23 protein-coding genes (2 of these 23 cut by a window edge) are annotated in these 57,671 nt (G+C 49.9%); 4 read left to right on the top strand and 19 right to left on the bottom strand.

Annotated elements, in window-relative coordinates; translation table 11 throughout:
• The 4 genes in view from ABDW33_RS14675 to ABDW33_RS14660 are tightly spaced (at most 13 nt apart) and all read left to right on the top strand, a layout consistent with a single transcriptional unit that may run on beyond the window.
• Positions 1-878, top strand: partial view of a SusC/RagA family TonB-linked outer membrane protein gene (locus ABDW33_RS14675; RefSeq protein ID WP_343690820.1) — the final stretch only. 2,674 nt of this gene lie to the left of the window's left edge; only the last 878 of its 3,552 coding nucleotides appear in the window; the start codon falls outside the window, past its left edge; its stop codon occupies positions 876-878.
• Between the two features lie 10 nt (positions 879-888).
• Positions 889-2,250 (top strand): RagB/SusD family nutrient uptake outer membrane protein, encoded by a 1,362-nt coding sequence (locus ABDW33_RS14670; protein ID WP_343690819.1) that lies wholly within the window; start codon positions 889-891, stop codon positions 2,248-2,250.
• A 2-nt stretch (positions 2,251-2,252) separates the two neighbouring features.
• Entirely contained in the window at positions 2,253-3,188 is a 936-nt protein-coding gene (locus tag ABDW33_RS14665; protein WP_343690818.1) for a DUF1735 domain-containing protein, read from the top strand.
• Between the two features lie 13 nt (positions 3,189-3,201).
• Positions 3,202-4,335, top strand: a complete 1,134-nt coding sequence (locus ABDW33_RS14660; RefSeq protein WP_343690817.1) for a TlpA disulfide reductase family protein — start codon at positions 3,202-3,204, stop codon at positions 4,333-4,335.
• A 169-nt stretch (positions 4,336-4,504) separates the two neighbouring features.
• Here ABDW33_RS14660 and ABDW33_RS14655 read toward each other — a convergent pair whose 3' ends face one another.
• The 19 genes from ABDW33_RS14655 to ABDW33_RS14565 all read right to left on the bottom strand — a co-directional run.
• Positions 4,505-5,422 (bottom strand): alpha/beta hydrolase, encoded by a 918-nt coding sequence (locus ABDW33_RS14655; protein WP_343690816.1) that lies wholly within the window; start codon positions 5,420-5,422, stop codon positions 4,505-4,507.
• 16 nt (positions 5,423-5,438) lie between these two features.
• Complete coding sequence (locus ABDW33_RS14650) at positions 5,439-6,320, bottom strand: NmrA family NAD(P)-binding protein (RefSeq protein WP_343690815.1); 882 nt, start codon at positions 6,318-6,320, stop codon at positions 5,439-5,441.
• Positions 6,321-6,394: 74 nt separating this feature from the next.
• Complete coding sequence (locus ABDW33_RS14645; protein WP_343690814.1) at positions 6,395-6,955, bottom strand: Crp/Fnr family transcriptional regulator; 561 nt, start codon at positions 6,953-6,955, stop codon at positions 6,395-6,397.
• Between the two features lie 258 nt (positions 6,956-7,213).
• Complete coding sequence (locus tag ABDW33_RS14640; RefSeq protein WP_343690813.1) at positions 7,214-8,050, bottom strand: hypothetical protein; 837 nt, start codon at positions 8,048-8,050, stop codon at positions 7,214-7,216.
• Between the two features lie 28 nt (positions 8,051-8,078).
• Positions 8,079-8,312, bottom strand: coding sequence for a hypothetical protein (locus ABDW33_RS14635; protein ID WP_343690812.1), 234 nt, complete (start codon positions 8,310-8,312; stop codon positions 8,079-8,081).
• Positions 8,313-8,902: 590 nt separating this feature from the next.
• The gene (locus ABDW33_RS14630) at positions 8,903-9,127 is read right to left on the bottom strand and encodes a hypothetical protein (RefSeq protein WP_343690811.1); all 225 of its coding nucleotides are present in this window, start codon (positions 9,125-9,127) and stop codon (positions 8,903-8,905) included.
• Positions 9,128-9,573: 446 nt separating this feature from the next.
• A complete protein-coding gene (locus tag ABDW33_RS14625; RefSeq protein WP_343690810.1) occupies positions 9,574-12,024 on the bottom strand; it encodes a TonB-dependent receptor in 2,451 nt (816 codons plus the stop codon).
• 14 nt (positions 12,025-12,038) lie between these two features.
• The gene (locus ABDW33_RS14620) at positions 12,039-12,743 is read right to left on the bottom strand and encodes a 4'-phosphopantetheinyl transferase superfamily protein (protein ID WP_343690809.1); all 705 of its coding nucleotides are present in this window, start codon (positions 12,741-12,743) and stop codon (positions 12,039-12,041) included.
• Positions 12,740-13,441: an alpha/beta fold hydrolase gene (locus ABDW33_RS14615; RefSeq protein ID WP_343690808.1), complete on the bottom strand. Its 702-nt coding sequence runs from the start codon at positions 13,439-13,441 to the stop codon at positions 12,740-12,742. The genes ABDW33_RS14620 and ABDW33_RS14615 overlap by 4 nt, the downstream gene beginning before the upstream one ends.
• Positions 13,442-13,453: 12 nt before the next feature.
• Positions 13,454-13,885 carry a cobalamin-dependent protein gene (locus ABDW33_RS14610; RefSeq protein ID WP_343690807.1) on the bottom strand — a complete coding sequence of 144 codons (432 nt, stop codon included), beginning with the start codon at positions 13,883-13,885 and terminating at the stop codon, positions 13,454-13,456.
• 40 nt (positions 13,886-13,925) lie between these two features.
• Positions 13,926-15,218 carry a methylaspartate mutase gene (locus ABDW33_RS14605; RefSeq protein WP_343690806.1) on the bottom strand — a complete coding sequence of 431 codons (1,293 nt, stop codon included), beginning with the start codon at positions 15,216-15,218 and terminating at the stop codon, positions 13,926-13,928.
• Between the two features lie 25 nt (positions 15,219-15,243).
• On the bottom strand, positions 15,244-16,881 hold the full coding sequence (locus tag ABDW33_RS14600) for an ATP-binding cassette domain-containing protein (RefSeq protein WP_343690805.1): 1,638 nt from the start codon (positions 16,879-16,881) through the stop codon (positions 15,244-15,246).
• A gap of 36 nt (positions 16,882-16,917) precedes the next feature.
• Complete coding sequence (locus ABDW33_RS14595) at positions 16,918-28,506, bottom strand: amino acid adenylation domain-containing protein (protein ID WP_343690804.1); 11,589 nt, start codon at positions 28,504-28,506, stop codon at positions 16,918-16,920.
• Positions 28,507-28,534: 28 nt separating this feature from the next.
• A complete protein-coding gene (locus tag ABDW33_RS14590; protein ID WP_343690803.1) occupies positions 28,535-36,904 on the bottom strand; it encodes an amino acid adenylation domain-containing protein in 8,370 nt (2,789 codons plus the stop codon).
• Between the two features lie 51 nt (positions 36,905-36,955).
• Positions 36,956-38,362, bottom strand: coding sequence for an aspartate aminotransferase family protein (locus ABDW33_RS14585; protein WP_343690802.1), 1,407 nt, complete (start codon positions 38,360-38,362; stop codon positions 36,956-36,958).
• A gap of 39 nt (positions 38,363-38,401) precedes the next feature.
• Positions 38,402-43,177, bottom strand: coding sequence for an amino acid adenylation domain-containing protein (locus ABDW33_RS14580; RefSeq protein WP_343690801.1), 4,776 nt, complete (start codon positions 43,175-43,177; stop codon positions 38,402-38,404).
• A 15-nt stretch (positions 43,178-43,192) separates the two neighbouring features.
• Positions 43,193-52,672 carry an amino acid adenylation domain-containing protein gene (locus ABDW33_RS14575; RefSeq protein ID WP_343690800.1) on the bottom strand — a complete coding sequence of 3,160 codons (9,480 nt, stop codon included), beginning with the start codon at positions 52,670-52,672 and terminating at the stop codon, positions 43,193-43,195.
• Positions 52,673-52,713: 41 nt separating this feature from the next.
• Positions 52,714-57,657: an aminotransferase class III-fold pyridoxal phosphate-dependent enzyme gene (locus tag ABDW33_RS14570; RefSeq protein ID WP_343690799.1), complete on the bottom strand. Its 4,944-nt coding sequence runs from the start codon at positions 57,655-57,657 to the stop codon at positions 52,714-52,716.
• Positions 57,654-57,671: the 3' portion of an AMP-binding protein gene (locus ABDW33_RS14565; protein ID WP_343690798.1), read on the bottom strand. 2,112 nt of this gene lie beyond the right edge of the window; 18 of the gene's 2,130 nt are visible here — the last part of the coding sequence; its start codon lies off the right edge, out of view; its stop codon occupies positions 57,654-57,656. The genes ABDW33_RS14570 and ABDW33_RS14565 overlap by 4 nt, the downstream gene beginning before the upstream one ends.

The following is a 57,671-nucleotide window of genomic DNA, read 5'->3' as shown; positions in this document are numbered from 1 at the left end:
CGCAGATAGACCCTACGATCGGGGTAAGTCCGACGTTGATCAATACCGCCTCTATCCGGAATAAAGGAATAGAAGTAAGTCTGCATGCCGATTGGATCGCTACCCAAAAAGTAAACTGGAATACGGGACTTGTATTATCCAGAAACATCAGCGAGGTAACAGATGTGTACCAGACAGGAGAATATTCACCGCAACGGCTCAATAGTCTTGGCTATGTGAAGGGCTATCCCGTAGGTGCGATGTTTGCCTACCGATATGCCGGGCTTGACAGCGCAGGGATACCACTGATTAAAAACACAAAAGGGACAGTCTACCATACCAACGATAGCAGGACCGGTTCTGCTACCAGTGTGCTGATGACGAGCGATACTTCCGGTGTGACGCGTTATGCAGGCCCCTCTCTACCCACCATCAATGCTGGGTTAAGCAATCGCGTGGACATTGGCAACTTTTATCTCTACTGTCTGATCAGTTATTATGGAGGATTTAAAACAAGGGTGCCTCGTCCGAATCCGGCCACATTGCGTCCGCAGAAAGGGGCAGGTAGCTATTGGAAACAACCAGGTGATGAGCATAATACGGATGTGATGTCACTGGCAGGATTCAGCAGTTACAATGCGCTGAGTGCTTACAATTATGCAGATGCTTATGTCGTAAACGGAGCTTATATCACCTTATCAGATCTCACGCTATCCTACAGTTTAGACAATTATGCGGTGATCAGGCAGGCAGGCTTCACTCACTTTGAAGTAAAGCTGCAGGCCTCTAACCTCTGGACCAAAGGATTTAATGATTACAATTATAGTGCAGCCACCGGCACTTATCAGAAATCCTATATCACGCCAACATATACCGTTGGCATTTTTACCAACTTCTAAATCGTATACAGTGAAAAGATATCTATATAGCCTGGTGTTATGCTGCGCACTCGGTGCCTGCGACCGGTACCTCGATATAACACCGAAAGGAGCCACTTTATTGACGACAACTACAGATTACGACCAGTGGCTGAATGATCCGTCGCTTGCCGAAGCGGTAGGAGCACCTTACTGTGACCTGAATTTCCTGGGAGACAATATTGATATACAGAACGTTCCCACTCCGGCTATTCAACCGACTCACCTGGTATATACATGGGCACAACAGTATTCGCTGGTGCTGAATGTTTCCCCGACATTCTGGGGCTACCATTATGCCACCATCAATAAATATAATACGGTACTGGCCGGGATAGATCAGGCAACAGGCGGGACTAACAGTCAGCGAAGAAGTCTGAAAGCAGAAGCATTGCTGGGGCGTGCGTATGAATACTTCTACCTTGTCAATGAATATGGAAACGAATATGATTCGGCAACGGCCAATACAGACCTCGCTGTTCCCTTCGTGACATCGAATGATGTGAGTCAGCAGGTACCGGGCAGAAGTACCATCGCCGTCATCTACCAGCACATCATCGAAGATGTGACAACTGCACTCCCCGACTTGCCCACGGATAACAGCACCAACCGTCTTCGCGGCTCTACTGCCGCCGCTTACAGTGTACTGGCAAGGGTATATTTTTATGCCAGGGATTATGTTAATGCAGGTAAATATGCCACACTGGCATTGCAGCACACAAAGGCCGTAATGCTGGACTTCAATGGCACACTGCCTGCCAGTGCTGTATTATCAATTCAGCAGGATGTTATCTATGGCAGACTTGCAGTAGGCTATATTCCTGCTACGTTGGATCTGATGCGTTCCTTTGAACCCGGCGACCTGCGGGTGAAATTACTCTACTACAGCAGCGATGGGTACACCTATACCGTAAGAGGGGCTACTAACCTGGTTCCGGCATTCGTCACCCCCAGCTTACAATACACAAATACCGGCACCTCCGTACAGGAAATGAAACTGATCATAGCCGAAGCTGCCGCACGAAGCAATGACCTGACAACCGCCTTGCAGCAGGTCAATGATATTCGTAAGAACAGGTTTCCAGCGGCCACCTACCAGCCCGTAGCATCAGCAGAACAAGCAGCAGTGCTGGATGCAGTACTGCAGGAAAGAAATCATGAATTGCCATTTTCTGGTTTACGCTGGTTTGATATGCGCCGGCTGGATAAAGAGAACAGGATGCAAACAGTGTATAGGTATGATGCGCAGGGCAACGTGATCGCGACCCTGCCACCACACAGCCCGCGGTATACATTGCAGATTCCCGCACAGGTATTGAGTTTTAATCCGGACATGCCACAAAACCCTTATTGATCATGCGACACTTACTTTATACTATTTCAATTTGCATCGCCTTTACGGCTTGTACCAAAGAAAAAGAAACATCTGCTGCATTGCCGGATGGCAGTGTCAGCTTTCAGTTGAATACAAATGCAGATACGCTGGAGGTACCAGTCTCTATTCTGAAAGATTCTACGATCGTACTGGGTATACAGGCCACGTTGTCCGCAAAGGCTGCTGATGCGGTACACCGGGTAAAATTTGCCATAGATACGACTGCTATCAGCAGTTACCAGGAAGCATATGGAAAGGCCTTGTTGTTACCATCCAATTGCTACTTCTTTTATAAAACGACAACGCAGATCGCTGCCGGCGCTACGCTGTCAGATTCTGCCGAACTCAATATCAACCAGCAGACACAGTTGAAACCATATACAACATATGTACTGCCCGTCATTATACAGTCTGTAGATGGAAATACAGAAGGTGCCGGCACGGATAAGGTTTGCTATTATGTATTCAAAACGGGACCAGCGGGAGCTATCAGCAAAGGAGGCTGGAGTATTACCGCCTATTCTTCTGCCAGTGGGTCCAATCTGCCCACGAAGCTGATAGACGATAACGAACTCACCACCTATTGGACTACCAATATTACGCAGACGATGCCGCAATGGGTGATTATCAACTTCGGTAGCGACCTTACTTTCTCCGCCGTAAATTATTATTTACCTACTGTGCTGAAGTATCCTACGCTGGGCGGCTATCCAACATCTGTAAAAATTGAAACCAGCATGGATGGCACTACCTGGGATGTGAAAGGGACCTATGAAGGGAATATTGCAAACAATATGCAAACATTGCATACGGGCATCACTACAGCGAGGTATCTCCGGTTTACTGTTTTGTCTTCCGTCATCTATAGTTCAACATACAACATTGTGTCTATCAGCGGTATCAAACTACTACCATAAAAATCAATCATACATGAAATTAACATCTTTACTGCTAGCAGCAAGCTGTCTGCCAATGAGCCTGCTGGCGCAAAAAAGTTTTATCATTAAAGGAAAGACAGGTACGCTGAATGCGCCGGCAAAGGCTTACCTGCGTTATTCCGAAGGCGATATCAAAGTAGTGGATTCGGCAACTTTGAGAAAAGGCAACTTTACCTTTAAGGGATCGCTCAAAACTCCTGTTCATGCGGTGATCATCCTTCGTCATGACACGGCCGCGCTGGATCCCGAAAAATACACAGACAATCTTGGTTTTTACCTGGAGAATTCAGTCATTACAATTATCAGCAGCGATTCTATATCTCATGCAATCGTAAAAGGTTCTGCCACAAATGATGATGATGCGGCACTTACAGCCTTACAAAAACCGTACAAAAAGGTAGCGGATTCCATCATGGCAATTTATTGGAAGCGTACGGCGCAGGAGCGGAAAGATAGCGTATGGCTAAGTACGATCAGACCTATCATGGAAAAGACTGAAAACGGGTACAATGCAGATAGCCGTGCATTTATTGCGGGGCATACGAATTCTTACGCAGCCCTGGTAGCTTTCCGGCAGTTTGAACTGGGGTATAATTTCAACCCGGATACCGCCCTTGCAAAGTTTAAAAAATTCTCAGCCAGTCTGCGGGAAAGCGCATTAGGGAAAAAGTGTGCGGATATTATTACAACCGGACAGCATACAAATATAGGCGTCATCGCGCAGGATTTTTCTCAGAACGATACGACGGGAAAGCCGGTTAAGTTATCCGACTTCAGAGGAAAATATGTCCTGGTAGACTTCTGGGCCAGCTGGTGTAAGCCATGCAGGGCAGAGAATCCGAACTTATTGAAGGCGTATAATAAATACAAGGATAAGAACTTTACAATTCTGGGGGTATCGCTGGATGATGAGCAGACAAAAAGGGCATGGACAGGTGCGGTGCAAAAAGATGGTATGCCCTGGACGCAGGTATCGGACCTGAAAGGATTTGAGAGTGCAGCAGCAAAGTTGTATGGAGTGACGGCGATTCCATCTAACTTTTTGATAGACCCGTCAGGAAAGATTGTAGCGAGGAACCTGCGTGGAGCGGACCTGGAGAAGAAGCTGGAGGAGCTGGCGTTGTAGTCATAAAATTTAAGAAGGTGTATCAAAAGTTGGATACACCTTCTTTTTATTCGGGCAATGGTCATTTAAACAGACTTCAGGACGTCCGTTTACTTTTGATACATCCCCGCCAGATTGCGGGATCGCCGGGAATAAGTTCAGCAATGCCTTATCATTGGAATGCCCTATCTTAATTGATGCGCTTTGTCAGGAAATCAACGATGATTGTAGTCACCGCTACCGGGTTTTCTTCGAACATATAATGTCCGGTTGAAGCCAGTTGGACCAACTCATACTTCTCTGCAATTTGCGGTAAAGAATATTGATAATAACCATAGGAGACATTGCTGGCGATACCTAATACCGGCATGTTAAGTGGCTGATAGCTGGCGGCATGCGCTATATCTTCGTTAAACGCCTGGTACCAGGCATTGGACGCGCGTATCCGGTCAGGCTGATCGTACACCGCTGCGTAAATTTCCCTTTCAAATGCTGACATTTTTGAATCATCTGTCATCACATAATGAAAGAGCCAGTCGAGCAGATAGCGGTACCGTCCTGCCAGTAATTTTTCAGGGAGAGCTTTCACCTGGTTAAACCCCATCCACCACGTATATGGACGCTGGTGATCAATTTTCTCCTGAAAGGTTCCCGGAGCAGGCATAAGTGACATTTGCATCATGCCTTTATCCGGATGTAGACCATCTGCAAGGATCAATCGTTCCACTACGTCGGGGTAATTAAATGCCAGGCTGGATGCTACCATACCTCCGATATCATGCCCGATTACGTTTACCTTTCCGGGGCCCAGTTGTCTTATTAACCCGTAGATGTCCGTTGCCATGGTTCTCTTATCATAGCCTGATATTGGCGTGGCGGAACTGCCCATACCGCGTATATCGACGACGATCACCCTGAAATGTTTTGCTAGTTCGGGGGCTACCCGGTGAAAGGAATACCAGGTTTGCGGCCACCCGGGAAGGCAGATTAATATGGGACCATGGCCACCGTCTACATAATGTAACTGCGTTCCGTTAACGTGTGCCTGGTGGTTGGTAAAACCGTCCCAATGTTTAATTAATTGTTCATCTTTATAGATGTCCTGCATAAAAACCTGTTTAACGTTATTTTAAAGCATCTTCAACTGACTGCCAGGAAAGCGGGTAGCGATCGTTATCCAGTGTAGCATGGTGAGCGGAAAACATACTATACAGATACTGCATCTGCTGCCAGGAAGGATATAATTCATGTTCACCTTGCGGCTGTTCTTCACGTACTTTCTTTATATACAATGCGAAATCTTCCACTGTACCTTGTTCGGTAAGCTGAAAGTCTTTTCCAAATAATCTTTTACTGATGGCTACAAGTTCGCGGGGACTCACCTGCCCGCCGGCGATGCGCAGATAGCGTGGGGTAGCATTGTCCAAAGCAGCCGCCGCCGTGTAAGCAGCAGTGTCATCCAATGTAGTGAAATCGATCTTCCAGTCTAATTTACCTGTATAATAGGCAATCTGCTGGTCGTTGGTATTCAGTAGTGGGATGCCATATTTAAGCACGTGGGTAAATGCACCGTTAAAAATGGAGGTTGCCTGAATGTTACGCTCATCTATGATGGATTGAAACGTTTTACGCAGGTCAAAATTCCTGTTTGCACCTACCTGCAACTGAGTATAGTCAGTGCAGAAATCTGATGGGATAAAGCGGGGTACACCGGCGGCTATGGCTGCTTGCAGCAACTGTGATTGTCCGGTAACGATCACATCGTGCAGGCCGGCCAGTGTAGAGACTACACACGATACGCCATCACAGGCAGCAGTAAGAGACCTGAGGTCGGAAAGTTCAGTTTCAATGGTGGTAACGCCGATTTTCCTAAGGTGTGCCTTCGTAGTCTCTTTACTAGCGGCACGAACAATAGCCCGCACCGTTGCACCTCTATTGAGCAGTTCCATGCAGAGCTTCCCGCCTAATTCTCCGGTAGCGCCTGCAACTAAGATCACATGATTCATAAGATGGTTTCATTTTGACTCCAAAACTAGGGGCCAGATGAATACCAGAATCTACCAAATGGTAGTTAATCATATCAGCGCAGGTTTTTGCGGATGCGGCTCAAAGCATTTGGGGTGATGCCTAAATAGGAGGCTAGCTGGCGGACGGAGATAAGTTGCATGAAGCCTGGCTTCTTAAGGAACTCCAGGTAGCGCTCTTCTACCGTGAGGGTTTGAAAACGGATGATTTCATCAATCATGCGGATCGCCATTGCTTCCCATGTTTTGCGGCCGAATTCCTGCCAGATAGGGAACTGTTGATAGAGGTATTCCATGTCTCGTTTGCTGATGCAATAGAGCGTTGCTGCTTCTACGGCTTCGATGTTGAACCGGGTGGGGCGTTCGGGGTTCAGGCTGGAGATCTCGGTAAAGAACTCATTGGGTTGAACGATCCAGGCAGTCAGTTCGTGGTCGTTGTCGTAAAAGAAACGTAAGGCACCGCTTTCGAGGTAATAATAGTGATCGGCAATTTGTCCGCGCTTAAGTAATAGTTGTCCTTTATTGAGGGTGGTGAGGTGGAAATAAGCGGTTATTTCATCGAGTTCATGAGATGAAATGAAGATGGTGGATTGAATAAAGGAGCGGAGAGCCTGCATTGGAATGAATATGAATTTGGGTAAAATGGCTTAAGTATACGTCTTTTTTTGCATTGTAATATACAGTTATCTGTTCTCGTCCACAATGGTTTTTTGAGGTGAAAAATAGAACTCAATTTTTTGGCTCATTACAGTCATCCCCTTCTAGCCGGGGTTCATGCATCATCAGGAATTGCATCCAACGTGGAAAATACAGCCATAACAAAGGCTAAAAAAAGGTCATGCCTGCTTTCTAACAGGCATGACCCTTTACTGTAGTTATTTATTATAGATGGGGCTTCTCTTCAGCATATAGAACAATGCATCATGATACGACCCTTCATTACTAAAAAGGGCAACGCGCCTGTTCGAAAATATTTTCCCGTTCTGGTTATTGAATATACCTACTGTTACCTCATTCTCATATTGGTTTTCCACGGTAGTGTTATTGATGTTACTGTTTTCCTTTTTATTATTATCATACTTGGTGGTACTGCTGTTGTAAGAGTTAACACTTCCCTTTACGCTGCGCGATAAAGTTCCCTGCAATACAAATTCGGCACCTAACACCCGGCAAAGTTCATCGTAAGTATATCCCTTAATAGTATTGCCATCAATACCTTTTCTGTATAACAGTGCGTTGGTGGTATTGGGATCCTGAAATTTATATTGTCCGTTTCGCTTGCTAAGGTACACATAAGTATCGTTCTGCAGCTTCTCTCCTTTTTCAATCACCTGCTGCAGAGGTTCGTTAACGGAAATATATTTAAACGGCAGAATAGCCACTAAACCAGCTTCAATAGGTCGGCCGGTTTCAGCAGGTTCCTTAACCCCGTTGCCGGCAGGCGTGTTCACTACTTCCACTCTTCCACTGGCAAAGGTAATTTTATTGATATCTGCCTTTTTCAGTTCATACACAAGTGTTTCACCGGTATGAATAAACTTAATGGTGTTAGGCTGTATTTCAGTGATCTTACCATGCTTTTCTTCTCCACTCAGCATGAGCACTACATCCTCCTTAGCAGAAGATGGTTTCCCGGTTTGCGCTTTCAAAATAGAAAAGCAGCTCAGTAACATTAACAAAACAGTTCCTGAAAATTTCAATGTTCTAGTCATGATAAAAATATTAGGTTTTCAAATTGTTTTATTTTTTCTCCATTTTAACTCTTTGCTGTTCTGCTGCTGCGCCGATTTCACGTTTATCTGCCACATCTTTCTTATCACTCTTATTAAAGCGGTAAGTAAACACCAGCTTTAATACCTGAGATTGCCATTGCCCCCTTATGTTGATGTCGATGTTCTGATAACGGCTCGTGGCATTATACCTGTTCCACCCGAATATATCGGATGCACTCAGGCGGAATGGTCTCCTGTTCACCCAGAATATCTTTTTGTACGCCGGCATGCAGCGTACCAATGGGCTGTACCAGGAAAGTACCGGTCAATGCTCCGCGACGACCAGATACCCATAAACTGAAAGGCCCAACCGTTTTTCACCTTCACCTGCTGCATAAGCTGACCGGTAAAAACGCCGGCTTTCAACTGAAAGGGTTCATTGTTGATGGAACCGGAAAGGGTTCATACTACGATAATCCGGCCTTTCTATCCTGCGGCTGTAGGACAATAACACTTTACTTTGCTTATCCACATCATTGGCCAGGAAAGCAATGGGGAAAAGCTGCAGGTTTGCGCTGCACGAAGTCCTACCTGAACTCCCATTGGCCGAGCTTATGCCGGAGATTCAAATAGGCGGCATTAATATTTTCTTTATATAGAAAATGGTTACTCCGGGAATCATTCTTTATCCATTTATTATTTACACCATCGTAATACTGTGTATTGTTGTGAGTATTTACATAAGACGTTTTCACCCCTGCTTCCAGGGATGTATTTTAAGAAAACGGATGAGTATAATCCGCTTTCAGGCTATAGATATTAATTTCCCCCGGCAGATCGGCCAGGAATAACTTAGGGGGGTGCTGCTTCAGTACTGTCGGGTTTATAATAATGATTGTCAAATTGCTGCTTGCTGGTACTATTACATGATAAATAATCAGCATTAATCAGCAATTCATGCTTATCTGCACCGAACATACGTTTCAGGCTAACATTCGCTTCCATATTTTCCCATTTACCCTTTGTGGTAGCTGGTGCGTCTACCCTGGTGGTGGTAACGCCTTCACCGGCTTTCAATAGTTTATTTTGATACTAAATGATTCTGAGGGATTATGAAACCCACCAATTGCTACACCTATGGTAGTTTTAGCACTGGCATAATAATCTAATCCTACTTTTGCTGTAACATTTTTTCCTGTCGTTTTGGTGTAAGTATGCTGGTCATAAATACTTGTGATTTCCTTTCCATCCGTATTCCGAAAGTTACGGATAATATAATAATCTTCAAAACGCCTCCGGTAACTGTAACCGGCATTACCATAAAAATTGATATGCTTGTTACTATAATTAAAATTGAGGTTCTGCGTGGTACCAGGGTATCTTCCATGTAAAGCCGTAAGGGTAAGGTTACCATTAAATCCTCCGGTCTTCAGCTTCTTTCTTTTAATATTAATCGCCCCGTTACCCTCCGCATCATAAAATACCGGGGCCTTGTCTTTATACTGAAAAACGAAAAAACAGACTTACTTGCTTTCATTCATCTTCACCCTGTCTTTTTCCGGGGAAGCGGATTTTTCCTGGCTTCGGTCTTCCACCTTAAGACCACTGCGGAATCGATAGGTAACTACAAACCGCAGGGCTTGTGTTTGCCATTTCGTAAGGGCGTAGATATCCACCAACTGATAACGGCTGGTAGCTTCGTACTTGGTCCAGCGGAAAAGATCCACTCCTGTGAGTCGCAGCGTCAGCATTTTCTTCATCAGATCTTTCTGCAGGCCCACTCCCATCACGCCCATCGGCTGCTGAATAAAGGTGCCATCAATAGCCCGGGAAGTGTATTGCCCTGCCAGCTCCACCATCCAGTTGCCGGGGAGCTTGATCTGCTGACGCAGTTGTCCGGAAAAGGTATTGGCCTGGAGTGAAAATGGCTCGTTATTTATACTGCCTTTGTATTTGTTGTTGTTATATTCCAGGTACAAAATAGTAGTGAGATTATCACTTAGCGGAATCTGCGCACTCGTGTTAATGCCGGCCACCCTTCTTGTGCTGATATTCTCGGGGCGGATAAAGGTTTCATTGCTGGAGGCCCGCTGCTGCACCACTTCCTGGATCACGTCTGAGGTTTTGTTATACAGCAGCGTAGTGGTAAGCGCTCCATCCATGAAAATATGGCTCAGCTCAAAGTTATTGCTGTACTGCGGTTTCAGATATGGATTACCTTCTTCGTACGTATACTGATCCAGGTAGAACCGGAATGGGTTCAGGCTTTTATAATCCGGCCGCTCAATGCGCCTGCTGTAGCTGACGCTGAGTTTATTCTGCTTGTCCAGCGAATAGGCTGCTAATGCGGAGGGAAACCACTGCAGTGCATTGCGGGTAAAAGATTTGTCGCCATTGATCTGCGTACCGGAAATATCCATATGCTCTGCACGCACCCCTACCTGCCACTCAAACCTATCACCGGCGCCGTTGAAGTTCAGGTAGCCCGCCAGTACTTTTTCCTTATACAGGAAATGATTGCTGAGGGAATCGCTGCGTACCCATCTACCGCTTTGCTGCAGGTAATACTGCGCATTATTGTCGGTGCTTACATCACTGTATTTTGCGCCGGCTTCCACTTTAACAGTGCGGCTCAAAGGCTGGGTATAATCCGCTTTGAAGGTGTAAATCCGAATGTTGCCGGGCATATCTGCCATAAACAGCGATGGCGATTCTATCGGATTGTTGTTACCATCATAGTAAGTGTTGTTAAAATGCTGCACGCTGGTGGTCGTGTATTTCATGTAGCTTCCATCCAGGGATATAGCATGACCGGAAGAATCGAAATTATGCTTCAGGGAGATGTTTGCCTCTCCATTATTCCACTTGCCATCCATATCAGCGGGTGCAATCACCATGGTTTGCACCTTACCGTCAGGGCTCTTCAACAAAGTTCTGTTATCTGTTTGTGTAGACGACGGATTGCGGAATCCGCTACCTGCTATAGACAGCGTAGTATTTCCGGAGAGATAAAAATCTATGCCCAGCTTAGCATTCAGGCTTTTATTCAGGTTCCTTGTATAAGAGCGCTGGTCGTAAACTGTTTTGATCTCATCAGGTGTGATGCGGAAATTCCGGAGGATGTATACGTCTTCAAATCCTTTCCTGTAAGCATATCCGGCATTACCGAACAGGTTGATATATTTATTGCGGTAGTTAAACGTCAGCTGCTGCGTTGTGCCCGGATATCGCCCCTGCAGGTATGCGAGGGCAATGCTTCCGTTGAAGCCGCTGGCAACGTTCTTCTTCGTGCGGATGTTGATTACACCGTTTCCAGCGGCGTCGTATTTGGCTGAGGGGTTGGAAATTATCTCCACCTGGTCTACCTGGCTGGCCTGCATGTTGCGCAGTATGGCCGATAGGTCGGCACCAGTTACATAGGTATCCCGGCCATCAATAAATACTTTTACACCTTGCTTACCACGGATAGACAGGTTCCCCTGCTTATCCACGGTTACACCGGGCGATTTCTCCAAAACATCCATAGCAGAGCCTCCTGAGGCAGATACCATCGTTTCTACATTCACCACCGTTCTGTCGGCAAACTGTTCGATAATAGGACGCTTAGACGTCACCGTTACAGCAGATAACGATTTTGAAGAAAGAGTGAGTATCGTTGCAGGCAGTGTCTGCGTTGCGCTGTTCAGATTCAGTGAAAGCCACTGCGGCTGGAAGCTGATACTGGTGATGGCCACAAGGTAATTTCCAAAAGGGAGTTGTTCGAAGGAATACAGTCCTGCTGTATCCGACAATGCAGCTTTCACCAGTGTAGAATCCGCGGCCTTGCGCAGCACCACCGTAGCGGCTATGACAGGCTGCCCCGTTACATCTTTTACATAACCGGTAACTTTACCGGTTGCATCCTGCGATCTGACGGAAATAGCAACAACAACGAGCAATAGGGTGAATATTGTTGTGAATAGGGTCTTCATCATTTCTTTTATTGAGATTAAACAAAAAACGGTAAGGTCGTTACATCGATGCCTGCATACCAGATTGCCCGGTCGATGAGGTCTTCCGCAGGCAGGAAAACCGCTTCAGGTAATAACTGCGAAGTACACAGCACAGCCACATACTCGGAAGGTAGCGGTACATGCTGATAATACCAGGTTTCAGAAACACCATCTATGCGCAATGTGGCACGGTTACCATTTCGAAGGCAGATGTCTTTCACATCTATCGCCAGCCCCTGCCCTCTCGCCTTTACCAGGCTTTCTTTCCTGGTCCATAGCGCATATAAGGCTTCCTTACCTTCCCGCTGCAGGCGCTCCAGTTCATCGGGACGCAAAGCTACAGCGATATCTTCCGGGTGTAGGTCAGCCATCAGCTCAACGTCAACACCGATTCGGCCATAACGCGTAATTGCCGCCAGCACCATATTTCCGGAGTGAGACAGGTTGAAATCCACTTCATCATCCAATACCAGTTTACCTCCGGTATCTGGGTGTACCCGTTCCAGTGAGTCCGGTGAATAACCCTCCGTACACAGCAGATCACGAAGCAGCAAGCGGCCAAACAGGCAGTTCTGCCGGTCTTCCCAGCGGCGGTACCTGCATACGTCTGCCCGCATATGCACCGGCAAACAATGCAGCAACACATCAAACAGTGTGTTGCTCAGCTGCTGCCGGTATAAAAAACAGGAAAATGTAATCATACAATAGTTGCCCGGGCCGTTTGTTTGTTGAGAATAGCTGCCAGCTCAGCAAAATGCTGAAGGATAAAGAAATGATCCCCTTCAAGCCGGCGGATGTCGGGAGTAAAATTCGTCTCATCTGCCCATCCTGCAGCCATTTCATCAGATATCGGCTCAGACGTACCATTAATCACCGTTACCGGCACATCATATTTGCCGAGCGGCTTATACTGATACAGCTCTAACGCGCGCATATCTTCCCTTATAATCGGCAGGAAGAATTCCATCAGCGCCTGGTTATTCAATACTTCTTCCGGTAAGCCACCCAGTGCGCGCAACTCCTCGCGCAGGTCGCGGTCTGGTAGTTTATGCCGCACTGTACGCAAATGATTTACCTTCGGCGCTGCACAACCCGTTACCAGGAAATGAAGTGGCAGCCTGCGTCCGCTGGCCTGTAACCGATGTATCAGCAGGTTTCCTAAAGTACCGCCCATAGAGTGGCCAAAAAACATATAGTCACCGCGAATATATGGATTCACCTGCACCAGCAGGTCATCCACCATCTGGTGCAGATCTCCCATCAAAGGAAGATTCATGCGCTGCCCACGGCCAGGCAGTTCCAGTGGCACCAGCGTAATATCTCGGTTCAGCAGCGGTTTCAGCGCATTATAGGCAAACTTATTGCCGCCAGCATATGGTAATGTAATCAGATTGATCATCAGTAATATTTATTAAGCCTGTCTGGCAACCATTGCCTGCTCTTTTATGTGTTGCAGGCGCTGCCCGAAATCCTGAAGGTCCTGATCGTTGCAGTAAGCACGGGTGTAGCCGGCGGACTCCAGCTCAACTGCATAAAGGTACGACATATTCACATCTGTACTCAGCTTGCCACCAATAAACACCGGCTTCTCCTGCATGCTGTCCAGCTCCTTTACTCTTTTTATCAGTTCCTTTCCTTCGATATAACCGTGACCGTTAATAGTAGACACAATCAGCATGTCCGGCTGATGACTGATACAGGCTTCCGTAAGCAGATCATAGGGTACACTGGGGCCCAGGTTGATTACCTCAAAGCCATTCTCCTGTAAAAACAACTGTATAAAAACCAGGTTCCAGTTGTGCGAGTCCGAAGGAATTGTAGTTAACAATGCGATAGGTTTCATATGATGTTCTTTATTTGGGAAATATATTTTTGCTTGTAATTCAGTGAAGCATTGCTGGCTCCTTCGCCACACAACGACCATCGTATTTCTGTTGGTTAAAGGACAGCATCTGCAGCAGTTCTCCTGATGACATTTTCTTCTTCCGTCTTACGGCGTTATTTTTAATATGCCCGGTGAATGGAATCTTACCGGGGTCCGACCAATAAATAAACCCCGCTTCGTCCAGCTGGGCACTGGTTAAGCAATGATTATCCGGATGCAAACAAAACGGCACATCCCAATAGCCACTTTTGAAAGCCTTCTCCATGCCCTCTTCCAGGTTGCGCCCCAGGTTCAGTAGCAGGTTAATCAGGAAATCCGCTTCTTCAAAAATCTGCGTTGTCCACGCCGCTACTTCCGGCGTCACCGGCTGGTTACGTGGTGTAGCGGAAGCCACTGCATCACACCAGATGAGGGAATTGATGTTATCTTCTATCAGTGGAATCTGGTGCGCTTCCTTAACGGTTTTCACAATCAGTCTTTCTGCACCACCTTCTACTGCTATACGTGCGCTTTCTTCTATCAGTGCGCGGGCACCATCAAACGACTGCGGAAACTTTCCCATGAAAGTATAGAATACTATGTGCCACTCGCTTTCCGGGCCGAGGTATTTATTGCCCAGCTGCCGTAATGCATGCAGCGCAGCAGCATCCTGTGCCGGATGTGTGCCTTGCGCCAGACTGAGTGAGTACGACTTTACGCCATTCTCTATCATGAACAAGGCTTCTGCAATAGTGATGGCAATGAGAATGGCGGGTGGGCATAATTGCCCCATCATGCAGCCGCCGAAGCTCTCAATATGCCAGGGATCATCGCTGGCTTCCCCGAAGAGGCGGCAGCAGGTACGCCAAGCGTCCAGGCTGCGTGCCAGCGGAATACGGCCGTAAGGAAAGCAGTAAGATATAGGACCACCTTCAATGGCATCGATGCCTGCACGTATGGTGGCCTTGAAAATTTCTACCGGCAGCGGGCTGCCGTGTCGGATCTGCACAGGAAAATCTATCTCCCTGATGCCGGCAATCAGCGATTCATTCTCTGATTGCGGATAGCTTACAATCGGGTATCCATTCAATGAAAGCCCCTGTTCAATAGCACGGGAAGCGCTGGCAAAATCACCGCTACGGGTAAAACTATCCAGCGTAATAGTACCGATGGTGGGTGCCTGCACACCTTTAACGGCCAGCAAACCATTGCGCATGCGTTCCCTGTCGCTGAAGCCCATGCGGGGCTGCACCACCAGGCGTTGCTGTGCAAACTTCGCTTTTACGAAATTGTGAAAATATGAGGTAGACATAGTATCCTGCGTTGTTTTGGGTCATTCAAATCGTACACGGCAATGGCTGGCGTACATCGCTCTGTACGCGGCCATAGTCGAACCGCAGCACACGTTCCGCATAGTCGAAATAGGCGTCGTCATGTGTAACAGCAATTACCGTTTTACCCATCGCTTTCATTTCAGGCACCAGCACCTTGTAGAAGAATGCGCGGAATACCGGATCCTGTTCTGCCGCCCACTCATCCAGGATGATAATTTCTTTCTCCTCCATCAGTGCATAGATCAGTGCCAACCTTTTCTGCTGGCCTTTGGAAAGGGTTGCCTTGATGACGTTCTTCTGCTCATTGAATGTAACAATGTCAGTTAAACGCATTTTGTTCAGCAATTCCATCAGCCGCGCGTTATTGCGGTTCAGTTCAAAATCGTCATAGTTCTCGGTAAACAGGCAATGGTCTGTATGAATCGCCACCAGTTGATCGCGATACCAGGGATAGGTTCGCGGACTAATGCACTCATCATTGAAATAGATGTGTCCTGATTTGGGCATGTACAGGCCAGTGAGCAGATGAATGAAGGTGCTCTTGCCGCTGCCGTTGCCGCCGGTAATAAATATAGTCTCCCCTTTCCTGATCTCCAGGTTCAGTGGCAGCAGGCGGAAAGTTTCAGCACGTATCTCATCGTAATATTCATAAGTAACATTCTCGAAGCGGATAGACTGAAAGTCCACATCCGCCCGTGGATCATTACCATGGCCCAGCTCAATGGTGCGGGAGGCGCTCACTGCCTTATCAAATTCCTCCAGGCGTATTACCGCAATATGCATCAGGGTAAACTCCCTGATTTCTGTAATAATGATACTCATTGGCCCCATCAGGTACAGCAGGGTTACAATAAAACTGCTGCTCACCACCTGTCCCGCATGCAGCAAAGCAGGCAGCAAGAAAAGGATGATACCGATCATCAGGTACCATACATAACTGCCCATCAGCTCATTGCCCATATGGCGGATCAGGGTTTTCACAGTGAGGTCCTTTGCGCGCCCGCGATTGACAGAGATATGTTCAAAAATATTATCGCTACGATCGCGGCTCATCTTGATTTCCCGGAACCCACGCAAAAAATCGTTCATGTTCTGCTGGTAGATATTTGCGAGGTCTCTTACGGTGGTCATGTCCTGGTGAACCGCCATATTACGGTAGTAATACAGGGTAGCCAGCACGCCCAGGATACCGGTGATAAGGGCTGCGCCAGGAAGGTTGATATAGAAGAGATAAATGACCCCGATGGCAACCATTACCACTGCATTAAATGATTCTATGAACGCCTGTGGAAAGCGCTGCAACGTGGTAACATCAGCTACAGCGGTACGAACTTTTTCATCGCCCAGTTTTTGGTATTCTTCGTAATTGGTGAAGCGCAGTTTATCGAAAATAGACAGCCCCAAGTCATTACCCAGATCATAAGTCAGGCGGATCATGTACGATTGAAAATAGCGGGATGTAACAAACGATAGCACAATCAGCACGGTGTAGATCTGCCAGTCGTATTGATCTACAAAAGGTAAAGGCGTATTGGTCACCTTGTTGTTGATCAGCAGCAGCAGCGTGCTTCCCCATATGCTGTTAATTAACCCCAGCAGGGCCAGCATTACGAAAAATCCTTTCGATTTTTGCTGAAGCATTTTTAGCAGTATCATCATTTCTGTTTTTGGAATAGATTATTTGGATAAGGGTTTTCTTTTTCGTTTGCCTACGCCGGTATTGGCGAATGCATCTTTCAGGTGGGCAGCTGTGGTGAGCCTGATACCGGTTACCGCGCCTTCCGGATGCTGCAGCATGTACTGCACCACCACCTGGAAGTGATGGCTGATAACAGCGATATCTATAGCCTGCAGGAGCTCGCTGTTGTAATTAAAGCGAACAACCAGCTCGTTGCCGACACCCACAAATAAGGACAGCAGATAATTATTGTGCTCATGCATGCAAATATTATCCAGCTGCAATCTCCGGGTTTCGTTCTCCGCCTGCTCTCCCAGTGGATAGTTCTCAAAGAACAGCACACTATCAAACAGGTCTGTGATGCCGGTGATCTCCTGCAGCAATTCCTGGCTGATATACGGCTGGCTGGCCGCCAGACTATGTCCGTTCTGCAAGCCCTGTAGCCATGTTACCAGCGGCACTGCCGGTGAAATGGCTGTCACCAGCGGAATAATATTGATATATGGGCCCACCCTGCGTTCCACCTGATCTATTTCAGCGGGGCGTGTGGTAAGGGTTACTCCATACACGATATTTCTGCTGCGGGTATACTTATATAGCAAGAAAGCCCATACACCCTGAATGAAAGTATTCATGGTGATATGATGTTGCTGGCAGAATTGAGAGATAGCAGTTGTTTGTCGCTCATCCAACAGGAGTTTTTCATCGCGGAAGATACCGGGTGCAAAGTTCCTGTCCACCCGCGCACCCGCAAACGGCAGCCACAGCGGGGCTTTCAGCGCCTTCAGGTGCTGCTGCCAGAAACCGGCTGCAACATTTTGATCCTGCGATGCTGTAAAACGGATGTAGTCCTCATAATTGTCCGCAGTGCCTTTCATAAGCGGCCGGCCGTAGAGCAGGTCTTCACTGGCTTTCATCCATTCATCTACCAGGGTAGACATGGACCAGCCGTCCAGGATAATATGATGCAGGGTCCACACCATTTTCAGCCTGCCACCGGGTAGGTGGATGTAGGCGATGCGCATCAGCGGTGGATGAGACAAGTCAAAATCAGTATGCTTATCCTGCTCCAGGAAGGCATCCACGGCTGATTCCGCCATGTCGGGTTCCAGGTTTTCATAGTGCAGCGTAACCGATGGCATGGATACATTATGATGCACCCACTGTACTGCATGCTCCGCCAGTTCATGATAAATAGCCGTGCGTAGTATACTATGATTGGCTATTACATGATTCCAGGCCTGTTGCAGCAGGCTTTCGTCTGCACCTGTCACATCACAATTTACCTGTACCAGCCAAGTGCCATTTTGCGGCACACGGATGCTGACATGAAGCATCTGCTGCTGTACAGGCCCAAGTGAATATACCTGTTGCGGCTGATGTGTAAGCAACAGGTGATCCAGTTGCGGAATAGTGATACTTCCGGTAAGCCCGAAATCAGAGGGAGAAGCCACTGGCTGCGGCAATGCCAGTGCGGTATCCAGGAGTTCCTGCAATAGCACAATATTGCGTGCCGCCAGTATTTCAATGTTGGCTACATTATATTGGGCCGGATTAAAGGTCCAGGAAATGTAAAGCTGTCCTTCTGCTACCGACACAGTGATTTCCAGTTTGACATTAAAAGCATTCTTGCCACCAACGGATTCGCCGGTGCTTTCTGCTGCAATACTCAGGTTACCTGCGTTGCTGGTAATATTATCGAGCTGACCGAGATAATTGAATATAATGTCTGTTGCGGGGAGACGTAAGCTCTCTCTGATGGCCAAATTCGGGTGCAGGTAGCGTAGTGCTCCATAGCCCATGCCTTTTGCCGGCAAAGCGCGCAGTTGTTCTTTTACATGGCGGACCAGGTCGGCGCTGGTAACACCTTGTCCCGTTTCCAGCAACAGCGGATACATATTGGTGAACCAGCCTACTGTTTGCGTAATGTCCAGCTCAGGTGCGATGGTTTCACGGCCGTGGCCTTCCAGGGTGATCAACACCCGGCTGTTTCCGCTCCACTCGCTGATAGTACGTGCCAGCGCAGCCAGCAGCCAGTCATTAATACCGGTATTGTACACTTGCTGTGCTTTTCCCAGCAGGTTACGTGTGACGGTTACCGGCAATTTTACAGTATGTGTATGCACCTGGCTGCGTGCAGCGGCTGGCGTCTTCCTGTCTATTGGCAGGGGCGTGTATGCGTTAACAATATGTTTCCAGTACGGCAGCTCACTCAATGTGGCGGGCGACACCGCATACCTGCAAAGTGCATCCTGCCATTGACGGTAAGAGGATGTTTTTGTCGTCACGGGTAACACCTTACCTGTTTGTACCGCTTCCAGCATAACCGCCATATCCTCGAGGATAATTCTCCACGACACGCCATCCACCACCAGGTGATGCACGGCAATTAAGAGCCGGTTGCTCGCTTCGGTTAGCGGAGTCTCAATACGTACACATTGCAGCAGGCGCCCGGCTTCAATATCCAGGCTGGCCTGATAGCGTTCACAAATGGCGGTGATCTCCTCTCCATTGGCGGCAGTTTCATTTATCACTACCGGCATGGCTTCTCCGTATTCCTGTATCCAGCAGCCCTTGTGCTGCTGATAGCGTGCACGAAGCATGTCATGGCGTTCCGCCAGCGCCGTCAGCAAAGTATTTAGAATAGTTGCATCCAGGGATTTATCTATGTGCAGAAGTATGGATTGATTAAAATGATGCGCCGCTGCAAACTGCTGTTCAAAGAACCAATACTGCACCGGCAGCAGGCCCACTAATCCTGTCAGCTTCCCCTGCTCCGCTATTATTTCACGGGTGGTAGACACTGCTGTAGCCAGCGCTGCGATGTGCTGATGACGGAATATATCCCGCGGATGCAGTATGTAGCCGGCGCGGCGGGCGCGGCTCACCAGTTGAATGGAGATAATGGAATCGCCACCCAGTTCAAAAAAGTTATCGTATATGCTAACTCTGGGCACCTGCAGCAATTCTTCCCAGATACGCACCAGGGCCTTTTCTGTTTCGTTGCGGGGGCCGGTATAGGTAGTCATATCTGCCGCAGCCTCTTCTACTGCCGGTAAGGCCTGCTTATCAATTTTCCCGCTGGCAGTAACCGGCAGCCTGTCCATTTCTACAAGTGAAGGAATCATGTATTCCGGCAGCCTGCCCCGCAGGAAGTCCGTCACGGCCTCCCGGTTAAACTCACCCACCGGCACAACATACGCCACCAGGCTTAACCTGTTACGTTTGTTGTTGCGCGCCATCACCACTGCCTGTTTTACAAGTGCGCATTCCTGCAGCACGTTATTGATTTCACCCAGTTCTATGCGATAACCACGGATCTTCACCTGGTCGTCTATCCTGCCCATGAATTCTACATCGCCTGAAGGTAGCCAGCGGCCCAGATCGCCCGTGCGATAACAGCGGCCACCCTGCACTGGCAGGAAAGTATCTGCGATAAACTTTTCACCGGTCAGTTCCGGACGATTCAGGTAACCACGTGCCACACCCGGCCCTCCTGCACATATTTCTCCTGCTACCCGCGGCGGGCAGATGTTATTGTATTTATCCAGTACATATACGCGAACATTTGCTATGGGTGGCCCAATCACCACTGTGGACTGCAGCAGCGGATTATCTGTAAGCGTGGTAATGACCGTATTTTCTGTAGGACCGTAGGCATTATATACCCTGATACCTTTTTCTTTGAAGTACTTTGCATCTTCAGGCAACAACGCCTCTCCTCCTGAAATAATGGTATGGATCGTACCTGTATTTTCCCGGATAACATGCTGGTAAGATGGCGGCAGCAGCACGATTTCCACCTTATGCCGGTTTACCATGCTGCCAAATCCATCGGCCGCCAGCAATGTCTCCTGCTTAGGCAGCACCAGGCATCCTCCGGTGAGCAGCGAAGTAAATATCTCATAGCAGGAAGCATCGAAACCGAAGGACGAGAATTGCAGGAATCGTTGTCCGGGCCGCAGTTCCAGTGCAGTAATGAGCCCCTTCACCAGGTTCACCACTCCCCGATGCTCAATCAGCACACCTTTAGGGCGGCCGGTACTACCAGAAGTATAAATCACATAGGCCAGGTTGCCAGCCTGGTGATTTACCAGCGATGGCCGGGCTGCAGGTAAATCCTGCAGGGTATCCAGTACCACCAGCTGCAGACTGATATCCAGGTTCATCACCGGATCGCAACTACTGCTGGTAAGCATGATAGCGGCGCCGCTGTCTTCCACCGTGTATTGAATCCTTTCACGGGGATAGGCCGGATCTATGGGTAAATAAGCTGCTCCTGCCTTGAGTATGGCCAGGATACCGGTGATCATGTCAATAGATCGCTCCAGGCACATCGGCACGAGTGTACCTGCTGCCACACCTAGCTGCTGCAGGTAGTACGCCAGTGCGTCCGAACGCCTGTCCAGTTCTGCATATGTTACCTGCGCGTCGTCAGTAACCAGGGCCGTGAAATCTGGATGTATGGCCACCTGGTGTGCAAATAGCTCCAGTATATTATCCGTTTCTGCAATTGCAAAACCGGGAGTACTATTGTTAAATTGGTGCAGCACAAGTTCCAGCTCGTCCGCCTGTAACATGGGCAGCGCACCGATCTGTGCTTCAGGTGTAATAGAAATTGCTTCCAGCAGCTGCAGGAAATGACGTACCAGTTGTGCAATTGTATCTGGTGTAAATAAATCAGCGCAGTATACCACGTTACCCTGTATACCATCCTCCGATTCCTCCAGGGAAAAGCTGACATCTACTTTAGCAGTTGTCTGATCCAGGTCCTCGGCTATCAGCTGCAAATCCGCCAGGGTACTGTTGTTTGAAGCAGGTGTATTGTTCAGGGCAAACATCGCCTGGAACAATGGGGTGGCAGACAGCTCTCTGGAGCCGCCGGCAATATCTACCACTTTTTCAAATGGCAGGTCCTGATGTTCATATGCACTGAGCGTGGTAGCCTTAACCTGCTGCAGCAATGTGGTAAATGCAGGGTTGTTGCCAAGGTCAGTACGGAGTGCGAGTGTATTTACAAAGAAACCAATCAGGCCTTCTACCTCCTGCCTTGTTCTGCCTGCAATTGGCGCACCCACACAAATATCATCCTGCCCCGTGTAGCGGTGCAGCAATACTTTGAAGGCCGTCAGCAGCGTCATAAACAGTGTAGCATCTTCCTGCAGGCTTAGCTGCTTTAATGTTTGTGTTTGTACCGTATCAATATGGAAAGTATAGCAAGCACCGCGTGTGCTCTGTACTGCCGGCCTTGGATAATCCGTCAGCAGGTTGAGTGGTGCCACATCCGCCAGTTGATTTTTCCAGTAGGCGGCCTGTAATGCAAGCCTGTCGCTTGTAAAATACTGGCGCTGCCACAGCGCAAAATCCCGGTACTGCACGTTCAGCTCCGGCAATTCTGCTACGGTGCCCGTGTTGTAAGCATTATACAATGCAGACAATTCACGTATAGTAATGCCTAAAGACCAGCCATCTGTTGCAATATGATGAATCAGTATCAGCAGCGTATGTTCCTCCTGCCCTATCTCCATGAGCCAGGCTTTCAGCATATAATCAGCGGATAACCGGAATGGCTGTGCGACCAGTTCATTTACGGCTGCGTGCAGTAGGTGCTGGTCAGCATATTGCGGATTACGGATAATTTGCAACTGCCAGTCTTCCACGTTGCGGACCGACTGATATGCCTTCCCATCTTCCTCTGTAATGATGGTTCTTAATACTTCGTGGCGCTCCAGCAGTCCGCGTAGGGCACGTTCCAGCGCGGCTATATTGAGTTTACCCTTTACCCGCAGCAATACCGGCATATGATACTGAACGCTACCTTCCAGCTGATCGATAAACCAGAGGCGTTCCTGTGCAAACGACAGCGGAACTTTTTCTGTACCTGTATAAGCGGTGATGGCGGGTAACGTATGCTGACTGGCGGTGAGTACCTGCGCCAGTTCTGCAATCGTTTGACTGGTAAATATATCCCTGGGCGACGCCTGCAGCTGCATTTCCTCCCTGATAGCAGAAATAAGCCGGGTTGCCAGCAGTGAGTGCCCACCCAGCGCAAAGAAATTATCATAAATACCTACCAGTGAAATGCCGAGCAAACGTTCCCAGATTTTTGCCAACTGTGTCTCCGTTTCATTTCGTGGTGCCACATATCCTGCTGCTTCCGGCTGCGGTTCCGGCAGCGCCTTTCTATCTATTTTACCATTGGCATTCAGTGGCATTACATCCAGCGCAATCAGAGACGCAGGCACCATATAAGCCGGCAGTACTGTTGCCAGGAACGACCTGAGATCTTCCTGCGCATCCGTTTCCGTTAAAGTATAATATCCTGCCAGCATTTTCTCGTTATTGCTCTTACGATGCACTATCACCACCGCCTCTTTTACACCGGCACAGGTTTGCATTACAGCCGCTACTTCATCGGGTTCCACACGATATCCGCGGATCTTCACCTGATCGTCTATACGCCCAAGAAACATGATTCGGCCATCTTCTCCCCAGGCAACCAGGTCACCGGTTTTATACATTCTTGTACCGGCATGTTCTATAAACTGCCTGGCTGTACGTTCTCCATCATTGATGTATCCACGGCTCAAGCCACCGCCACCTAACAGCAACTCTCCGGGAATACCCTTTGGCACTGTACGCAGGTGTTTATCCATGATATACACCTGGTCGTTCGTCATCGGATAACCAATAGCCACTTCCTCTTCTATCCTGTTATCCACCCGGAATAAAGTGGCAAAGGCGGTTATCTCCGTTGGTCCGTAACAATTATATATTATCAACTCAGGGGAATGCTGGTGAAGCTTACGTATATGGGGCGCAGACATGGCCTCGCCGCCGGTGTAAAGCCGGTGCATGCCACGGAATATGGCTGGGTTAATATCCACCAGCTGATTTAGCCAGGAGGTGGTAAAAAATGCCACATTAACCGCGCGGGTTTGCAACGCTACCGCCAGCTGCTGGGGATCCAGCAATTGTGGCAATGGCAACAGGTGCACACAACCACCATTCAGCAACGGGCCCCATATTTCAAAAGTTGCGGCATCGAAAGAGAGGGAGCCGGTTTGTAAAAACACATCCTGCGCTGAGAAATGCAACAGTGGCTGTTCCCTCAACCTGCTAACGATATTACGATGCTCAATCATCACACCTTTAGGCGTGCCGGTGGAGCCAGAGGTAAACATTATATACGCCAGTGAATCTCCGTTTACGGTCGCCATGGGTGCAGCCGGTGTTATATGCTCCCATTCTATAGCGGGCGTATAAATTACAGGCACCTGCTGACGCAACTGCTCCCGGATATTTTCATCATCTGTAATTACCGCAGCTGCCTGTGTGAGTTCCAGCAATTGCAACAACCTGTCTACCGGCAGGTGCACTTCCACCGGCAAATAGGCGCTTCCCGCCTTCAGCGTGGCCAGCATAGCCACCACAAATTCAGCGCTGCGGCTCATGGCCACCATCACCACCTGGTGTGGCTGCAGTGAACTATGCTGCTGCAGCCAGGTAGCCAGCCTTCCTGCCTTTGTATTCAGATCCTGGTAGTTATAACTTGTATGCGCATCCACTACTGCCGTAGCCAGCGGAGCTTCCGCCACCTGCTTTTCAAATTCACCGTGAACAGTAAGCGCAGGATGCGTTGGGGTGTAAGTGCCCGCAAAACTGGCTATCTCCTGTAATTCTCCGGCAGACAAATATTCCACCTCTTCAATCAACAATCCAGGATTTGCAGAAACTGCCTCAATTAAATTACCAAGGTGCTCCAGCATCCGCTGCATACGCACCGCCGCGAAAAGATCACTATAGTATTCAATGCCCACCGTCAATCCGTCGGCGCCTTCTTCAAAATCTATGGTGAGGTCAAACTTGCTCACCGGTTGCTGGTTGCTGAAAGGAATGGCACGCAGTCCACTCTGATCCAGTAACACATCGCGGGCAACCGTGTTATTCTGCATTACCACCATCACGTTGAACAATGGCGGGCGGCTCATATCGCGCTCCAGCTGCAGGTCGTCGATCAGCTGATCGAAAGGGTACGACTGATGTTCATAACCCTCGAGCAGGGCATCTTTCACGGTGCCTCGTACAAATTGATCAAAAGATTCACCTTCCCGGATAGCAGTACGGATGGCTAGTGTGTTTACATAAAAACCAATCTGGTCTGCGAGACTTGCATGTTCACGCCCTGCTACCGGCGTACCTACGATCAGGTCAGCCTGACCTGTGTAGCGGAACAACAGGGATTTTACGGCACCCATCAGTACCATGTACAGGCTCAGGTTATTGGCTGCCGCATATTGCTGCAGTTTATTTTGTACAGATGCAGATAATTGTTTTGAGAGATATTCTCCCTTGAATGTCATGATCTTCGGCCGGTTGAAATCCGCCGGCAACTCTAGTACCGGTCTGTCATTTCCCAGGCGGCCCAACCAGTATGCACGATGTGCATCAGCGGCATCTCCTGCCAGCAGGGCGTTCTGCCAGGCTGCAAAATCCTTATACTGAATATGTAAAGGCGCTAACGCAGCCTGCAAATTATTCGTATAAGCGTGATAAAGTTTCAATATGTCTGAGAAGAACACGCCGGTGGACCATCCATCAGAAATAATATGATGGAGGGTAAACAGGAACATAAAACGCTGATCTTCCAATTGCAGTAGCACGGCCCTTACCAGCGGGCCTTCGGCAAGATTAAAGATTGTTGCTGCTTCCGCACCGGCTATTTCCGCAGCAACGGCATCTTTGCAGGCAGTATTTCTCAAATCCTTAAACTCCAGGTGGAATCCCGATTCAGCGGGCGTTTTCACCCGTTGCCGGGGTAATCCGTCTTTTACAACAAACACGGTACGGAGAATTTCATGCCGTGCAACCAGTGTTGTCAATGCCTTTTCAAAAGCAGCAACATCTAGATTACCTTCCAGGTAAGTTCCATGTGGAATGTTATAAGCGGTAGGCTCCGCGTCCATACCGGCTATCAGCCACATGCGCTTCTGCGCGTGAGACACTTCGTAATCGGCCTGCTGCGGCACGGGTGCAATATCCGCAAAAGTATCTCCTGTAGCAGATTCCAGCAGCTTCGCCTGTTCTTCAATGGTTGGATGTATGAACACTTCTTTCAGCGGAAGGGATACACTCAACTGTTTATGGATCATTGCAATTAGCTGGGTAGCCTTGAGTGAATGCCCGCCAATTTCAAAGAAGTTATCGGTTACGCCTATACCTGAAATATCCAGCAACTGTTCCCATATTTCTTTCAGCTGCGTTTCCCCGATGGTGCGCGGTTCTACAGCACTTCCCCTGAACTGCGGCCTGTAATCGCCTGCATCTGGCAACGCGCGCTTATCTATTTTTCCATTGGGCGTGAGCGGCAGGCGCTGTAATGGAATATAGTAAACCGGAATCATGTAGTCAGGCAGGCGGCTTTTCATGAACTCCTGTATATCAGTGATGTCCGGCGTTTCTGCTTCTGTTACAAAGTATGCTGCCAGCTGATCCTGGCCATCCTTATTATACACCAGCACTATGGCATCCCGAACCTGGTAATGATCTTTCAACGTTTCTGCCACTTCATCCAGCTCAACGCGGAAACCACGGATCTTCACCTGGTTGTCTATCCGGCCAAAGAATTCCAGCTTCCCTGAAGGAAGCCAGCGGCCATGATCTCCTGTGCGATATAGTTTCTCGCCCGGACGGAATGGGTTATCAATGAATTTCCTGGCGGTCAATTCTTCCCGCCGGTGATATCCTTTGCCCACGCCTACCCCGCCGATGGCTATTTCTCCAGGCACGCCTACAGGCAATAATTCAGTGCGACTGTTGAGCACATACACCTGCTGATTATCGAAAGGCTGGCCCAGTACTGGTTGACGGGCAAAATCGCCGATGGTGTCCTTTGTGATCCACCAGGCAACGGAACCGATAGTGGCTTCCGTAGCACCGTAGTGGTTGCCTAACTCCACATGAGGATTACGCTCAAAATATTTACGCAGGTTCTTCACATTGATGGTTTCACCACCCTGTTTCAGCATGCGCACAGAAAGGCAAACTTCAGGGTCTTCATCAAACGTGGCACTGTTTACCAGCACGCCGAAAGTGGAAGGCACCATTTTCAGGAAGGTGATCTGCTCCTGTTTTATATATCGTAATGTTTTGTCGGGATCAAAAAAAGAATCATTGGGTACGTGCAATGTGGCACCGGAAGTAAGCGTAGCCCAGATGTAGCTGTAGCAGCCATCAAAGCTATAAGAATTAATGAGCATGGTACTGTCCGCCGGTGTAATGGCAAAGCGCCTCCTGAACCAGCTTACATGGTTGGCCAGCCCCAGGTGATGCACCATGGCTCCCTTTGGCTTTCCTGTAGTTCCGGAAGTATATATCATGTATACCAGTTCGTGTGGATCACGGGCCAGTATGGGGTTATCCGCCGGGATGGCGGGAATATCCTCCATGGCCAGGTAGCCCATTGCCCCGGCATCCGGTGTTTGCGCTACCAGGGATTTTTCTGTCAGCACAATTCTGCTCCCGCTGTCTTCCATGAAAAAACGCACCCGGTCCTGCGGGGAACTCAGGTCAATAGGAATATACACGCCACCGGCTTTAAGAATAGCAATGATCCCAATGATAATTTTCTCTGAACGGTTTACCATCAGGGAAACTTTATCCTGATGTTGCAGGCCACGTTCATGTTTCAGAAACCAGGCCACCTCATTGGCCCTGTCGTTCAACTGCCGGTAAGTCAATACCACATCGCCGCTCTTCACCGCAACAGCATCGGGCGTTTGCAGCGCCTGTTGCTCAAACTGTTCAATCACGGGCTGTTCCAGGAAGGAGGTAAAAGTATCGTTGAACCCACCAAAAAGGCGTGCCTTATCTTCTTCCGTAATAAAATTAATATCAGCGATGGTGCGGTTGAGGTCTGCGGTTATAATTTCCAGTGTCCGCTGTAAATGATGCGCCAGCAGCTGCACGTAATCTTCGCTGTAAATCGCAGCGTTGTAGTCGATCTGTAACCATAGCCTGCTCTCTTCCCTAAACAGTCTAAAGAATAATGGCGCATTGAACAGATGTTCATGAATGGCTGTCAATGGCTCGTAGGAGAAGGCAACGGCGAAGGCCTGTTCATTCAGTTCCGGCTGCTCATTGAGCAGTTCGGCGAATGCGGCATAGTTATAATACTGCCGGTTAATATTCCGCTCCAACTCATCGTGCACTTGTTTCAGCAGTTCTTTCACTGTCATTTCCTCCTCAAAGGGCACAGCAAAAAACAATGGCAAAGGCTGACTCGCAGGCACTACTGCATCCAGCCGCACGGAGCCTGTAGCCAGCAGCAGATCGGGACGCTGGCTGTACTTCCCCAAAAGGATATATAGCGCAGCCATCGATAATTTGTAGATATTAATATCTTTCTCACGAGAGGTGCGTATTACCGCTTGCGCTACCTCTGCTGGCATTTCATGATGGTACTGGTGCCTTTCAGGTGCGGTTCCTTCCAATGGAAGTATGCTATAAAAAGCAGCACCTCCGGCTTGTTTTATTTTGTCGGTCCAATAGCTGGTTACCGTAAATTCCTGTAATGAAAACTCATTCATAGCTCGAGATTAAAATTTGGGTTAAGGGTCAGCTAAAATCGTCTTCCAGTGTAATAGCCTCCTGCACTGGCGTGGCGGCTGATGACGCAGTCAGGGTTGCATGTGGATCCGTCAGCGCCTGATGTACTACCGCCATAAATAGTTGCTGCAGGTATTGAGCGGTGGATGCCATGAATAACGAATTGTTATACACGAGTTCCACCTGGATGCCATCCTCCTGATCTGTGGTGAAGAAAATAGTCAGGTCGTATTTGTTGGTTCCTTCACCCGGTGTCGTGGTCAGTTCCGTGAAATTGTTTGCAGTTGGCGCATCAACGGAAAAGCCGTCGTTAAATGATAACATTACATCAAAGAGAGGGTTTCTTCCGAGATCTCTTTTTTGTTTCAGTTTATCTACGAGCAGGTCAAACGGATAATGCTGATGTTCGTATGCTTCCAGCGTGGTGATCTTCACTTTGTCCAATGCGGTAAAGAAGCTATCCTGCTCCTGCAGCTGCGTGCGCAGTACCATCACGTTTACATAGAATCCCATCTGATGCTGTAGATCAGGATGATCTCTGCCGGCAGAGGTAGTACCTATGGCAATGTCGTTTGTCTTCATATAATGCCGTAGCCAAAGTAAAACCAGGGCCTGGCAGATCATAAACATGCTCACCTCCCGTTCCCGGGTCCAGGTGCGGAAAGTAGTGAGGGTGGCATTATCCAGGTCAAAGCGCAGGGCATTGCTGCTATATGCGCGGGTACGGGCACGGGGGAAATCCAGCGGTAATTCCAGCCTATTTTCCTGTTGCAGTTTATTCAACCAATAAGGTTCATCTTTAACAGACAATTGCTGTAGCCTGCGCTGATGCCAGGCTGCATAGTCTTTATACTGTATGCGCAGCGCGGGCAACACTGGTGATTCTCCGTTTACCAGCTGCGTATAGAGGGTAAGGATCTCAGTATAGAATAATTGAACGGACCAGCCATCGCCAACGATATGGTGCATGTTTACCACCAGCACATGTTCTTCCCCGGAGCTCACTACCTGCATGCGGATCAGCGGCCACTGGTTCAGCTGAAACACATGTTGTTCTTCCTGTTTCAGCAAGGCCGCGCCGTGGGTTCTCACGTCGCCGGTTATCGTGGTAACCACCAGAGAAACGGGGCATTGTTCGGCATCGAGGATGCGCTGCCATGGCAGGCCGTCCTGGTCTTCAAAAACGGTGCGCAGTATTTCATGCCTTGCCACCATAAGCTGCAATGCCTGTTCCAATGTTGGGATTTGCAGTGCGCCCGTGATTACAAATGCACCGGTGATGTTGAATGCATGTTTTTCGGTTTCCAGTTTATCAAGTATCCATAAACGTTGTTGTGCGCGGGAGGATTCATATAGTTCTGCGGCAGGCACCAAAGGGATTTCATTGTCAGCAGATGGCGCTGTTGCTGTGATCACTGCTGCCAGTGTACCTATCTCCGGGTTCCGGAAAAAGGCAGCCAGGTTAATTTTCACACCCATCCTGATTTCCACCAGGGAAATGATCCGATACGCGAGCAGTGAACTCCCGCCCACTTCAAAGAAATTATCCTGCATACCGAAGCCTGTTCTGCCCAGCACTTCTTCCCAGAGAGCCAATACAGCGGCTTCCATTTCCGTTGACGGAGCTTCGCTATTGTTTGCCTGCTGTTGCAGCAGCCAGTCAATATCGGGCAGTGCCTGCCTGTCCAGCTTTCCATTGCTGTTCAGCGGCAGCTGCTCCATGTGAATGAACAGGGACGGCACCATGTAATCAGGCAACTGCACTTTCAGGGCGCTCTTCAGCACAGCTGGCAGTAAAGCCTGCGTTGCTGTATAAAAGCAGATCAGCATTTTATGCCCCTGTGCATTTTTTTCCGCTGAAACATAAGCATCGCGGATGCCTGGAATATCTTTGACAGCATGCGCAATTTCGCCAGGTTCTACCCGGTAACCACGGATTTTCACCTGGTCGTCTACACGGCCAAGGAACGCTACCGTACCATCTTCCAGCCATTTGCCAATATCCCCGGAACGGTATACCTTTTCGCCCGCCATAAAAGGATGTGCAATGAACTGATGAGCCGTGCGCTGCGGATCACCGATATAGCCCGTACTCAATCCCTCCCCTCCCAACAGGATCTCACCGGGAATACCGAGGGGAACGGGCTGGTTGTGCCTGTCCACGATATACACTGTACTGTGGGTGATAGGGCGCCCGAGCGGCACAGCAGTTTCCGGGAAATGCGGCACCGGGCCACAGATAGAGAAGGTGGTGTTTTCCGTCGGTCCGTAACCATTAATGATAACAATACCCGGGCAGGCCTGCTGTACCTTTCGTATATGCGATGGAGACAGAGCCTCTCCGCCAGTCAGCAACCTGCTCAACGGACGAAACAGCGTTGGGTCCTGGTCTGCCAGCTGGTTAAACCAGGAGGCGGTAAACCACATGGTATTGATTTCCTTTTCTCTGATGGCGGCGGACAACTGTTCGGTGTCCAGCAGATGCATCAGGTCAAGCAAATGCACCTGGCCTCCATTCAGCAAAGCACCCCAGATTTCGAAGGTGGCCGCGTCAAATGATAAGGAGCCCGTTTGCAATATGCGGTCGGCTGCAGTTAGCGTTATATAGTTGGTATTCCTGACTAAGCGTACAATGCTTTTGTGTGTTACCATCACACCTTTAGGCGTACCTGTAGAACCGGAGGTGAACATCACATATGCCATTGAGTTGCCGGTGATGCTGGTATCATGGAGGTTGTCCTGTGGAAACAGCGCCAGGGTGGCGGCATCCGGAGCAATTACAGGGATACCTGCATCTAATCCATCAGTTATTGCAGCATCATCCGTAATCACCAGCGCCGCATTCGTTTGCTCCAGCAAGGTGCGTATACGATCCTTTGGTATATTGTGTTCCAGCGGCAGGTAAGCTGCACCCGTTTTCAGCACCGCCAGCATGGCAGTAACAAAATCAACAGACCTGGACATCACTATGGCTACGATGTCGTTTTCACCGGTATAGTAATGAAGGCGGAGATAATGTGCCAGCGTGTTGGCGCGGACATTCAGTTCCCGGTAAGTGTATACAGAAGACTCATCCCCTACCGCCGTCGCATCCGGATACTGCAGCACTATTTCTTCAAACATGCGAACTACGTTGATGTGTTTCGGCAACTTATCTGCCCTGCCGGCAAACACTTCCAGCAACAGTTGTTTCTCTTCAGCAGCTATATAATCCAGCCGGATGAGGGGTGTTTGCAAATCCTTCACCACTGCCTGCAGCAGATTACTGAAATGTTGAGCCATACGGTTCATGCGTGCCTCGCTGAAAATACCGCTGTTATATTCAAAGGTCATTTCCAATGCGGAGGCGGACTCCCACATCTCAATTGTCAAATCAAATTTATTTCCCTGTGAGCCCAGTGGATAATCAGTCACTTCAAAGCTGAGTGTATCCTTTCGCATCAAACCATCGCTTTCCATGTTCTGTAATACGAACATGATGTCGAACAGTGGAGAGCGGCCAGTTTCGCGGGGGATGGCCAACTCCTCCACCAGCTGATCGAAGGGGAACTGCTGGTGCTCGTAAGCACCGAGGGTGGATATTTTCACGGCCTCCAGCAAATCAGCAAACGGCTGATCTCCGGCAAACCGGGTGCGAAGGGCTAATGTATTTACATAAAATCCAACCTGGTTATCCAGATCGGTATGACTACGGCCAGCCGCCGGCGAACCGATCACCAGGTCTTCCTGGCCGGTATAACGATACAGCAAGGCTTTAAATCCGGCCAGCAGCAACATGAACAGGCTTACGCCCTGTTGATGGGCGGTGGCTTTCAACGATGCAAGTAGTGGAGCATCCACGCGGGTATGCACCAGTTTTCCGGTTTGTTCCAACGCTGCAGGACGGGGATAATCCGCCGGCAGTTCCAACACGGGTGCCGGTTCCCTGAATTGTTCCATCCAATAATCCCTGTGTACAGCGTAGCCGGGTTGCTGTGCCTGCGCCAGGTCCCACACGGCATAGTCTTTATATTGCAGGCTCAATGCGGGCGGCATGGCGTTGCGATGATCCAGCAGTCCATGATATAACTGCAGCAGATCATTCATGATAACAGCCGTAGACCATGCATCCGTGATGATATGGTGCAGCACAATGAAGAATACATATTCCTGTTCGTTCGTTTGCCAGAGATGTGCCCGATATAAAGGGCCATCTGTCAGATCGAATACAGTTGCCGATTCTGCTGCTATCAGGGTATCCAGGCGTGTATAGACATTTTCTTTTCCACGGAGGTCGCTCACCTGGAGGGCGAATCCTTGTCCATGCCGCAGCACCTGCTGCCTTGGTTCCCCGTCGTCAGTGACAAATATCGTACGTAGTATCTCGTGTCTCGTTACCAGCAGGTCAAAGGCAGCGGAAAGTGCTGCCAAATCCATGTTTCCGCGGAATGTAAAGGCCAGCGGCATGTTGTAGTTGGATCGTGCTTCGTCCAGCTGGTAGATGAGCCATAGTCTTTTTTGGGCATGCGATAATGGATAGGTATCCATTTCCGGTGCCTTTGGTATAGTGGTATAGGTGGCTTCGTGCGGGTTGATGTGCCGGGCCAGTTCGCGGATCGTGGCATATTGAAAAACTGCCACCACCTTCAGCGCAGCGCTAAAATGCTTATTAATAGCGGCAGCCAGGCGGATAGCGGATAGCGAGTGCCCGCCCATTTCAAAGAAATTATCGTGCACACCAACACGCTCAACACCCAGCAGCTTTTGCCAGAGGCTTACCAGCACTTCTTCTGTTTCGTTTGCTGGTGGCTCGTAAGTGGCCACCGGGCCAGCATCTGGTGCAGGCAGTGCGTTACGGTCAGTTTTTCCGTTTGAGGTAAGCGGGAAAAATGGCAGCGGAATAATGATGGCAGGTACCATGTACTCCGGCAGGCGGCTGTCCAGGTAAGTAAGTAATGCCTGGCGGGTAAAATTGTCTTCCGTAGTAATGTATGCCACCAACCGTTTTTCGCCACTCCGGTCTGTATCTGCTATCACCACGGCCTGCTTAACGAAACCGCTCTGATGGATGGCATTTTCAATTTCTCCCAGCTCAATACGGAAACCGCGGATCTTCACCTGGTTGTCGATACGACCCAGGTATTCAATATTTCCATCCGGCAGCCAGCGGGCCTGGTCACCTGTTTTGTAGAGCCGGCCCAGTTTTCCGCCATTCAACGGGTTAGGAATAAATCGCTCATTGGTGAGCTCATTGCGGTGCAGATAACCGCGCGCCAGCCCTGCACCGGATACATACAATTCTCCAGGAACGCCGGTGGGCGATAGATTCATGTTTGCATCCAGGATATATAGTCCAAGTGTTGGAATAGGTTCTCCGATCACGCTCCTGCTGCTGTTCATTTCTGCCTCACCAATTTTCTGGTAGGTAACGTGCACGGTTGTTTCCGTGATGCCGTACATATTGATAATGCGGCAGGCGGGGAACATACTTGCCCAGGGTTTAACTGCAGCAGGATTCAGGGCCTCACCCCCAAATATCACATAACGTATGTCCAGGTTGGCAGGTGTGCTTCCCAGCGATTCCTGCAGCACATAAAATGCCGATGGGGTCTGGTTCAACACTGTCACGCCTTCGCCAGCCAGCAGTGCAGCAAAGGCTAAGGCGTCGCGGGCCGTTTCCTTTGGTACTATCACCAGGCGGCCACCATAGAACAAGGCACCGTACATTTCCCAAACAGAGAAGTCGAAACAGAAAGAATGGAACATCGTCCATACATCACTGCTGTTGAAATCATACAGGGGTGCATCGGTTTCGAATAAACGCACCACATTGCGATGCTCAATCAGCACACCTTTCGGTTTTCCGGTGGAACCGGAGGTATAGATAACATAGGCCAGGTGATGAGGAGCAACTACCGGTGCGGGATTGCCCGCATTTTCCTGGCTGATCTTCTCCCAGTCATCGTCGAGTAATATCAGCTCTGCGGTAGAGTTGTCTTCCAGCACATGAGCAGTATTGGAAGCTGCCAGCACCACGGGGGCTGCGGTATCTTCCAGCATGAAAGCGATGCGCTCCTTCGGGTATGCCGGATCTACGGGCACATAGGCGCCGCCGGCTTTTAGAATACCCAGCAATGCTACTATCATTTCAGTGCCCCGCTCCAGGCAAACAGGCACTAGCGAATCCGGCTGTATGCCTCTCAGGCGCAGGTAATGTGCCAGCCGGTTGGCACGCTCATTCAGCACACGATAACTCAGTTGTTGTGTACCGAATGTTACGGCAATATTTTCAGGGGTCTTAACAACCTGTTCTTCAATCAGGTCGTTGATCGTTTTATGATAAGGGTAACCGGCTGTTCTTTCGGCAGAGGCTTTTAGCAGTGCTGCCGACTCTTCTTCTGTCAACAAGGGTACCAGTGCTGTTTTAACTGCGGGATTAGCAATGATGCCACGAAGTATTTGATGATAATGCCGGAGCATACGCTGAATAGTAGTACCGGTATACTGGCTGCCGGCATAGCGGACCATGATCTGTACACCTTCCGCTGTTTCCACTATGCTTACCTGTAACTCCGCTTCGGCTGTTACAGCCGTATCCGCAGTTGTAAAAGCGGTGGCAAAAAGTTCCTCCATAGGAATACCAGTTGCTGTTGCGATGGCGGGCAGAGATACATACTGGTGTTCGGCTGCAGTGCGGCTCTTACGCTTCACCTCCTGCAGCAATTGGCTGAACAGCGGCGCGGCTTCCACATCTATGCGCAATGGCAGCAGCCCATTTCCCCGGGTTACTGGTATACCGGTGCTGATCGATTGCTGACCGGTGTAGCGATACATCAGTACATTCCAGGCTGCCAGCAGGGTGTTGAATACAGTGGTATTTTCTTCGAAGGAAAGAATAGCGAGGGCATTGTATTCCGGCTGACCAATGTGGAGCGATTCAGTAGCCCAGTCAACCAGAGCCGCAGAAGTACGGGGGAAATCCGATGGTATCTGCAGCGGTTCTGCACCCGATAACTGCTTTTTCCAGTAGGCCAGCTGAAACGCCGGTTGTGAGCGAACCTCCAGGGGTACTTCAATCCGGATATTACCAACCTGTATATCCTCATCGCGAACTACCTGCATCACAATCTGCTCCAATTCCTGCAGCATAGCGCGGATATATTCAGCAGTATAGCTGGCAGGATTATACGACATGATCACCTCAAACTGCCCTCCTACCATCACGTTGATATGAAAATCGTAGTTGGTTTCTTCAAACATTCTCACTTCCTGCACATCGAAAATATCGCCTTTGTTGCCGGATTGTTTAATACTTTCCTCCAGGGGGTAGTTTTCTACGGCTACGATGTGCTGGAGCAGATCACGCTTCAGGGCGCTGCCAGCCTGCATTTCTGCAAGCGGGGCATAATGATAAGGCAGCCCTTCCAGGCTTTCATTGTGAACGGTATGCAGCAGGTCGCTGAAGCGGGTCTCCGCCTGAAAGCGGATACGCAGGGGTATAGTGTTAATGAACAGTCCCAGTATTTCATTTACACCTGGAATATCAGAAGGCCGGCCGGACACCACATTCCCATACACCACATCGTTGGTATTGTTGAACTTCGCCAGCAGCAGGGCCCAGATGGCCTGGAACAGGATATTCATGGTTACCTTTTCCCGGCGGGCAATTCCTTCCAGCTGAGTAGTAATGGCATCGGGTAAACGTAGCTTTTCTGTCAGTGTTTGGCGGGGGCCATTGTCGGATACCGGGAATAATACCGGCGGTACGGAGGCTACCGAGGTGTAACCGTTGAGATAATTTCGCCAGTAGCTGGCCGCCTCCTGTTTGTCCTGTTTCTCCAGCCATTGGATATACAGGGAATAGGGTACAGGAGATGCGAGTCGGACTGGCTGACCAGCTGCCAGCGCGTGGTAGATGGTCACCAGTTCCTGCAATAACACGGGAATACACCATCCATCCAGCAGGATGTGATGGTGGCTCCATACAAACTCATAGCTGTTATTGGCCAGTTTTATTACGGAAAGGCGCATGAGCGGGTCTTTCACAAGGTCGAACCCGCGCGCAATGTCCTGCTCTCTGAATTCCGCTGTAAAGGCTGCTGCATCGCCCTCGCTGAGGTGGGATATATCTGTTAACCCGAAACCAATCCTGCGGTTTTTAAGCACCACCTGGATAGGCCGTTCGTTCTTCTCATATACAAAAGCGGTTCTGAGGATGTCGTGACGCAGGGAAAGCTGATCAAGGCTTTCCTTCAGCACGGGTACCTCCAGCAAGCCGGAGGTGCGGTAGCATACCTGGTTGAAATAGGCGTTGGTGCCGCCATACATGGCATGGAACAACATGCCTTCCTGCATGGCAGTGAGGGGGTAAATCTTCTGTATATTTTGCTTATCGTTCATTGGTTACATTTTATAGGGGCGATAAAAATTGGGGAGCAGCAGCCCGGAGGCTTATACAGTTGCCATTCTCACCGTTTCTTTTACAGCCGATTCACTTTCTGCCAGCGCCACTTCCATAATGGCCAGGGCATTGTCGATGATGGCATCTGTAATAATTAATGGCGGCACCAGGCGCACCACATTATTGTAATGTCCACCTACTTCGAAGATGAGTCCACGCTGCATGCACTCATTCCTGAAGCGTTTCACCAGCGCCGGGAATGGCTCCTTTGTCTTTTTATCTTTCACCAGTTCCACACCGATCATTAGGCCTCTGCCGCGTACATCGCCAATGTAGGCGCTGTTTTCCTGCAAAGCTTTCAGCCCGTTAATCAGTTTCTCACCAGCTTTTTTCGTATGCTCGCTTAGGTTGTACCTGTCCACAAAGTCGAACGCACCATTTGTACCGGCCAGGCTGGCCTGGTTGCCGCGGAAAGTACCGATGTGTGCTGCGGGGCCCCATGCCTCTACATCCCTGCGATAGATGAGCCCTGCCAGCGGCAGGCCTACCCCACCAATACCTTTGGAGATAGTGATGATATCAGGTACAGCGCCGGTGTGCATCCAGGCCAGGAATTCCCCGGAACGGAAAAACCCGCTCTGGATTTCATCGAAGATCACCAGCACATCATGTGCATGCGCCAGCTTCACCAGTGCTTCCAGGTAACCTTCACGCGGTACAATGTTTCCGCCTTCACCCTGTATAGGCTCTATCACAATGGCTGCCGGCTTTGGAATACCGGAGTGGCTATTTTCCAGGATATTGCGCAGGTAGTCTACACAGGCCATTTTGCAATTGGCTTCATCCAGCCTGAATGGGCAGCGGTAGCAATAGCTGTATGGAACGAAGTGTACGTTTGGCGTGAGGGAGGTCAGGCGGTTGCGGAAAGCAGTGTCTGAAGTAAGGGACAACGCTGCGGAAGTCATACCATGATAACCACCGGTAAAAGCGATGATGGTATCGCGGCCAGTTTTAATTTTAGCCAGTTTCAGTGCGGCTTCTATGGCATCAGAACCAGTGGGGCCGCCGAAGCTCACCTTATACTGACCTCTTAGTTCCTCAGGCAGATGCGCCAGTATTTTCTTAATAGCAGATAATTTATTTTCAGTGGGGAAGTCCAGCGCATGAATGAGCTTCTCTTGTTGTGCAGTAACATAAGACAGTACTTCCTCATTTGTATGTCCCAGGTTCACCACGCCGGCACCAGCGAAGAAGTCGAGGAACTGATTACCGTCCACATCTTCTACCACCGCGCCTTTTGCGCGTTCAATTGCAATAGGTATACTCCTGGGATAAGACACTATACTACCTTCAATTTCCTGCTGAAGGGCCAGTAATTCCTGTGAACGCGTGCCGGGGATCTGAGCACTGATGATCCTTGGTTTCTCGGATAAATGAAATCTGGAATAATCGGACATAGTAAAAAAGTTTAGAATTTTGAGTTGTTGGGTATATGATTATTCAAATAGGGCATTGAGTTGATTCAGTTCCTCCAGCGACAGATCTTTATAATCGTAATCGCTCGGCGTGTACTCGCGAATGCTGCTGCCGGTACACAGGGCGGTCACTGTTTCCAGCGCTTCCTTGTAGGCTTCCATCCAGCGGCTGATCGTTTCTTCACGGAACTGAACAGCGGAATAATAAACGGTGAGTACAAGCTGATTTTCCCGCAGGAAGCCGATTAGCTCCAACGCATAATCGCTTTTGTTGAGTGGTGATTCCACCGCTCCGGGTGCATGTTCCAGCAGGCGGAATTCGCCTTCCGGCAAGTCATCGCCGGTGGCACCGAGGTAGTTAAATACCAGTTGAGGCTTGTGCATATGGCGCAGGGGACTGTTTATGGTGCTGTACTTCGCCAGCCCATAGCCGATACCATTATGCGGCACTTTATGCAGCAATTCTTTGGTTTGTTTAATATGCAGGGAAAGATCACCGACCTGCTGCAAATCCAGGCACACGGGATACTCTGCCGTAAACCAGCCAACAGTGCGGGATACAGAAATATCTTTCAGAATATCCGGGCGACCGTGGCTTTCCAGCATCAGCTGCAATTGCGGGAGGCCAAACACGCTGGCCGTGGCAAGACCCAGTGCCGCTAACAGCAAATCATTGATGTCAGTATTAAAGGCAGCGTGAGCATGCCTGGTCAGCTGCGTAGTAACATCTTCGCCCAGGCGTACACTATACTCCCGGATATCCTTAACAGCCGGGGCATTCAGGGAATCGCTATCCATTTGAATGGCAGCTGCGCCATCGGCATGCATGTGCTGCCAGTAGTCTATTTCCTGTTTGAATTCGCTGCTGTTGGCGTATTGTGCAAGGCGTTCTGACCACAGCCGGAACGCATCTGTTTTCGCAGGCAGGGTTACCTGTTGTTGGGTGAGCTGTTGTGCATAAAGGGCGAAGAGATCTTCCAATAAAATCCTCCACGAAACGGCATCCACCAGCAGGTGATGGATGGTCAGAAAGAGATGATCTCCTTCCGGCAGGCGGAAAATAGCAGCTTTCATCAATGGCCCGGAAGCCAGGTGCAGCCCGGCCTGGAGCAGATCCGCCGTTTCTTCCATTAATGAGGTGGCATTGGATGCATGGCGCCAGTCGTTCACGGTCAGCGGCACCTCAATACCGGCAGGACGGATATACTGCAACATTTTGCCGTTATCTTCCGTAAATATGGTGCGTAGTACATCGTGGAAGTTGGAGAGTTCCAGTAACGCAGCCCGCATAGCTGTTTCATTAACCGGCTGTGCTGCCTGAAGCATGACGGCCTGGTTGTAATGATGCGGCACTGCTTTCTCCATAGCGAAGAAATCTGCCTGGATAGGCGTTAATGGCACATAACCTGTTACCTCGCCCTGTTCCGCTGTTACTTTCAGCGGCTTCAACGCCCCGCTTAATTCGCGGATGGTGGGCAGCTTCATAATATCTTTGATCTCTACCTTATATCCATGGCGATATACCTGCGATGCCACCTGGATGGCGCTGATGGAATCGCCGCCGCATTCGTAGAAGTTGTCTGTGACCCCGACCTTATCTTTCTTCAACACCAGCTGCCATGCGGCTACCAGTATTCTTTCCACCTCCTGTTCCGCAGCAACAAAATCGTTTTCTACTACAACTGCAGCACTCATGCGGGCCAGCAATTTACGATCCACTTTACCATTGGCATTCACCGGCAACACGTCGAGTTCCTGGAATTGCCTCGGCACCATATATGGTGGCAGTTCACCGGATAGTTGTTCTTTGATCGCGCTGAAGGCTACCCCCTGTGCTTCGTGAAAAACTACAAAAGCACTCAGGTACTTACGACCGGTAGGGTCATCTGCTGCAATCACAGCCGCATCCTTTACGGCAGGCAACTGCGCCAGTTTAGCTTCTATCTCTCCCAATTCTATCCGCTGGCCATTCACCTTCACCTGGTAATCTTTACGGCCATGAAACTCCAGCAATCCATCCGGCAGGTAGCGGGCGAGGTCACCGGTTTTATACAGGCGCTGATTTCTTTCGGGCAGGAACGGATCAGTAGTAAATGCTGCAGCCGTTTTTTCCGGATCACCAATATATCCACGGCCCACCCCCACTCCGGCTACACATAGCTCCCCTACAACGCCCACCGGGCAAAGATTCATATAGCCGTCAACAATGTAGGTATGCATGTTGTAAATGGAAGTACCAACGGGTATTTTTTCCATGCCATCAGGCAGATGATTGAACACATACCAACAGGTACCGTCTGATGCTTCTGCAGGTCCATAATCATTTACCATCGTGGTATCCGGGTACAGCGCAAACCAGCGTTTCACTGTTTCCGGCTTCAGTATTTCACCACCGCATACCAGGCGCTTCACCGGCAGCGGGTATCGCTCCGGCTCTTTTTCCAGGATGTCCAGCAGCAGGTTGAGATATGTAGGTACAACCTGCAGCACAGTCACCTGGTGTACCATGAGTCTTCTTAAAAATTCCTCCGAATTATTCACCACATCATCGTCATACACCAGCGTTGTACCTCCTTTGATGAAAGCAGTAAAGAACTGCCATACAGAGATATCGAAACTGTGAGATGCGTTCTGCACCAGCACGCTGTTGTTATCCATTTCCAGGTAATCTACCGTGGCGAGGGCATGATTCATCATGCCAATATGCTCGCTCATAGCTCCTTTGGGTCTCCCGGTAGAACCGGAAGTAAATACGGAGAATGAAAGGCCGTGCGGATTAAATGACCTGCCGGGATTAGCTGCAGGCATACCATTCAGCAACTCATCAGTATAAATGAGGGTGCATAACTGTTGAATTTTCTCCGCCACTGCCGGTGATACCAGGTTACGTTCTGCTATCACAGCTTTTACGCCCGCATCTTCCAGGATGGAGATGATACGGTTGTCAGGTAATTTCTTTTCGATGGGAATGTAAGCTCCGCCCAGTTTCCACAAGGCCAGGATGGCAGCCGCCATATGCTCAGAACGATCCATGAATACCGCTGCAAAGTCATCTTCCCCAATACTCACCCGGTTACTGATACCTGCTGCCATTGTATTTACGCGGTCGTTCAGCTGCTGATAAGTTAAATGCCTGTCGTTGCAGATGATCGCCGTTTTCTGCGGTGTGGCCACAGCAAATTTCTCCACCGCATGATAGAAGGTGGTGGAGAGATCATAGGCCCTTGCTGTATTATTAAAATCTTCAACCAGCACACGTTTTTCTGCCGCTGTTATCAACTTTACATCCTGTAGTTGTTGCGCTGTGCCATCAATCACCTGCAGCAGCACATATTCAAAATGCCTGCAAATCTGCTTTGCATAGTATTCCTGTAATAATGCGGTATTATAGTTGAAGGAAACTGTAATCTCCTTCCCTGTTTCGACCATAATGTCCAGCGGATAGTTGGTCTGTTCGTGGAAAAATACATTTTCCAGCTGCAGGGCAGCACCCGCTGCTACCGCGGCTTCAGACAAGGGGTAGTTCTCAAACACCAGGATGGTATCGAACAAGTCGCCCTGAATACCGCTCCAGCGTTGAATATCATTGAGTGTAGTGTACTGGTATTCCCGGCATTGCTGTTGCTCCTGTTGTAGCTGCTGCAGCCAGCCGGCAATATGCTGGCCAGCCTGGCAGGTAGTTTGCACCGGCAGCGTGTTGATGAACATACCAATGCGGCGCTCTACAGCAGGCAGTTCTTCCGGGCGCCCGGACACGGTCACGCCAAATGTAACGCCATCCCTGCCTGTGTAACGATGTAGCAGCAATGCCCAAACGCCCTGCATGAGTGTATTCACGGTAATATGCTGTCGCTGTGCATAGGCTTCTATTCTGGCAGTAACACCGGCACCCGCATGAAATTTCTCTGTAGCGTAAGTACCGAGGCCCCTGGTTCTGTTGGCAGTAGTTGCCACAAATGGTAACAGGCATGCCTCTTCTGTATCTTTCAGATAATTGCGCCAGAATGCCTCATCCGCCTCTTTATTGCGCGATTCCAGGTAGCGGATATAATCTTCATAGCGATCTTCCGGCACCGGCAGCAATTCCCTGCCTGCGGTGAGTTGCTCATATGCCTGCAGTACTTCTTCCATCAGAATGGGTACTGACCAGCCATCCAGCAGGATATGATGATGTGTCCATATCATACGGTAACGGCGATCCGATAACCGGATCAGCGCCAATCGCATCACCGGGGCTTTTTTGAAATCGAAGCCACGCCTGCGGTCTTCTTCTTCAAAAGCTTTGATAGCAGCGTCCTGCGCGGCGGCATCCATCTCTCTGTAATCAAAATGATTTACGGGCAGTTCCACATGCCTGTATACGCATTGCACAGGGATATTGAAACTATCATAATAAAAGCTGCTACGCAGGATGCTATGGTTATTGATGGCATACTGCCAGCTTTTCTGTAATGCCTCCACATCAGGCGAAATAAGATCGCAGGCAAACTGGTTGATGTATGCACCGGTTTCTGTATCATAGAGGCCATAAAATAACATGCCTTCCTGCAGGCCACTAAGGCGATACAGTGCATTTACTTCATCTGTTTTCTTTTTTGCAGGTGCCTCTGTCAGGTAGGCTATCAATGCTGGTTTGTTCGCTTTAATAAAACTGATGATCTCTTTATCCTGCCGCACAGCGTCTATTTCTTCGGGCTTCAACTTTTTCCTGTTAGCTTTCAGGCTGAGCGACTCACCTGCTGCTACCAGGGAAAAATGCCTGCTTTCAATATGTTCTACAAATTCTTTTATACTCATTTCTAGTGTTTTGCTTTAGAAGTTCAGGATACTGTCCATATCGGCCTCTTCCTCATTGCGCGACTGCTGCTCCAGGAAGAAGTTATCCAGCTCGGCGTTGCTGATTTCTGCATGAAGTCCATAGTCAGACGGCGTGTAAACCGCGCCTTCCTCCCACTGACTCAAACAATGCTGAATGAGTGCGCTGAGCACCTGTAGATAGCGATCTGCCAGCTGCTGAACAGTACCTGTATCGAAATGTATGCTGCTGTAATTCCAGGAAATATGCAACCTGCCCTCTTCTACCATGGCCGTGATAGCGATCTTTTCCCTCACGGGGTTGAGCGGGCTCACGGTGGATACCGCTGCATTGCTGTCATCCATACCATTGAACCACTTACTGCTGCTCACCATATTATCCAGCTGGCCGAGGTAGTTGAATACTATGTCCCAGGGCTCTGTACCGGCCAGCGCCGGTTCCTGGCGAATGAACTTCAGTACGCCGTAACCCATTCCTTTGTCAGGAATACTGCGCAGTTGCTCTTTGATATTACGGATGAGATCTTTGTCGGTATTGGCATGGGTAACATCCAACAGCACCGGATACAGATTTGTGAACCAACCTACAGTACGGCTGATATCTATATCACCACCCACATCTTCGCGTCCGTGGCCTTCCAGTCCTATTGCCAATTTGCGGTGACCGCTGTGGTCGCAGATCACACGTGCCAGGGCCGCCAGCAACAGGTCGTTGATCTGCGTTCTGTATACACCTGAAACGTTTTGCAGTAATTGAAGTGTCAGTTCCGGGGAGAGAATGGCATGTATGTTTCGTATCTCCTTTCCAGTCAAAACACCATTGTAAGATTTATCTACGGGCAACGGCAGATACCCCGCTATCACCTGCTCCCAGTATGGCAGCTGAGCTGTAAGCCTGCCGGCGGCGCTATATTGTTCCAGGCCATGATACCACTGGCGGTAGGACCCTGTTTTAGGACCAGGATTAGCGGCCTCACCATTCATTGCTGCATCCAGGAACAGTTCTATATCCTCCAGCAATATTCTCCAGGACACACCATCCACTACCAGGTGATGGATAACAATGAGCAGTCGATTATCAGCTGCTGATGCAGGAACCTGCAATAGGGCGATGCGCAGCAAGGGACCGTTTTCTATGTCCAGACTTTGTTGGTACCGGGCTTCAGCAGCTGCGATCAGTGCAGGTAACTGGTATTCGGTGGCACCTGTCATGTCTTCTACCGCCACTATCTCCTGGGGTTGTGTTCTGTACTCCTGTTGCCACTTCCCGGCCTGCCGGCGATATACAAAGCGGAGGCTATCGTGGTGTGCCATCAGTAGTTCCGCCATTTGCGTTAATGCAGCCGGCGTTACGGATTTGCTGACATTGAGTAAGATTGCCTGGTTGAAATGGCTCACTACAGCAGGATTGCTTTCCAGGAACCATTGCTGGATAGGCAATAGCGGGCTGGCGCCAGTGAGCATACCCTGTTCTGCCTCAAAATGGCTACCGGTATTAGTTCTTTCGGCCAGCAATGCGGCGAGACCAGCGATAGTCTGACAGCTGAAAATATCTTTCGTATGCAAGGTGAATCCTTTGCGCTTCATGCGGCTCACTACCTGTATGGTGATAATGGAGTCGCCTCCCAGCTCAAAGAAATTATCATGTATACCTACCCGTTCTACCCCCAGCAGTTCCTGCCAGATGTTCACCAGGGCAAGTTCCAGCTCATTGCCTGCTGCAACATAGACCTGCGTGGTGATCTGGGTAAAATCAGGCGCGGGCAGTGCCTTGCGGTCAATTTTACCATTGGGCGTTATTGGCATTTCCTCCATCAGCACCATTAATGCCGGCACCATGTAGGCAGGAAGTTTGCTTTTCAAATATTCTGTAAGCAGGTTTTTATCTGTGGTATCAGCCTGCACATAAGCCACCAGCAATTTATGACCCGCCTGATCTTCCCTGGCAAGTATTACAGCCTGTGTTACCAGGGGATGCTGCTGCAGCACGCTTTCAATTTCACCGGGTTCCACACGATAACCGCGGATCTTTACCTGGTGGTCTTTACGTCCGATGAATTCAACGGTGCCATTGGCCAGCCAGCGACCAAGGTCGCCGGTGGCATAAAGGCGTCCGTTGTTATTGAAGGCATCCGTTATAAATCTGGTATGGGTCAGTTCTTCGCGGTTCAGGTAGCCGATGGCAAGACCATCGCCACCTACATATATTTCCCCGGTCACGCCTACAGGCATCAGTTGCAGTGCATCGTTGAGGATATAAATACTTGTATTGCTGATAGGCCTGCCAATAGTGAGTGGCCCATCTGCCGGTATTTCGGAGAGATATATAGATGTGGCTACCACTGTGGCTTCCGTTGGGCCATAGTTATTTACAATCCGCAGGTCACGGTTGTATTTTTTCAGCTGATCGCCGCCGGTGAGGATCAGGGGCATAGCTGCTGCATCTGCTGCTGTCATCTCCGGTAGCTGTTCGCAGATGGCAGTAGGCAAAAACGTATGCGTAATACAGTTAGTACGGAAAAATTCCAGCAGCTGCTCCACATCCAGCTTTACTGATTCCGGCACCGGGTATAATGCAGCGCCATGCAGGAGGTATGGCCATATTTCCCAAACAGCGGCATCAAAACCAACACCGGCATAGGTAGTAGCCCTGGCTTCCGGTGTAACATCAAATGCGTGGGCATGCCAGCTGCATAAGTTCAGCAGGGAACGATGGCTAACGATCACTCCTTTGGGTTCGCCAGTGGAGCCGGAAGTATAGATCACATAAGCAGGATCCTCCGGCGCAATTTCCACCGGCACAAGGGTTTCAGGGAAAATATCCACCTGCTGCGGGAAGTCGTCTATCCTCAACACCAGTGTATCCGGCCAGCTTTTCGTATTTTCTGTATCGTTATCATCTGTGATTACTACCCCCGCTTTTGTATCCGCCAGTATAAATGCAATGCGCTCCTCCGGATAAGCCGGATCAATTGGTACATATGCTGCACCGGCTTTTACGATGGCAGTAATACTGATGATCAGCTCCGCGGAACGCTCCATGCATACTGCTACCAGTGAGCCTTTCCCTATGCCTTTAGCACGCAGGTAATGGGCCAGCCTGTTCGCGCAGCGATCCAGCTCCTCGTAGGAAATCACCAGCTCTCCGTCTGCCACCGCAATGCGATTCGCGTAGGCCAGCACTTTTTGTTCCAGTATGTTCGTTACCGAAGTATTATCGGGATAACTAAGCTTTGTATCATTGAATGTTGTCAGCAACTGTGTAGTTTCCGCAGCCGACAACATGGGCAGCTCCTGCACAGTAGCCGTTCCCGCAGTTAGTATGGATTGTAGTAACTGATTGTAATGCGTTGCGAGTCGCGCTGCAGTGGCAGCCGTAAACAGGTCCGTACAGTATTCTACTGCCAGCTGCAATCCGTCCTGCTCCACAAACAATTCAAAGGAGAGATCGAAGCGTGCGTGTTCACGTGGCAGCGCCACTTCTTTCACCTCCAGGCCGTTCAATTGCAGGCCGTTCCCGGCTTCCGGCACATTATTCATGGCGAAGGCCGCCTGGAATGCCGGATTACGGCTCATATCCCTGTGAATAGTCAGCTGATCCACCACCATTTCAAACGGCACATCCTGGTGCGTGTAGGCCTCCATGGTTGACTGTTTCAGCTGCTGCAGGAAGTCGGTAAACAACGGGTTGCCGGAAAAATCGCTGCGTATGGCAATCGTATTCACGAAAAACCCGATCAGCTGCTCCAGCGCTGGCTGCATCCTTCCTGCCACCGGTATACCCACACAGATATCATTTTGCGTGCTGTGCCTATGCAGCAACACTTTAAAAGCCGCCAGCATGGTAGTAAAGAGGGTAACGCCATTGGCTTTGGAGAAGGCCTCCAGTTCATTACACACTACTGCCGGGATATGATAATATAATACCGCCCCTTTATTACTCTGCGTAAGTGGGCGAGGAAAATCGGTTGGTAGCTGTAGCGGTTCTACGCCGTATAACTTCTCTTTCCAATAGGCCAGTTGTTTTCCCAATGTAGACGCCTGGATAGCTTTGCGCTGCCAGATGGCGTAATCCGCATACTGCAGCGGCAATGCCGGAAGTTCCGGGATATGCTTTGCCAGGGCAGCGTTGTAGCAAATCTCCAGTTCATGCGCCATTAGTGGAATAGACCAACCGTCAGACGCGATATGATGCATCACTATCAGCAGCTGGTAATTATCGCGACTTGTGCGCACCAGCGTAGCCTGGAGGGGATGGTCTGCGGATAACGTGAAAGGCTGCTGCCTGCATTGCGTGAGGAAATTTTCCAGGCCGGCAGCGCCACTGAAAGCAGCGGCATCTACAAACTCAAGCTGCCAACTATTCTCCGGCAATACCTCCTGGTAGCCTTTTCCATCTGTTTCTACGATTACTGTACGCAATACTTCATGTCGATTAACTATCTGCTGCAATGCCCACTGCAGGGCTTTCACATCCACTTTGCCGGTCAGTTTCAGCAGGAAGGAAAGATGGTAAGGCTGGGAGCCCTGCAGGCGATCTATGAACCACAGGCGTTCCTGTGAGAATGACAATGGAATAAGGCCAATACGTGGCTGCTTTTCCAGCCCACTGTATAGACTTTCATTTGCTACACTGTTACCGCAATTGGCGGCCAGCTGTTCGATGGTTGTGTAGGTGAAGAAATCCCTGATGCTGATGTCCAGCGACAGTTCATTACGTATGGCCGACAATACCCTCACTGCCAGCAGTGAGTGCCCGCCCAGTTCGAAGAAGTCCGCACGAACGCTCACTTCCGGAACATGCAGGAGTCGCTGCCAGATGTCCACCATCACGGCTTCTATGTGATTATGCGGCGGCACCAGTGCTGCGGTGCTATTGGCGCCGGTTTCTGGCATCGGGAGTGCTTTGCGGTCTACTTTACCATTTGTGTTTAATGGGAAAACGTCCAGCACCATCACGTGTGCGGGCACCATATAGGCGGGTAATAGATTGCCCAGTGCAGCTTTCAGGCTGGCTTCATCAGCGTCCGCACCGGGATTCAAAGTAACGTAGCTGTAGAGTGCGCGTTGTTTATCTGCCCCTTCGCGGTCTATCACCACTGCTTCTTTCACTTCGGGGAGACTGTTCAGACTTTGTTCCACTTCACCGAGTTCGATGCGGTAGCCGCGGATTTTCACCTGGTGATCTTTCCGGCCGACGAAAGCAATGGAGCCATCTTCCAGGAAGCGGCCCAGATCGCCTGTTTTGTAGAGGCGTTGCGGGGTATCGCTGAATGGGTCGGCTATGAATGACCTGTTGGTTTTCGCTGGATCATTTACGTAGCCGCGGCCTACACCGGGGCCTGCCACCCAAATTTCACCGATCACCCCGGGAGGGCATAAGCCGCCGTTGTTGTCTACAATGTAAATATCGAGGTTGGCCAGGGGCTTACCGATAGAGATGCTTTCTCCTTCCGGCACCTGGCGCATGATGTGTTGTGTGATGGTATCTGCTGCCTCCGTAGGACCGTAGCCGTTTACCAGCGGTATATGCGGGAAAGCCTGGAACCAGCGCTCCGCGAGATACTTCTTCAGTGTTTCGCCACCTGCCAGCATAAACCGGAGGCTGGTGAAAACAGTGGCCGTATCTGCCGGTAATTCATCCAGCACCAGCGACAAATAGCCGGGTACCAGTTCCATGATTGTAATTCCATCGGCGGAAACCTGCTGCAGGAAAAGGTCAGGACGCAATACTACCTCCTGGCTGTAAATCACCGTGCTGCCACCGCAGAGCAGTGCGCCAAACATCTGGAATATAGAAATATCAAAACTCTGGGAAGCATTCTGCGCAATGCGGCAGTTATCATCCGCCTCCAGTTCACGGAGCCGCGCATACTGGTGATTGATCAGCCCGCGGTGTTCTACCATCGCACCTTTGGGTGTACCGGTAGATCCTGAGGTATAGATGACGTATGCCAGCGAATGACCGTCACGCTGCAGCGCAGGAACCTTTGTGTCAGTGCTTTCAATCTCATCCGCGAATATGACCTGCTGAATGGCTGGGCATGATTGCTGCAATGCAAGCACCGCATCCTCATACTTCCTTTCTGTTATAATTATTTTTAATCCGGCATCTCCCGCTATCAGATGAAGCCGTTCTGCCGGTAACTCCGGATGCAGCGGCAGATATGCTCCGCCCGCCTTCCAGATACCGTATACAGCTGTTACCAACAATGGCGAGCGATCCATCAATACGCCTACAATATCTTCCGGCTGCAGACATCCTTCGGAATGCAGCGTGCCGGCCAGGATACCGGCATCCCGCTGTAATTCCGTATAGGTGACCACAGTAGAATTATGTTTTACCGCCACCCGCTGCGGATAGCGATCTCCTATTTCATCCAGCAGCTGATCGAAAGTGGTGTGATCAGGAAAAGCCAGTTTATTGTTATTGAAACGCTTCAATAACGCAGCTTCATCGGCAGTAACCATGGGAATTGCAGCCATTTTACGGTAAGGATTCTCCAGGATGGCCTGAAGGATTTCCCTGAAATGGCGCACCATGCGCACAGCAGTGGCTTTGCTGAACAAGTCGCTGCAGTAACCGAAGTTGACCAGGAGTCCACCATTGCTCTCCACTATCGCCACGTCCAGGTCAAACTGAATAGACCTTTCTTCCAGGTGTACTTCACTCAGGGTCAGATCCCGGATACGGAAATTCTCGGCACCGCCGCCTTCATGAAGGGTGAACAATACCTGAAACACGGGGCTGCGGCTCAGATCGCGTTGTGCACCCACTACTTGTTCGAACGGCACTTCCTGGTGGGCGTAGGCTTCCAGCAGGGTATTACGCACCCGCTGCAGCAAATTATGTACGCTGCCTGCTTCGCTGAGGTTGGTGCGCAATGCCAGCAGGTTGAGGAAGAAGCCTACCAGCGGCTCCAGCGCCGGATAATTGCGGTTGGCTATCGGAACACCTACACAGATATCGTGCTGACCGCTATACCTGGCAAGTAATATCTTGAATGCTGTAAGTAAGATCACATAGCGGGTCACGCCTTCCTGCCTTGCTACGAGGTCCAGCTGCTGGCAGAGCTGCTTTTCCAATGCGACGGTAACCATGCCACCAGCAGTACTTTGGATGGCAGGGCGCGCAAAATCAGCGGGTAGTTCCAGGGGCGATAATCCCTCCAGCTGCTTTTTCCAATATCCGGATTCCCGTTCCAGTAATGCACCGGAGAGATGCCTGCGCTGCCATAACGCATAGTCAGCATATTGCAGCGGCAATAGTGGCAGATTGGCTTCGCGGCCCTCTGTACGGGCAATATACCCTGTTACCAGCTCCTGCATTATAATCGGGAAGGAACCGCCGTCTGTGGCAATGTGATGCATTACAAACAGCAACAGGTGCTCCTGGTCCGCTTTACGGATCAGCAGGGCACGTAGCATATAGTCTTTTTCCAGGTCAAATGGAAGCTGCTGCGTTTCATTGATCAGCGCCTGAATATCTTCCTCTCCGTTGAGTGCCGCAGCGTCCCTGAACAACAGCTGCCAGCCTTCTGCAGGCATTACCTGCTGATAGGCCTCGCCGTCTTTTTCGAGAATGAGCGTACGGATCACTTCATGGCGTTGCACCAGTTGTTGCAGTGCATATTCCAGTGCCCCGATGTCCAGCTTCCCGGAAAGTTTCAGCATGGCCGAGAGGTGGAATGGCACGCTGCCCTGCATGCGGTGAATAAACCAAACCCGTTCCTGTGAAAAAGACAAGGGGATATAGCTGCTGCGGTCCTGCTTAACCAAGGGCTCCGCAGCAGCGTTGTTTGTATCAGCACTGATGAATGCTGCCAGTGATACAGGTGTAGGATAGACAAAAATATCTTTAAGGCTGAGTGCACATCCCAGCGACTCATTCATCAAACCAGCTACCCTGGCTCCCAGGAGCGAATGGCCCCCCAGGGAAAAGAAGTCATCCGACGGGCTGATATCTTCCAGCTTCAATGCTTCTTTCCATACAGCTATGATTTTTGATTCTGTTTCATTTGCAGTTGCCTGGCTATCGTACCAGTTGTCCGGCAAGCGCATAGCCGCCACATCCACACGACCATCAGCCAGCTCGGGAAATTCGGGCAGTACCGCAAAATACCGGGGCATCCTGGCGGCAGGGATGTATACACTGATCCATTGCCGTAAGGCAGCAGGTGTGAGCGTTTCACCTGATTTTAAGGTAGCGAGTACCGCGATAGAGCTCTCTCCATTATGGAAATATTGAATAGCGGCAGATTTGTATACCAGCGGATTCGTACATACAATTTCTTCTATTTCATCAAGCATCAGCAGCTGATTGCCTTTGCGCACTTCCCTGCCCTGCTGGTTCAGCAACTGTATTTTTCCACCTGCGGCAAAGCGGGCATTGTAGCCGGAGGCCATTAACTGTACCTCCTCTGCGGACTGCTGCGGGTGAAAAGCTACGGGCCTGTTGAGCAGGTTATTTTTTATGAGCAGGCTTCCCCTGACGTTCAATGGAGCAGGCCTGTTCTGTTCATCGTGAATAGCAATGCGGGTTTTACCAAATGGCCGGTTCAGGAGGATACTGTCGGTAATGCCCCACTCTACGTCTGCTGATTCCAGGTGGCCACTGGCTACAGACACTGGCAATCCTGATGGCTGATAAGTATAAGAACCTATGGTAACTGCTGGAAAATGCTTACGCCAGGCACTGATGAGATGATGATTCACTTTGCGGTGCCCGCTGATGATGAGGCGGCCCTTACCGATATCGAAGCGGGCAGGTTGATGCAGCCATTCCCGGATACCTTCCACATTGAGTTTTAGCAGGGGTGTACCTTCTTTCTCAATATTACCTGCAAACTCCTCCATGAAGTGGATAGTAGCTTTCGCTGCAATTCCCGGCAACAGCCATTCCGGTAAATCATGGTATTGTTCACCCGCCTGGGTAATCAGCTGGTGGTGCTCTGTAATTCCAAATTCAGCAATGGTGTAGTCTATATGCTCACGCAGAGAGGCCATATCGGCCACATAAAGCGCCGTATAGTCATCTGTGGTTGTCCGCAGCAGCAGGCCACCTTCCGGTGCGTATGGCGCTATATTCTCTTCTGCAAACAATGCGGAGGGAAAAGTATATCCATCTTTATCAAAAGCGATTACCTGTGGCAGATCAAACTGGTGAATGAAATTCCTGTCAGTGAGGATCACCACATCTCCCCAGGTTTGCAGATACTGACGCAGCGACTTATCATTTCCCGGATGCAGGAAGCAGCAGTATCCGCCTGCCTCCATTACACTGAGCGCCAGGATCAGCCTTTTTACAGGATGATCTGAAACGATAGCCACTGGCCTGCCAGCGGTAGATTTCAATAACATTGCGTTGTTCCGGACTTCTGTTGCCAGGTCGCCATAACTCCACCTGTCAGCGCCATAGATGATGGCCGTTTTATCAGCAGCAACAACCGGCAATATCTTTCCTGATCTGATATTCATGTTGGTATAGCATTGCGGACAGCCTTACCTGTCCAGATCATTTATAAGTTGTTCCACGCGTCGAATACCTTTTCGCTTTCCTCACTATTGACCATCAGTTCACCTGCAGGTTTTTCAGGGTTGGCTACTATATCCGCCAGCAGCGTAGTATAGCAGTCAGCCCAGTTCTCTACTGTACTCCGGTTAAAAAGGGCAATGTTGAAGTAGAAGCCGGCCAGGAGCTGTTCATCCATTTCTATCAGGCTAATGCTCAGATCATATTTTACAGATTGAACCGGTGGAAAGGTGACTGCCACTTCCAGGTCGCGGAAGCGGAACCGGTTTTTCACGCTGTTCATATCTATTTCGGTGGTGATCCGTGGCGGTACCAGGTTGGCCTCCCGGAGCAGGGAAACGAAGGAGCAGTGCTGATGTTGAATAATGTTGGCCAAACCGGTTCGTATTCCCAGCAGGTACTCACGCAGAGGAATTTCGGGCGCATACAGGCTGTGATAAGGCAGCATGCTCACACATTGCCCAACGAGGCAGTTCTCTCCCATCTGTGCCTGACCAGCAGAAGGGATTCCGATAACAAAGGCGTTCTGGCCTGCCAGGCGATGCAACAGCAGGTTGTATGCACCGAGCAGAATATGGAACAGGGTTAGTTTTTCCTGCTGTGCAAATGCCTGAAGCTGTTTGCGTAGTACCGGGTCTATTGCAAGCGTGAAGCTATCTCCTGGTTTACCTGTGGCAGCGGCACTGAGTTTGTCTGCCGGCAATTCAATGGCGGGATAGTCTTTTTCAAAAGCGGCCTTCCAGAAGGCATTGTTTGCTGTTGTGTGCTCCTGCTGCATCTGCTGCTGCCATTTATTGAAAGAGGCAATAGTGGTTGTTGCAGGTAATGCCACCGGCTCTTTTCCGGTAATGGAGGAATAAGCCAGTCCTATTTCGCTCCAGATCAGTTCAATAGACCAGCCATCAGCCACAATGTGGTGGGCAGTCATCAGGAGGCGATGATGTTCGGAAGAATGTTCCAGCAGCAGGAAACGGATGAATGGACCATGATCCGGGTGGAAAGGCTCCTTACCGCGTTCGCTGAGCCACTCTTCAATTGTCAGGCCGCTGTGCTGTAACGCAGCTATGTTCACTTCTTCAAAGGAAACTTCTGTTGAAGAGGCCACCAACATGCCTTTTTCGCTGAGACTAATTGTTCTCAGGGCCTGGTGCCTGTTTACAACAATATTAACCGCTTCGCGCAGCGCCTTTTTATTCAGCAGGCCACGCAGATCTGCTACCTGGTTTTCGTTGAATGCACTTGATGCCTGCAGGTCTGCTGCTGACAGGGCATACAACTGTTCCTGCTCTTCTGTAAACGGAACCAGTTGGGTGACGGCAGCAGGCTGCTCAATAGTTACCCAACCTCCTTCTATCATTTCAGTCAAACTGCGGATAACGGCCTTGTAGATGTATTCTATATGTTCATCCGTATGGGCAGTAGAGAGGAAGCAGTTTCTACCCTCCCACACATATACCCCGTTTGCCAGCAGGTGCTGAAAGAACAGCTCCCAGTTACCTTTCAGCACGAAGCGGAAGAGTGAACCAAAGTGTACTACAGATATAGGTATACGTTTTTCTGTGAGGTATTCGTTTAAACGGTTCGCTAATTGTGCAGTGCGGACATTGAGCTTTTCCTGCAGCTGTGGCCCCTCCTGTTTCAGGTAAGTGAGGATACTTAGCGCAGCGCGCATTGTCAGCGGATGCTGGTTAAAGGTGCCGGCTACGAAAGTGGTGGTTTTATCAGGGAAAGATGCATCTCCGAACTTCCACATACCGCCGTCTACTGCATCCATGAACCTGGACGAGCCTCCTACAACACCTATTGGCATACCACCACCTACTATTTTACCATAGGTAACCAGGTCAGCTTTTACACCGAACCATGCCTGGGCGCCGCCCTGGTGGATACGGAAGCCGGTGATCACTTCATCGATGATCATAGCAGCACCTGCTGCAGCGGTAATTTCTCTCACTGCATGTAGAAAATCACGTGGCTGAATGTCCGGTTTACGGCTCTGTACCGGCTCTACCAATACTGCAGCCAGTTCATGTGCATGTGCCCTGATAAACTCCAGGGACGCCGGTGTGCCGTAATCCAGCACGGTTACATTACTCACGTAGTTCTCCGAAATACCCGGCGCCAGTGGAATGGAAGTAGCCGGATCCAGTGCATTGGCCAGGGCCAGTACGCCATCAAAGGTGCCATGGTAGGAGCCTTTAAACAATACGACCCTGCTTCTTCCGGTGGTGGCTCTTGCCAGTCGCAGTGCCACCATTACGGCTTCTGACCCGGAGTTGTAAAACGCCACTCTTTCTACGCCCGTCATTTCCGTGATCAGTGTAGCCACTTTACCAGCAGTGTCTACCATCGGACCTACCGGAAAGCCATTTTTCATTTCACCCAGCAAGGTGGAATGAATGAACTCAGGATTGTATCCCAGCAGGTTTACGCCAAATCCCATGGTAAGGTCCACGTAACGGTTACCATCTACATCTACGATATTGGCACCACTGCCGCTTTCGGCAATGATCTGGTAGGTGATCTCCTTCAGTTCAGGGCGGAAGCCAGCCACATTCCTGTTGTTGGCCAGCACCTGGCGATAGGCTTGCGTGGAGTCTTTCGACTTCGCCGTACGTTTGTTGATGCGGGCGGACAGCTGCTGCAGATGTTGCAGTTGTTGTGGCGATAGGTTATGATCGGATTTCTTCTGAACTTCTTTATAGGGAACGTAATAATTAATTTGCGTGGGCGCAGCGCCAGCCTTTGCGGCAGGTACTGTGACTGTGGCCGCAGGCGCTGCCATGGAGGCTGCTGCACCACTGATATTTTCAAGCAGGTAATTTGTAAGTGAACGCAGGGTGTTCAGCTTTTCGTAGAACTGGGCCATTTCCAGCTGCAGCTTCCACTCTTTACGTATACCCTGAATCAATTGCATGATGATGAGCGAGTCCAGCCCCAGGTGCATGAAATCGGCATCTTCACCGATATCTTCCGGTTTCAGATCAGTATCCTTCGCAATCATGGTGCGCAGCGCAGCATACACCTGATCGCGCGTATACGACACAGTTGGCGACGCCACTGCTGGTGCTGCGGAATTCGCCGCCGCCACCTTTGTGAAAACAGGCCAGCAACGAACCGCATTTAATGGATAGGGCGGCAGCGCAATTTTAACAGCGTGCGTGTTCTTATATAAGGCATCCCAGTCTATGATACCACCTTCCAGGTAACGTTCCGCCAGTTCTTTCAGGCTGCTTACCCCCGGTTCTACACAGAACCTGCGGGCCGCCTGTATTTTCAGGCTGGCAGCCTTCCTCAGCGAATCTGTCAGGTGAGTGATACTGTCGGTCACAAAAGCAATGCGCCAGGAATAATGACCACGGGCGGTGTTGGTAGCAAAGCAGATGTTTTCCAGGTCGGCGGCTGATTTGTCGGCCAACCAGGATACATATGTATTCGCTAGCACCTGCAGGTCTTCGCTGCTGTCGGCAGACAATGTAAACAGGTAAGCACTTTCCTTTACTTTACCATTGGTGGCGGCTAACGGCGTTGGCACATATTCTTCCAGCACCACGTGGGCATTAGTGCCGCTGATGCCGAATGAACTGACACCACAACGACGAACGCCGACACTGGCGGGTGGATTCCAGCTAACGGATTCCGTATTGATATAGAATGGAGAATCCGCGAGATTGATCTCAGGATTGGGAGATGTATAGTTGATGACGGCGGGGATCGTTTGATGTTGCAGCGCAAGTATACACTTTACGAGGCCTGCTACACCAGCTGCTTCGAACAGGTGGCCGATGTTGCTTTTCACGGCGCCGAGGGCACAGGTGTTCTTAACAGCCTGTTCGCCAAAAGCACCTGTGAGTGCCTGGAATTCAATAGGGTCGCCAAGTGCAGTACCTGTACCGTGTGATTCAATAAAGGTGATGCTGGCAGGATCAACATTGGCAGCTTCCCAGGCGCTTTTCAGCACGGCTTCCTGTGCGGCCAGATTAGGTGCAGTAATGCCGGCGGAAGTACCATCCTGGTTTACGGCGCTGCCTTTGATAATAGCATGTATACGGTCACCATCAGCCACTGCTTTATGTAGGGGCTTCAGTAAGATCACGGCTACCCCCTCTCCCACACCCGCACCATCTGCTGCGGCATCGAATGCTTTTGTGCGTGCGGTAGGCGATTCAAAGCCCACTTCATACTGTCCGGATTCAGGAATGAGGTACAATCGGCCACCACCGGCAAGCGCCATTTCACAGTCGCCATTCATCAGTGCGCGGCAAGCCTGGTGAATAGCTACCAGTGAGGAAGAGCAGGCTGTGTCGATAGTGATGGCAGGACCTTTCAAATCCAGGAAATAGGAGATGCGGCTGGAAGTGATCGCATTGTTGTTACCGGTGAGCGCATTGGAGCTGAGCCGCTGCTGGTCGCTGGCAACAATCATATCCAGGTATTGACCATAGGTGATATCTCCGGATACGCCCAGGTAAATGCCGGTGTTCTCTGTGGCGGGGGTGTTCAGGTACCCAGCATCTTCCATGGCCTGCCAGGATGTTTGCAGTAGCAGGCGTTGCAAAGGATGCATCAGCGCTGCTTCTTTATGTTTGAATTTGAAAAAACGATGGTCGAATTCGTCGATACGGTTCAGGTAAGCGGCCTCGCGGTAGCCGGATGGCAAGGGTTTGCCGGCAGCGCGCATGTATGCAGAGATGTCTTCACTTCTTTGTGCGGGAAAGGTGCTGATATGATCGCGGCCGGCCATCAGGTTATTCCAATAAGCAGCAGGGGTATCGGCATGGGGAAAACGCAATGCGACACCTATAACGGCTACGTCCATACGTCTATTGCCCTGGCTTTCCAGCTGCTGTAGACGGGCTTTGTATTCCTCCATACGGAGGTATGCTTTCTGGAGCGGACTCAGTTCCGCAAATTTTTCGTCCTTTTTCATAATGGATTTTCATT

Origin of the sequence: Chitinophaga sp., from assembly GCF_039596155.1 — a bacterium.
In the GTDB taxonomy this organism is placed as follows: Bacteria; Bacteroidota; Bacteroidia; order Chitinophagales; family Chitinophagaceae; genus Chitinophaga.
The sequence above is the reverse complement of the archived record's forward strand: the minus strand, read 5'-3'. Positions and strand labels throughout refer to the sequence as shown.

Excerpts from the sequence above, each read along its gene's own strand:
- ABDW33_RS14665 (WP_343690818.1), top strand. The coding sequence starts at position 2,253 with ATGCGACACTTACTTTATACTATTTCAATTTGCATCGCCTTTACGGCT.
- ABDW33_RS14660 (WP_343690817.1), top strand. The coding sequence starts at position 3,202 with ATGAAATTAACATCTTTACTGCTAGCAGCAAGCTGTCTGCCAATGAGC.
- ABDW33_RS14655 (WP_343690816.1), bottom strand. The coding sequence starts at position 5,422 with ATGCAGGACATCTATAAAGATGAACAATTAATTAAACATTGGGACGGT.
- ABDW33_RS14650 (WP_343690815.1), bottom strand. The coding sequence starts at position 6,320 with ATGAATCATGTGATCTTAGTTGCAGGCGCTACCGGAGAATTAGGCGGG.
- ABDW33_RS14645 (WP_343690814.1), bottom strand. The coding sequence starts at position 6,955 with ATGCAGGCTCTCCGCTCCTTTATTCAATCCACCATCTTCATTTCATCT.
- ABDW33_RS14640 (WP_343690813.1), bottom strand. The coding sequence starts at position 8,050 with ATGACTAGAACATTGAAATTTTCAGGAACTGTTTTGTTAATGTTACTG.
- ABDW33_RS14625 (WP_343690810.1), bottom strand. The coding sequence starts at position 12,024 with ATGATGAAGACCCTATTCACAACAATATTCACCCTATTGCTCGTTGTT.
- ABDW33_RS14620 (WP_343690809.1), bottom strand. The coding sequence starts at position 12,743 with ATGATTACATTTTCCTGTTTTTTATACCGGCAGCAGCTGAGCAACACA.
- ABDW33_RS14615 (WP_343690808.1), bottom strand. The coding sequence starts at position 13,441 with ATGATCAATCTGATTACATTACCATATGCTGGCGGCAATAAGTTTGCC.
- ABDW33_RS14610 (WP_343690807.1), bottom strand. The coding sequence starts at position 13,885 with ATGAAACCTATCGCATTGTTAACTACAATTCCTTCGGACTCGCACAAC.
- ABDW33_RS14605 (WP_343690806.1), bottom strand. The coding sequence starts at position 15,218 with ATGTCTACCTCATATTTTCACAATTTCGTAAAAGCGAAGTTTGCACAG.
- ABDW33_RS14600 (WP_343690805.1), bottom strand. The coding sequence starts at position 16,881 with ATGCTTCAGCAAAAATCGAAAGGATTTTTCGTAATGCTGGCCCTGCTG.
- ABDW33_RS14595 (WP_343690804.1), bottom strand. The coding sequence starts at position 28,506 with ATGAATGAGTTTTCATTACAGGAATTTACGGTAACCAGCTATTGGACC.
- ABDW33_RS14590 (WP_343690803.1), bottom strand. The coding sequence starts at position 36,904 with ATGAACGATAAGCAAAATATACAGAAGATTTACCCCCTCACTGCCATG.
- ABDW33_RS14585 (WP_343690802.1), bottom strand. The coding sequence starts at position 38,362 with ATGTCCGATTATTCCAGATTTCATTTATCCGAGAAACCAAGGATCATC.
- ABDW33_RS14580 (WP_343690801.1), bottom strand. The coding sequence starts at position 43,177 with ATGAGTATAAAAGAATTTGTAGAACATATTGAAAGCAGGCATTTTTCC.
- ABDW33_RS14575 (WP_343690800.1), bottom strand. The coding sequence starts at position 52,672 with ATGAATATCAGATCAGGAAAGATATTGCCGGTTGTTGCTGCTGATAAA.
- ABDW33_RS14570 (WP_343690799.1), bottom strand. The coding sequence starts at position 57,657 with ATGAAAAAGGACGAAAAATTTGCGGAACTGAGTCCGCTCCAGAAAGCA.